Source organism: Sphingopyxis sp. EU05-FHT14B03 (genome assembly GCF_058790875.1).
In genome coordinates, this window is the sequence record NZ_JBYTDC010000003.1 from 552,328 (window position 1) to 608,165 (window position 55,838).

Sequence of the window (55,838 nt, forward strand, 5' to 3'; positions counted from 1 at the left end):
CAAAACCCACCATTTTCGCCCATGGACCGTATTGCTGTATTATAGCATTGACACACTGACATCGATCCACCACTCTCCCTGCCGAAACAGGGGAGTCGGCAGCATGGCGACCATCGACGCATCCTTCGCATCCACCAAACCGGCGCGCGGCGCCGACTGGCTCGGCCGCGCCGCGACCTTCTGCTACCTGACGATCGCGGCGGGACAGATGCTGTTCGTTGCCTTCATCCTGCTCTTCTATTATCCGGCGACGCTGTCCGGCGATTTCGCGGCCTGGAACAGCAAGCCGCTGATCATGGGGTTCGTCGCGGGCGACACCGCGGGCAACCTCTTCTTCGCGGTCCATGTGCTGATGGCGGCGCTGATCACCTTTGGCGGGCTGGTCCAGCTGGTGCCCGCGATCCGCAGCCGCTGGCCGGTCCTTCATCGCTGGAACGGGCGCCTCTATCTGGTGAGCGCGCTGACGCTCGCGCTCGGCGGGCTGTGGATGACATGGGGGCGCGGCACCTGGCTGACGCTGACCGGCGGCATCGGCATCACGCTCGACGCGCTGCTCATCCTCGGCTTTGCCGCGATGGCATGGCGCAGCGCCCGCGCCCGCCGCTTCGTCGACCATCGGCGCTGGGCGATCCGGCTGTTCGTCGTCGCGAGCGCGGTGTGGTTCATGCGTGTCGGCTATATGGTGTGGGGCATCGCGACCGGCGGCGCGGGGATCGGCAAGGCGATGGACGGCCCGTTCGACATCTTCCTCGCCTTCGCCAATTCGCTGCTGCCGCTCGCCGTCGCCGAACTCTATCTGCGTGCCGGGGCGCATGGGACAATGGCCGCGAAAAAGGGCGTTGCCGCGCTGCTGACCGTGAGCGGCGTCATCATCCTTGCCGGCAGCGCCGGCGCGTGGATGGTGATGTGGGGGCCATATATCTAGCCCCGCTTGCCTTCCCGCCCCACCCGATTAGGTTGCGCGGCATGACCCGCCTCTTTGCGCTGCTGCTCGCCCTTCTGTCCCTCACCCTGCCCGCGCGCGCCGACGACATCAGCGCCACGTCGCGGAGCGTCGTGCGCGTCGTCACCGTCGCGATGGTCGACGGCGAGGTCGTCGGCTTCGGCCATGGCAGCGGCATCGCCATCTCTCCCACCCGCATCGTCACCAACGCGCATGTCGTCGAATCGGCGGCGCGCTACCCCGACAATGTCGCCCTGGGCGTCGTCCCGTCGGAAGGACAAAAAAGCTATGCGGCGAAGCTGATCGCAATCGACACCAAGCGCGACCTCGCGCTGATCGAGATCACCGAGGGGCGCGTCCCCGCCGCCGCCATCTATTCGGGGCCGTTCGAATCGGGCGCCGATGTGGTTGCCTTGGGATATCCGGGCAATGTCGACGCGGCGACGGCGCAGGGCGCCGGCGATTATATCACCCCGCGCACCCCGGTGCGCAGCGAGGGCAATCTGTCGAACACCCAGGGCGTCGACGGGGTCGCGATGCTCGTCCACACCGCCAAGATCGCGCGCGGCAATTCGGGCGGGCCGCTGCTCGACCAGTGCGGCCGCATCGTCGGCATCAACAATGCAATGACGCGCGCCGACGACGGCGATTCGCCTTTTTCCTTCGCGATCGCCAACCGCGAACTGACGCGGTTCCTGACCGACGCGAGCCAGAGCTTCGGCAGCATCGGCACCCCGTGCCTGTCGCTCGCCGAGGCCGATGCGCGCGACCGCGCCGCGCTTGATGCCGACGCGCGCGCCAAGGCCGAGGCGAATGCGGCGAAGAATGAAGCGGCAGCGCTCGACCGCCAGCTGCGCGAAACGCGCGCCGACGAGGAGGCCCAGGCATCGCGCGAGAATCGCATGGCGCTCGCCGGCGTGCTGTTCGTGATCGGCGCGCTGTCGGCGGGGGCGGCGCTGATGTTCCACGGCCAGAAGAATGTCCGCAACGCCAAGATGGCCGGCGCTGCGGGCGGGGTGCTGGTGCTCGCCGCCGCGATCCTGTTCGCGACGCGCCCCGACGCGCATGGCGAGCTGCCGTCCGATCCGAAGGCGGCCGACGGCGCGGCCGCCCCCGCCGCGCTCGCCGAGGGCAATCTACTCTGCACGATCCGCCCCGACCGCAGCCGCATCACCATGTCCGAAACCCCCGACGTTCCCGTCGCGATCGGCACCTCGGGCTGCGTCAACGGCCGCACCCAATATGCGCAGGGCAGCGACGGCCGCTGGCAGCGCATCCTGGTCCCCAATGAGGAGCCGACGGTAACGATCGCGTCGATCGACGGCGCCGGGACCGACTATCGCGTCGACCGCTATTTTCTTGATGCCGAGACGATGGCGAAGGCACGCGAGGTGCGTGCGGGGGTCGAGATCAAGGGCTGCAGCGTCGCGCCAGACCAGCTCGCGGCGCTCGCCACGCAGCAGGATGCGATCCGTTCGGTGCTGCCCGCGAGCCCGAACGAGCGGCTGGTCTATTCGTGCCAGAAGCTGGCGAAGGGCGCGGTGGTCAACCCGGCGCCTTGAGCCGCCAGCCAGCGCCGGGGTCGATCCACAGATATTGGCTCATCAACTCGCCAGCGAACTCGCCATCGACGGTGCCGACCTCCTGCTGCATCGGGTCGTCGGCGCGAGCATATTCATAAGCGCAGGTCTTGCGCTTCCACAGGGTCGCGACGAGCGCATCGCGATACAGGAGGATGAGCCGTTTGTCGTTCACCGGCGCATGCGGCGCCCGGCTGCTAACGATGCGGAAGCCCGCCATATAAGCGTCGTCGACCACGCCGCAGAGCGCATCGCCCTCGCGGGTCAGCCGGAAGCGCGCCTCGGCCGCGAGCGTCGGCGCATTGGCGAGCGCGGTCAGTTGCCGCACCGCGACGCCACCGTCGGCGCGCGTGTCGAACCAAGTCATCAAGCGGCAGGTGCGCGCGGCCGGATCGGGATCGTGGCACTGAATCTTTCCGGCGCGCGCCGGGGCGAGCGGATCGGCAACCGGCTTCCACGCCGGATCGAGCCCGAAATCGGCACCCGCGAGCAGCATCAAGGCAAAAGCGAACGCCATCGTCACCTCCCGAAAGGGCGATCATCGCGCGAACTGGTAACGATCGGGTTAGCCGCGGGTCAGCGCAGCGTATCGACCCAGCCGGTCAGGATCGCCTGGGCCGGTGCGCCATAGGCAAGCTCGTGCCCCGCGCCGGCAACGAGCGCGACGGTCGCATCGGGCCGCGCCGCGCGCAGCCAGGCAAGGTTGTCGGGCTTGACCAAAGTGTCGGCGTCGCCGTGCATCAGGAAGACCGGCGCCTTCACGCGCGGCAGCTTCGCGGCATTGTCGAAGCGGTCGCGCACCAGCCAGCCGGGGATGAAGGCGAACTGGCTGCGCACCACGGCGGGCAGGTCCGAAAATCCCGATACGAGCATCAGCGCCGCGACATCGTGGCGCAGCGCCATCTCGGTCGCCGGCCCCGACCCGATCGAATTGCCGACGACGACGATGTCGCGCGGCGCCACGCCCGCGTCGACGAGCCAGCGCATCGCCGCCTCGCCGTCGCGATACAGCCCATCCTCGCCCGGCGACCCCGGATTGCCGCCATAGCCGCGATATTCAGCGAGCAGCAGTCCCGCCCCCTTCGTCGCCGGCCCGCGCATCGCCTGAATCGCGCCGGACAGATTGTCGCCATTGCCGTGGAAAAAGAGGATCGTGCGCTGCCCCGGCGCGGCGGGACGATAAAAAGCCGACAGGCGCAGGCCATCGTCGGTTCGCGTGTGGACGAGGCGAAAGCCCGCAGGCGCCGCCTGTGGATAGTGGGCGGGCGCGGGAAAGAGCAGCCGACGCTGCTGCGTATAAAGGATCGCCGTCGCCGCGAGCGCGAAGACGAGAAAAAAGAGCAGCAGGTTGATCGCGAGCTTCACCCCGACGCGCTGTCCAGCGCCAGCGCGGTGCGGATTCGCGCCGCAGCCTCGCCCGGTGCGACCACGCCGGTGTCGATCACGATCGCGGGCGCGGGCAGCGGCGGATAATCGAACGCACCCGCCGCATCCAGTTCGCGCAGCAGCGCCAGCGACGACAATTTGCCGCACGCCTGCCGCGCCGGCGCCTCGACGCGCGCCGCGATCACCTCGGGCGCGCAGTCGAGCGCGACGAAATCGACCTGCCCGCCCGCGGCCTCGACCAGCGCGACCGCCCGCTGCGGAAAGTCGGGCGCGACGCTCGCCTCGGGGTGGAAGGTGAAGATCAGCGAGCGATCCTCGGCCGCAGCGGCGGCGAAGACGTCGAGCCACATCCGCTCGCGCAGTTCGACGAATCCGGGACTGCCGAACGGAAACACCGCGAGCAGCGCATCGACGACGAGGTGGTTGTGGAACAGCGGCAGCCCGGTCAGCGCGGCAAGTTCACGCGCCACGGTCAGCTTGCCGCTCGCTGCGGGGCCGTGGAGGAAGACGAGCCTCACCCCCCGCATGCCTTGAACAGCATCAGCGTGCGTTCGCGCGCCTGCTCGCTGCTCGGTTCGTGATAATCCTTGCGGCGGTCGCTGTTGAAGCCGTGGTTGGCGTCATAGACGAAGATCTGCGCGGTCGGATGGTTCTTGGCGATCAGCGCCTCGACCCCTTCCATCGGAATGCCCGCGTCGAAGCGGCCGAAATGGGCGATGGTGGCGCAAGTGGGCGCCTGGTCGGCGAATTGGGTCGGGACGAGGCTGCCATAATAGGCAGATGCGGCGGCGAGGTCGGGGCTGGTCTGCGCCATCCGCCAGGCGACCGAGCCGCCGTAGCAAAAACCGGTGATGAAGACGGGACCCTTGCCCTTCAACGCGTCGATGCAGGTTTGCGCGTCCTTCAGGCTCTGCTCGAACGGGTGCAGCTCGCGCGCCAGCTGCACCGCGCGTTCGAACTGCGCGCCCGAATAGTCGCTCTCGAACCCCGGATGCTCGCGGTCGAAGATTGCGGGCGCCAGCACCTCATACCCGTCGGCGGCATATTCGTCGCACAGTTCGCGGATATGGTCGGTGACCCCGAAGATTTCCTGGATGAGGACCAGCCCGCCGCGCCGCTCGCCTTCGGGCGAGGCGTGATAGACTGCGATCTTGGCGCCATCGTCCATCGTCATCCGGATCATCTCGCCCATGGACTCACTCCTCTTCCGTTCGTGCCGCGCTTGTCACAAGCCTGCTCTGTTGGCGGTGCTTTTGAAGAAAGATCGGCTCTTCGACAAGCTTGCGACCGGAGGGGCGGCGAGAGGGTCGCAATGAGTCCAACCCCCGCCTTGCATTGCAGCAAAATCGTTGCTAGGCGCGCCGCGACTTCGCTGCGGGGGTATTCTTCGAATATCCGCCAAAAGCCGCGCGACCCATCCCCCCACGGGATAGCAACAAAGGACTTTCACGCGTGGAGAATTCCGGCGGCATTCAGAGCAACATCACGGCGGGCCTCGCGGGCCGTTATGCGGTCGCTTTGTTCGATCTGGCCCGCGAATCGAACGCGATCGACGCGGTCGCGGGCGGCCTCGCGACGCTGCGCGCGGGCCTTGCCGAATCGGCCGACCTGTCGGACCTGATCGCCAGCCCGGTCGTCGGCCGCACCGATGCCGCCAATGCGATATCGGCGGTCGCCAAGGCGATGAAGCTCGATTCGCTGACGACAAAATTCCTCGGCGTGCTCGCCGACAATCGCCGTCTCGCCGATCTGCCCAAGATGATCGACGCCTATGACGCGATCGTCGCCGACCATCGCGGCGAAGTGACCGCCAAGGTCACCAGCGCGCATCCGCTTTCCGCCGATCAGCTCAAAGAGCTGACCGCGAACCTCAAAACCCGTGTCGGCCGCGATGTCGCCGTCGTCACGACCGTCGATCCCGCCATCCTTGGCGGCCTCGTCGTCCAGCTGGGCAGCCAGCTGATCGACGGCAGCATCCGTACCCGTCTCAATAGCTTCGCACAGGCGATGAAAGGCTAAACAATGGAAATCCGCGCCGCTGAAATCAGCAAGGTCATCAAGGACCAGATCGCCAATTTCGGCACCGATGCCACGGTCAGCGAAATCGGTCAGGTTCTGTCGGTCGGCGACGGCATCGCCCGCGTCCACGGCCTCGACAACGTCCAGGCCGGTGAAATGGTCGAATTCGCCAACGGCGTGCAGGGCATGGCGCTCAACCTCGAAGCCGATAACGTCGGCATCGTGATCTTCGGCTCGGACGCCGAGATCAAGGAAGGCGACACCGTCAAGCGCACCGGCACGATCGTCGACGTTCCCGTCGGCAAGGGCCTGCTCGGCCGCGTCGTCGATGGCCTCGGCAACCCGATCGACGGCAAGGGCCCGATCAAGGCCGAGAAGCGCATGCGCGTCGAAGTCAAGGCGCCGGGCATCATCCCGCGCACCTCGGTTCACGAACCCGTGCAGACCGGCCTGAAGGCGCTCGACGCGCTCGTCCCCGTCGGCCGCGGCCAGCGCGAACTGATCATCGGCGACCGCCAGACCGGCAAGACCGCCGTCGCGATCGACACCTTCATCAACCAGAAGGAAGCCAACGCGGGCGATGACGAGAGCAAGAAGCTCTATTGCATCTATGTCGCGATCGGCCAGAAGCGCTCGACCGTCGCGCAGATCGTCCGCCAGCTCGAAGAAAATGGCGCGATGGAATATTCGATCGTCGTCGCCGCGACCGCGTCGGAACCCGCTCCGCTGCAGTTCCTCGCGCCGTACACCGGCTGCACGATGGGCGAATATTTCCGCGACAACGGCATGCACGCCGTGATCGTCTATGACGATCTGTCGAAGCAGGCCGTCGCCTATCGCCAGATGTCGCTGCTGCTGCGCCGTCCGCCGGGCCGCGAAGCCTATCCGGGCGACGTTTTCTATCTCCACAGCCGCCTGCTCGAGCGTTCGGCCAAGATGAACGCCGACAATGGTTCGGGCTCGCTCACCGCGCTGCCGATCATCGAAACGCAGGCAGGCGACGTTTCGGCGTATATCCCGACCAACGTGATTTCGATCACCGACGGCCAAATCTTCCTCGAAACCAACCTGTTCAACGCCGGTATCCGTCCCGCGATCAACGTCGGTCTGTCGGTTTCGCGCGTCGGCTCGGCCGCGCAGACCAAGGCGATGAAGAAGGTGTCGGGCTCGATCAAGCTCGAGCTCGCGCAGTATCGCGAAATGGAAGCCTTCGCGCAGTTCGGGTCTGACCTCGACGCGTCGACGCAGAAGCTGCTCAACCGCGGCGCGCGCCTGACGCAGCTTTTGAAGCAGCCGCAGTTCCAGCCGATGCCGTTCGAAGAGCAGACCGCGTCGATCTTCGCCGGCACCAACGGCTATCTCGACAACGTCGCGACCACCGACGTCTCGCGTTACGAAGCGGCGATGATCGCCTATCTGCGCAGCGACCATGCCGGCGTGCTCAAGACGATCCGCGACACCAAGGACCTTGGCGACGATGCCAAGAAGGGCCTGGTTGCCGCGCTCGAAGCGTTCGCCAAGATTTTCGCTTAAAAGGTTTCCGTCCTCCCGGCTTTGGCCGGGGTGACGAAATATAGGGGCCTTCATGGCAAACCTGAAAGAACTCAAAGGGCGGATCAACTCGGTCAAATCGACCCAGAAGATCACCAAGGCCAAGAAAATGGTCGCGGCGGCCAAGCTGCGCAAGGCGCAGGCGGCCGCCGAAGCCGCGCGTCCCTATGCGACGCGCCTCGAAGGCGTCGTCGCCAGCCTGGCGTCGAAGGTTGGCGTGTCGGACAGCGCGCCCAAACTTCTCGCCGGCACGGGCAAGAGCGACACCCACCTGCTCGTCGTGCTCAACAGCGACCGCGGCCTCGCCGGCGCGTTCAACTCGAACATCGTCAAGGCGGCGCGCGACAAGGCGCTAGACCTGCAGGCACAGGGCAAGAAGGTCCTCTTCTACCTGATCGGCCGCAAGGGCCGTCCGGTGCTTAACCGCCTGTTCCCCGGCCAGGTCATCGAGAATTACGAAACCACCGGTATCCGCGACATCGGCTTCGATCAGGCGCACGAGATTTCGGCGAAGGTGATGGAGCTTTATGAAGCGGGTGCGTTCGATGTCGCGCATGTCTTCTATTCGAAGTTCCGCTCGGCCCTGCTTCAGGAAGCGACCGGCCAGCAGTTGATCCCCGTTCCCGCCCCGGTCGACGTCCCGGCATCGAGCGGCGCGGCGGTCGAATATGAACCCGACGAGGAAGCGATCCTCGCCGACCTGCTGCCGTGCAACATCACGATCCAGATCTTCAAGGGTCTGCTTGAAAACGCTGCGTCCGAACAGGGCGCGTCGATGACCGCGATGGACAATGCGACGCGCAACGCGGGCGACCTGATCAACAAGCTGACGATCATCTACAACCGCACGCGTCAGGCGGCGATCACCACCGAACTTATCGAAATCATCGCGGGCGCCGAAGCGCTCTAATCGATCAACCCAAGGAAGAAGACCATGGCTACCGCACCCGCTGAAAAGAAGGCTCCCGCCAAAAAGGCCGCCGCGCCCAAGGCTGCTGCGCCGAAGAAGGCGGCCGCTCCCAAGGCCGCGAGCACCGGCACCGCGACGGGCCGCATCGCCCAGGTCATCGGCGCCGTCGTCGACGTCCAGTTCACCGGTACCCTGCCCGCGATTCTGAACGCGCTCGAAACCGAGAACAACGGCAACCGCCTCGTCCTCGAAGTCGCGCAGCACCTCGGCGAAAACACCGTCCGCACCATCGCGATGGACGCAACCGACGGCCTGACCCGCGGCCAGCCCGTGACCGACACCGGCGCGCAGATCACCGTTCCCGTCGGCCCGCAGACGCTCGGCCGCATCCTCAACGTCATCGGCGAGCCGATCGACGAACGCGGCCCGGTCAACGCAGCCACGCGCGCGCCGATCCACGCCAAGGCCCCGGAATTCGTCGATCAGTCGACCGAAAGCAGCATCCTCGTCACCGGCATCAAGGTCATCGACCTGATCGCGCCTTATGCAAAGGGCGGCAAGATCGGCCTGTTCGGCGGCGCGGGCGTCGGCAAGACCGTGCTCATCCAGGAACTGATCAACAACATCGCCAAGGGCCATGGTGGTACGTCGGTGTTCGCGGGCGTCGGTGAACGCACGCGCGAAGGCAACGATCTGTACCACGAATTCCTCGACGCCGGCGTTATCGCCAAGGACGCCGACGGCAACCCGACCCCCGAAGGATCGAAGGTTGCGCTGGTGTTCGGCCAGATGAACGAACCCCCGGGCGCCCGCGCGCGCGTCGCGCTCTCGGGCCTGACGATCGCCGAATATTTCCGCGACCAGGAAGGCCAAGACGTGCTGTTCTTCGTCGACAACATCTTCCGCTTTACGCAGGCGGGTTCGGAAGTGTCGGCGCTGCTCGGCCGTATTCCGTCGGCCGTGGGTTACCAGCCGACGCTGTCGACCGACATGGGCGCGCTGCAGGAACGCATCACCTCGACCAACAAGGGCTCGATCACCTCGGTGCAGGCCATCTACGTTCCCGCGGATGACTTGACCGACCCTGCCCCGGCAACCTCGTTCGCTCACTTGGACGCGACGACGACGCTCAATCGCGCGATTTCGGAACTCGGCATCTATCCGGCGGTCGATCCGCTCGATTCGACCAGCCGCGTGCTGACCGCCGCGATCGTCGGCCAGGAGCATTACGAAACCGCTCGCCGCGTTCAGGAAACGCTGCAGAAGTACAAGTCGCTTCAGGACATCATCGCGATTCTCGGCATGGACGAGCTTTCGGAAGAAGATAAGCTGGTCGTCGCACGCGCGCGCAAGATCCAGCGCTTCCTGTCGCAGCCGTTCCACGTCGCCGAAGTCTTCACCAACATCCCCGGCAAGTTCGTGGCGATCGAAGACACGGTGAAGTCGTTCAAGGCGGTGGTCGATGGCGAATATGACCATCTGCCCGAAGCAGCCTTCTACATGGTCGGCGGCATCGACGAAGCGGTCGCCAAGGCCGCGAAGCTCGCCGAAGACGCGTAAGGAACCTATACCCCTCCCCCAAGCGGGAGGGGTCTAAGGAAGTAAAATGGCTCTGAAGTTCGAACTCGTAACCCCCGCCCGCCTCGAGCGGACCGCCGATGTCTATATGGTCACCGTACCGGGCAGCGAAGGCGACTTTTCGGTGCTCGAAGGCCATGCGCCCTTCATGGCGACGCTGCGCAACGGCCCGCTGACCATCTACACGACACAGGGCGCTGCGCCCGAGACGATCGAAGTCGAAGGCGGTTTTGCCGAGGTCAATGAAGCCGGGCTGACCGTCCTCGCCGAGCACGTCACCGCCGGCTGACCCGCCGCGGACAGTGCCGGGATCAACGACGCCCGCATCCTCCCGGATGCGGGCGTCGTCGTGTCCGGGGCCGCCGATGCCACCCCGGCATTAGGAGAATGTCAAAGTTTCCGATCTATTCACCGTGTCGATTGGGGGTTCGCACGCTTCGGCCGCGACACACCGCATGGACATGATTCGGAAGCAGGACAAAGCAATGAGTGCATTCGGACGCCGACCCGGTACCGCAGGACGCCCCGCCTTTGGCGTGGCGAAGCCGATGCAGGGCGGACCCGGTTCCTCGGGCGGCGGCCAGTTTCCCGCGCTCGACGCCGTTCCCCTGCCCGAATCGGCCCCGTCTTCGCTCAGCCCCGAAATGGAGGCGATGGACCGGCTGAACCAACGTTCGAGCGCCGAGGCGATGGAGCCCGAAAAAGCGCAGGGTTTCGAAGCGAGCGTCCACAAGATCAAGGAACAGGTGCTGCCGCGCCTGCTCGAACGCGTCGATCCCGAGGCCGCGGCGACGCTGTCGAAGGACGAGCTGACCGAGGAATTCCGTCCGATCATCCTCGAGGTGCTCGCCGAACTGCGGATCACGCTCAACCGCCGCGAACAGTTCGCGCTTGAAAAGGTTCTCGTCGACGAATTGCTCGGTTTCGGGCCGCTCGAGGAATTGCTGTCCGACCCCGACATTTCGGACATCATGGTCAACGGCCCGTACCAGACCTACATCGAAAAAAAGGGGCAACTGATGATCGCCCCGATCCAGTTTCGCGACGAACAGCATCTGTTCCAGATCGCGCAGCGCATCTGCAACATGGTCGGCCGCCGCGTCGACCAGACCACGCCGCTCGCCGACGCCCGCCTGAAGGACGGCAGCCGCGTCAACGTGATCGTCCCCCCGCTCAGTCTGCGCGGCACCGCGATCTCGATTCGTAAATTCTCGGCCAAGCCAATCACGCTCGACATGCTGTGCCAATGGGGCGCGATGAGCCAGAAGATGTGCACCGCGCTGAAGATCGCGGGCGCGAGCCGCTTCAACATCGTCATCTCGGGCGGCACGGGTTCGGGCAAGACGACGATGCTCAACGCCTTGTCCAAGATGATCGACCCCGGCGAGCGCGTGCTGACCATCGAGGATGCCGCAGAACTTCGCCTGCAACAGCCGCATTGGCTGCCGCTCGAAACGCGTCCCGCCAACCTCGAGGGCAATGGCGCGATCCATATGGGCGACCTCGTCAAGAACGCGCTGCGTATGCGCCCCGACCGCATCATCATGGGTGAGGTCCGCGGCGCCGAATGTTTCGACCTTCTCGCCGCGATGAACACCGGTCACGACGGGTCGATGTGTACGCTCCACAGCAACAGCCCGCGCGAGTGCCTGGGCCGTATGGAGAATATGGTGCTGATGGGCGACGTGAAGATTCCGAAGGAAGCGATTTCCAAGCAGATCGCCGATTCGGTCGACATGGTGATCCAGATCAAGCGCCTGCGCGACGGGTCGCGCCGCGTCACCAACGTCACCGAGGTGATCGGCATGGAAGGCGACGTCATCGTCACCCAGGAATTGTTCAAGTTCGAATATCTCGACGAGGACAAGGACGGCAAGATCATCGGCGAATATCGCGCGATGGGCCTGCGCCCCTACACGCTGGAAAAGGCGCGCCAGTATGGCTTCGACCAGCCCTATCTGGAAGCCTGCCTCTAGGGCAGTTCGCGGAGCCGTTTCCCGGCGAGTGCGGGAAACACCTTGCCGACCTTGCCGATCAGATAGTCGCCATAGCTGCCGCCCGCCGCATGGACATCGGCGCCGTCCCAGCGCGGCAACAGCCGCGTTGTCGCGGGAACCGGCAGCGGGTCGACCGAAGCTGCGAAATCGGGGTCGTAGAAAAGCGGCCACGACAGCCGTTCCCGCCCCGATGCGTTTATCACCCGATGCGGCGCGGACCGAAAGCGCCCGCGCGTCAGCCGTTCGAACATATCGCCGATATTAACGACAAGGGCATGGCCGCGCGGCGGCACTGCGATCCACGACCCGTCCGCCGCGCGCACCTCCAGTCCACCATGCGCGTCCTGCCCGAGCAGGGTCAGCAAGCCGTAATCGCTATGCTCGCCGACGCCCAGAGCGTCAGCTTCGCCGCCCGGCGGATAGTGAAAGATACGGAAGAGCAAGGTCGGTCGGCGCGTCAGTTCGTTTGCGAAATGATCGGCGGAAAGCCCCAGCGCGAGCGCCATGCCGCGCATCAGCGCCTCGGCCGCGGCGACCGATGCCGCCAGATACTCTTCCACCGCAGGGCGCAATTCGGGTAGGCGTGTCGGCCACAGATTGGCGCCGTGCAGCGGCCAGCCAGCCGCAACGCGCGGATCGCCTTCGCCGAGTTCCTCGCCCAGATACAGTCCCTCCTTGCGGTCGGGCCGTCCCGAGGTCAGTTCGCCGCCGAGCGGGAACCAGCCGCGCCAGGCGGTGCCGCCATGGTTCATGGCGATGGTCGCCTTCTCCGCCTCGGGCAGCGCGAAAAAACGGTGGCTTACGGCCTCCAGCCGGTCGAACAGCGCATCGGCGATGCCATGGCCCTCGGCGTAGAAAAAACCATAGTCGGCGCTCGCCGCGCCGATCGCGGCGGCGGTGCGTTCGACCGCGGCGGCATCGTCCATCGCCCGCAGCGGGGCGATGTCGATCGCGGGCAGCGCGGTCATCGCTGGATCAGCCAGAAGGCAAAGGCGAACAGCGCGACGCACGCCGAGACGAGCGCGATGCCGCGCCAGGGCATGAAGCCGACCTTATCGACATCGCGGCGGTCGTTGCGCCGCCACCCGGCGAATTCGGCGACGCCGAACAGCAGCGCCGCGCCGATGCTCACCGACAGCATGGACACTTGCATCTGACGCCTTCCCTTCGCACTATGACCATCCCCCCAACAGGGTCGGCAGAACCGGCCCGTCCCCGAGAGAGGTGTCCGATATGCGTGATTTCCGTGCCGTTGCAAGTGCAGCGCTGATCGTCGTGGCCGCGTGCAGCGCGCCCGCGCACAACGCCGCCGCGAGCGAAGCCGCGGCCAGGCCCGGCGATGCGATCGCGACCGCTGTCGCCGCGCCGACGCGCACCCCGGCCAATGTCGCGCGCGACCCCTATCGCCACCCGACCGAAACGCTCGCCTTCTTTGGCGTGAAGCCCGGCGATACGGTCGTCGAACTTTGGCCCGGCGGCGGCTGGTACACCGAAATCCTCGCGCCGCTGGCCAAGGCGGGTGGCGGCACCCTCTATGTCGCCGCGCCGTGGGAAAAGGGTCTCAACCGGGTCAAGGCGAAGCAGGAAAGCGATGCGGGCACCTATGGCGCGGTCAAGCTCGCCGAATTCCCGAATGGCGGCACCAATCCCAAGGTCGCCGACGGCAGCGCCGATGTCGTGCTGACCTTTCGCAACGTCCACAACTGGCGCTTCGACGGCGCCGATAACACGGCGAACGCGTTCAAGCAGATTTTCGCGATGCTGAAGCCCGGCGGCGTGCTCGGCGTCGAAGAACATCGCCTGCCCGAAGCGATGGATTCGGCGCTCGAGGAAAAAAGCGGCTATATGAAGCGCTCGTCGGTCATCGCCTTTGCCGAGGCGGCGGGGTTCAAGCTTGTCGGCGAAAGCGACATCAACGCCAATCCCAAGGATACGCATGACTATCCCGGCGGGGTGTGGACGCTGCCCCCCAGCTTGCGCGAGGGCGACAAGGACCGGGAAAAATATCTGGCGATCGGCGAATCGGACCGCATGACGCTGAAATTCGTGAAGCCCGCAAGCTGAAGCCGATCGAGACCATAGACCCTGCGCTGCTGCTCAGCGCCTATGCGCAGGGACTCTTTCCGATGGCCGACGGGGCGGACGACCCGTCGGTCCATTGGGTCGAGCCGCGGCTGCGCGCGATCCTGCCGCTCGACGGCTTCCGCCTCTCGCGTAGCCTGAAGAAGACGATCACAGGCGAACGTTTCCACGTCACCACCGATCGCGCCTTCGCCGACATAGTCGCGCTATGCGCCCAGCCCGCCGACGACCGGCCGACGACGTGGATCAACCCGGTGATCAAGGCGAGTTACGACCGGCTGTTCCGCCTCGGCCATGCGCACAGCGTCGAATGCTGGCAAATGGGCGAACTGGTCGGCGGCCTGTACGGCGTCACGCTGGGCCGCGCCTTTTTCGGCGAATCGATGGTCAGCCGCGTCCGCGACGCGTCGAAGGTCGCGCTCGCGCATCTCGTCGCACGGCTTCGCGCCGGCGGCTGGCAATTGCTCGACTGCCAGTTCATCACCCCGCATCTCGAATCGCTCGGCGCGATCGAAATCCCGCAGCGCGACTATCTGGCGCGGCTCTATTCGGTGTTGGCGGGCGGGGCGGGCACCGACGGCGGCGCGGCCTTGGCGGCGGGCGCCGGGGCTGCCGCTTCCGGCGTACCCTCGCCGCCGTTCGTCGCGGGGGACTGGGGCGCGCTCGACGCCTTGGGGGCGGCCTTGGCCGAGGGACGCGCGACGGGTTCGCCGCCGGGATATGTCATCGCACAGCTTTTGACGAACACGTCGTAGATCGGGTGCTGGATGATGTTGCGGTCGGGCCGCTCGCGGAAAATCCAGCCCGAGAAGACGCGATACCATTTGTCGTCGCGCTGATCCTGCACCGTCAGCTGGACGAAAGCCCCGGTTTCGGGCGGATCTTCCCACGGTGCGGTCTGTTCGCACGCGCGCAGCCGCACGATCGCGCGGCCGACGCGCGCCGATTCGCCGGGCTTCATCTCGAGATCGCGGACGAGGCCGTTGCGCTTGTTGAGCAGGCCGACCACCGCGACGCGGCTCGCCATCGGGGTCGCGCCCTCGATCCCGCCGACTTCGGCCGGCACGCGTTCGGACTTGGCGATCGTCGGGACGGTGGCGCTGCCCCCGGCCTTGGACGGCTTCCCGTCGCAGGCGGTCAGCGCGGTCGCGGCCAGAAGCGCGATCAGCGCGGTCGGAAGCTGGCGCGCCATCGCGTCGGTCACTCGGCGCCGGGGCGCCAGGCCTCATAATCGCCGGTCGCGGCAGCGCGCTTGCCGCCGCGTTCGAGCGCACCCGCCGGGCGATAGGCGGTGCCGGTACCGGTCAGGTTCGGCGTCGCTTGCTGTTCCCAAGCGCGCGGCGCTGGCAGCATGTCGGCGGGCAGGTCGTCGAACGTGCCGTGCAGCCAGCCATGCCATTCGGGCGGCACCCGGCTCGCGTCATTCGAACCATTATAGAGGACCCAGCGGCGGTCGCCCTTGCGCGCGCGGAAATAGCGGTTGCCAAGGCCGTCCTCGCCGACCTGTTCGCCGGTTTTCCAGCTGTTCAGCAGCGTGCCGACGGTCGCGCCGTCCCACCAGGTGAAAATCTTGCCTAACATGCCCATGGCCGCGCGTTTACAGGCAAGCAGCGCCGTTTCGCAAGCGCCAATGGCGACAAGCGCGCCGGATCATTTGTCATTCCAGGTAACAACGGCGCTCTCGTCGATACCCAGCTTCGCCGCCGTGCCGCCCGCGAGTTCGAGCACCGCGCTCACCTCGCCGCCGCTGACCACCGGCTCGAGATTTTCGGGGATGGTGTTTTCGGCGATGCGGTCGATGCTGCCGTCGGCGCGGATGAAGACCATATCGAGCGGAATCAGCGTGTTCTTCATCCAGAAGCTCGCGAAGCGCGGCTTTTCGAACGGAAACAGCATGCCGCCGTTTTCGGGCAGGCTGGTACGGAACATCAGCCCCTTCGCCTGTTCCTCCGGAGTGCGCGCGACCTCGACGGTGAAGACATGCGTCTTGTCGGGGGCCTTGATCGTGAGCGGGATCGAGCCGGCCTGCGCGCTGTCCGATTCGCCGCCGCAGCCCGTTACCGGCAGGGCCATGACAAGAGCAACAGCGGTCATCCACGCACGCATCGGCCTATCCTTTCGCCGTCCCGGTAAGGGTCCGCTCCTAATCGAGCCCCGCTTCGTCGTCCAGCGCGGCCTCGTCGCCCGGCGCGGTAGCGAGGATGCGCCGCGCGAGCGCCAGCGAATGGCCGGCGCGGGCAAAGGCCGCGACGTGCCGCTCGCGTAACCCCGGGTCGGTGATCGCCTCCCGGGCATAGGGACCCAAGCGGCGGCGGCGCGCGAAACCGAGCGCCGAGGACAGCGCCGCGCCCTCGGCGGCCGCGACCGCGGCGACCGAATCCGTGGAATCGATGCCATCGACCCACAATTGCGCCTTCACCCGCCGCACTCCCAGCCCGCGCCGCGTCATCGCGCCCGCGCGCATGCCGGCATATTGCTTGTCGTCGACGAATCCGAGCCGGTCCATTTTCGCGACCGCCGCAGCGCAGGCGGCGGGTCCGTCGATGGCGTCGACCCAGTCTGATTCGCGTATCTTTCTCGATAGATAGCGCGCCAATTTGGCGCGGCTGGTGGCGAATCGCGCGACATAGGCGAGCGCCAGCTCGTCGAGCCGCGCCGCGTCGAGGGGTCTCTTCGCCCGGTCGGAGGAAGCGCGGCGGTTGGCCATATGCCATGTTTATGCCACAGTCGGGCCTGATTGAGAACGACCAGCGCCGCCATATTGGGCATCAAAGCCTGAAAATAGGCGATTTGTTCCAACGATAAAGGGATCGCGCAGCACGTATGACACAGAAAGATGACATGCTTGTTGCCGCGCGCCCCGCTTCGCGGGATGCCGGAGCTTCTATGACCGACACCATCACCGATTCGGCGGACGCGCTCGTGCCGACGCCGACCGAATGTTTCCAGCCGCGCCGTTTTTCGGACTTCGCCACGATCGGCGAAGCGCTCGACTATGCCGCGACCGGCACCCGCGGCCTCAATTTCCACGATCCGCGTGGGCGTCTGGTGCGCCCCTATCCGTACAGCGAACTCAAGCATGATTCGCTTCAGACCGCGTACCGCCTGATCGCCGCGGGCGTGAAGCCCGGCGATCGCGTCGCACTGATCGCCGAGACCGGTGCCGAATTCGCCGCGCTCTTCTTCGGCACCATCTATGCCGGCGCCTGGCCGGTGCCGCTGCCGCTGCCGACCAGCTTCGGCGGGCGCGACAGCTATGTCGGCCAGCTCGTCGTTCAGTTGACCAGCTGCGACCCGACGATGCTCTTCTTCCCGCCCGAGATCGCCGCGATGGCGGTCGAGGCCGCCGAGAAGCAGGGCGTCGCGCCGATGGACTGGAGCGAATTCGCCGCGCGCCCGGCGCCGCAAGTCGACCTGCCCGAACAGCAGTCCAACGAGACCTGCTACCTCCAATATAGCAGCGGCTCGACGCGCTTCCCGCATGGCGTCGCGGTCACCCACGCCGCTTTGCTCAACAATCTCGCCGCGCATTCGCACGGCATGGAAGTGCGCGACAGCGACCGCTGCGTCTCGTGGCTGCCCTGGTATCACGACATGGGCCTCGTCGGCTGCCTGCTTTCGCCGGTCGCCAACCAGGTGTCGGTCGATTATCTGAAGACCGAGGATTTCGCACGCCGGCCGCTCGCCTGGCTCGACCTGATCAGCCGCAATAGCGGCACGACATTGAGCTATTCGCCGACCTTCGGTTACGACATCTGCGCACGCCGCGTGTCGAGCCAGACGCATGTCGCCGACCGTTTCGACCTGTCGCGCTGGCGCGTTGCGGGCAATGGTGCCGACATGATCCGCCCCGACGTGATGCAGAGCTTCGTCGATGCCTTTGCCGACGCCGGATTCAAGGCGAGCGCTTTCCTGCCGAGCTATGGTCTCGCCGAAGCGACGCTCGCGGTCAGCATCATGCCGCCGGGCGAGGGCATCGTCGTCGAACTGGTCGAGGAGACCGAGCTGTCGGGCGCCGCCAACGACGCCGGCCGCCCGACCCGTTACCGTGCGATCGTCAATTGCGGCCGCGCCGCACGCGACATGGTGATCGAGGTCCGTGACGAGGCGGGCAACAGCCTGCCCGACCAGACCGTCGGCAAGGTGTGGTGCAGCGGCCCGTCGCTGATGACCGGTTATTATCGCGACCCCGAAGCGACCGCCGCCTGCCTTGTCGATGGCTGGCTCGACACCGGCGATATGGGATATTTATCCCATGGTTACATATACATCGTTGGCCGTGCCAAGGACATGATCATCATCAACGGCAAGAATCACTGGCCGCAGGATATCGAATGGGCGGTCGAGCAATTGCCCGGCTTCAAATCGGGTGACATCGCCGCTTTCGCGATCACCGCGCCGGGCGGCGAGGAAACCCCCGCCGTGCTCGTCCAGTGCCGCACCAGCGACGACGCCGAGCGCGCGCTGCTGCGCGAGACGATCCGCGACCGCGTCCGCGCGATCACCGGGATGAACTGCCTGATCGAGCTGATCCCGCCGCGCACGCTGCCGCGTACCAGTTCGGGCAAACTCAGCCGGTCGAAGGCGCGGGCGCAATATCTGGCCGGGGAAATCCAGCCCTTCGCGATCGCCGCCTGATTTTCGTCCCTGACGGGGACCAAAAAAGCGATCAGCCGTTCGCGCATGGTTACGTTCGGGTAACCCGCTTTCGCTAGAACGGTCCCGTGACCAGGGTGGCGAATGATCCGATTCCGACCGACGATATTCCTGCGCGTGCGCTGCTCGGGCTGAACCGGCGCGACGAGGATATCGGCGATTTGCGGCACCTGCAGCTCGCGCCGTTGCGCGGCCAGGGAAAATTGCGCCTCGTCATGGGGCTCGGCATGACGATCGTCGCCGTATTGACGATGGTGAGCGCGGTCCCAATGGCGGTCGTCGGCGGCTGGGCGATCGCGACGATCCTGTTCAGCCTCTGGTCCTGGCAGGTCGTCTCCCGCCTGCCGCTAGGCGAAATCCACCACACGGGCGCCGCCGAATTCAACCTTTGCAACCGGCACGCCATCTATTCGGCCGTCGTCTGGGCAGCGCCCTTCTGGCTCCAGGGCCTCCACCCCTCGCTCGATCACCTGCTGTCGATGTGGACCGTAGCGCTGCTGATGATGCTGACGCTGGCGATCGTCGCGCACACGCTGCCGATGGCATGCCTGCTCTTCATCATGCCGGTCAGCCTGTCGGCGGCCGGGGCGCTGGTCTTCGCCGGCGCGCCGGCGCACGCAGGGGTCGCGATCGCCGCCGGCGCGATGCTCACGGGCTTCTGCATTCGATTCGGGCAAAGCCACATCCGCTTTCGCCGCGCCGAAGCGGTACTGCACGAAAAGACCGAGACGGTCAGCCTGCTGCTGCGCGAATTCGAGGAAACCTCGGCCGACTGGCTGTGGCAGACCGACAACAGTCGCCGCCTCGTCCATGTCTCGCCGCGCCTCGCCTTCGCGATCGGAGCGCCCGCCGACCAGCTCGAAGGCCTGCCGCTGCTTCAGGCGCTGTCGGGCGATGCGTGGGAGACCGGGAACTTCCCCAAGAGTCTGCACGACATGGCCGAGCGGATGAAGCGGCGCGAGAGTTTTTCGAACCTGATCGTCCCCGTCACCATCGACGGCGCGCCGCGCTGGTGGGAATTGTCGGCGTCACCGCGCCTCGACGAAGCGGGCAAGTTCCTGGGCTTTCGCGGGGTCGGATCGGACGTCACCGAACAGCGCGCCTCGGCCGAACAGATCGCCAAGATGGCGCGCTTCGACAACCTCACGGGCTTGCCGAACCGGCTCAGCCTCAATGAGGATCTCGAGCGCGCGCTGAACCATGCGATCGATGCCAAGACGCGCTGCGCGATGCTGATGCTCGACCTCGACCGCTTCAAGGCGGTCAACGATACGCTCGGCCACCCCGTCGGCGACAAATTGCTGGCGCAGGTCGCGGCGCGGCTGAAGGGCATGATGGACCGCGGCATGACCTGCGGCCGGCTGGGCGGCGACGAATTCGCCATCATCCTCCACCATGTGCCGACCGCGAGCGATGCCGAAGCACTGGGCCAGCGCATCATCGCGGCGCTCAGCCGCCCCTATGTGGTCGACAATCACCAGTTGTTCGTCGGTGCCAGCATCGGCTTCGCGGTCGGGCCGCAGGACGGCGCTACGGTCGAGACGCTGACCCGCAACGCCGACCTGGCGCTCTACAAGTCCAAGGACAAGGGCGGCAACGTCGTCGCCGCCTATGTCGCCTCGCTCCACGCCCAGGCCGAAGAACGGCGCGTGATGGAACAGGAATTGCGCGGCGCGCTCGAACGGCGCGAGTTCGAACTTTATTACCAGCCGGTCGTCACCGCCGAGGACGGAATGCTGAACGGCTTCGAAGCGCTGATTCGCTGGAACAACCAGAAGCTCGGCAATGTTTCGCCCGGCCGCTTCATTCCGCTCGCCGAGGACAGCCGCCTGATCTCACCGATCGGCGAATGGGTGCTGCGTACCGCGTGTCACGAAGCGATGCGCTGGCCGTCGAACCTCAAGGTTGCGGTCAACGTGTCGGCCGAACAGCTGACCGACCCCGCCTTCGCTTCGGTCGTCGTCTCGGCACTCGCGCAAAGCGGCCTGCCACCGCAACGGCTCGAGATCGAGGTCACCGAAAGCGTGTTCCTGCGCGACGGCGGCGGCGCCGCGCAATTGCTCGACCAGCTGATCGGACTCGGCATCCGCCTCAGCCTCGACGATTTCGGTACCGGCTATTCGTCGCTCGGCTATCTGCGCAAGACCCAATTTTCAACGATCAAAGTCGATCGCAGCTTCGTCGTTGGCGCCGCCAAGGGCATCACCGAATCGATCGCGATCATCCGCGCCGTCGTCGCGCTCGCCGACAGCCTCGGCATGTCGACGACGGCGGAGGGTGCGGAGACTGAACTAGAGGTTGAAACGATTCGCGCGCTCGGCTGCCGCAACATCCAGGGCTATTATTACGGCCGCCCGATGCCGGCGACCGATGTGCTGACGCTGTTCCGTCCGACCGCCAGCCAGGCCAGCGCCGCCGCCTGACGCGGCGAGCCGAGCGAGTCCGGCGACGAATCGAACCGCCTTTCAAAAGGTTCCCCGGTTCACCCCGCGTCCGATGCAGTTCGTCGCGCGGCGGGTGGTTTGCGGCGCCAGCCGTGGCAGAGACACTCCAACGCTTGAACACAAGCCAAACGGGGGTCGCTTTCCATGTCAGCCAGCCGCTTTTCAGCAGCCATTGTCGCATGCCTGATGATGCTTGCCGCCGCCCTGACCAGCACCCCCGCCGCCGCCGCCAACTACCTCCAGTGCGTTCCGTTCGCCCGCGCCGAATCGGGCGTCGATATCCGCGGCAACGCCGGAACCTGGTGGGCGCAGGCTGCGGGCCAGTATGACCGCGGCGACGAACCGCGCGAAGGCGCCGTCATGGCGTTCGCCGGCACCCGCGGCATGCCGATCGGCCATGTCGCCGTCGTGAAGAAGATCGTCGGCGACCGCGAAATCCTGATCGACCATGCCAATTGGTCGCCGATCAACGGCCGCCGTGGCCAGATCGAACGCAATGTGCGCGTCGTCGACGTCAGCAGCGCCGGCGACTGGAGCATGGTCCGTGTGTGGTACGCCCCGATCGGCGACCTCGGCCTGCGCGCCAACCCGGTGCAGGGCTTCATCTATCCCGGCCGGGGCGCCGCGCCGCGCAAGGCGCCGAGCTTCGACGCTCCGGTGTGGGCCAGCAACGACTGGACCCCGGGCAACGGCCTCGCAATGGTCGCCGCGTCGCTCGGCCAGTAAAGCCCCGCCACCGCTACAACCAAAAAAGCCCCGGCGCGAGCCGGGGCTTTTTTGGTTGTAGCAGGCGGGCCCAGGTGGCCGGCGCGTCTCAGTCCTCGGACGGGGCGTCGTCCGCCTTGTCGGCGACGACATCCTCGAACCAGGCTTCGACCTCGCCCGACAGCTTGATCGTCATCGGCTGGCCGAAACGGTCCTTCGACTTGCCCGCGGCGACGCGGATCCAGCCTTCGGAGATCGAATATTCCTCGACGTCGGTGCGCTCCTTGCCCTTGAAGCGGATGCCGATGCCGCGTTGCAGCACCTCCATGTCGAAATGGGGCGAGCGCGGGTTGGTCGACATATGGTCGGGCGGCGTATCGGTCATAAAGCAATTCCCATAAAAAGATGGCGCGGCCCTAGCGGGGCCGCGCCATCATCGTCAATCGGGAAGGCGTTTCGGCGCCGCGTCAGAAGTCGCCCTTCAGCGTCACGAAGAACTGCTGCGGCGCTCCCGCGAGCAGGGTCTGGCTGTCGCCGCGGTTGGCGAAGCCGTTGGTGCCGATCGTCGAGACATAAGCCTTGTCGAACAGGTTGGTGGCATTGGCCTGGATCGTCAGGCCGCCGAGCATCCCGTCGGTGAAGCGATAGCCGATGCTGGCGTCGACGATCACGAACCCGCCCACAGCGGCGTCATTCTCGAACGAATAATAGCGCTTCGACGTATAGTTGGCGCCGACCCGGGCGAAGATATTGCCATTGTCCCACGTGATCTCGCCCTTGGCGAGATGGCGGGGCGAATTGACCACCGTCTTGCCCGCGGTCGCCGCGATCACGACGTTCGCGGCGTTGACGACATCGTCCCGATATTCCGAGTCATTATAGGCGTAGGAGCCGAAGAGCGAGAGGTCGGGGGTGACCCGGAAGGTCCCCGCCGCCTCGATGCCCCATGACCGCACGTCGCCGACATTCTGCAGGATCGCAGGATTGCCCTGGATCCCCGAACCATTGGCGAAGGCGATGATGCGATCCTTGAAGTCGACATAATAGCCGGCGACGACGCCCTGGAAGACGGGCGACTTGGTGCGGAAGCCGAGTTCATAGGTGGTCGAGGTTTCGGGTTTCAGGTCGAGCGCGTCGAAACCCGCCTGCGTCGTCGCGAAAGGCCCGCCGGTCGCCGAGCTTTCGAAGGCGCGCATATTCTGCGTGTAGCTCGCGAACAGCTCGTTATCGTCGTTCAGGCGGAACAGCACACCCGCCTGCGGCAGGAACCAGTCCTTCGCCACCGTGCGCCCCGACGCGAGCCCGCCGCTCACCACCGGGCTTGCCTCGTTGGTGACCTTGAGTCCCTTCCAGCCCGCATTGATCTGGACCTGCCCGAGGTCGAGGGTGTCCTGGACGTGATATTGCAGCGTTTCGGTCTTGAAATCGAATTCCCACTGGGTCGCGAGCGGATTCTTGGGGAATTTCAGGCTGCCGCGGCTCGGCGCCCCGGTGGTGTTGGCGAGGCCATAGAAGCGCCGCGCCTGGTTGAAATCATTGTCCTCGTACCACAGGCCGAGATCGAGCGTATTGGCACCGATCTTGAACTCGCTCGACGCGACGACGCCATAGCGCTCGATCGCATATTCGGTGGTACGGATCGTCATCGGCGCGCCGCCCGGCGTGGTCACATAGGGGGTGAACCACAGGCCGCGGCCGCGATTGCTGTGATAATAGCCGGTCGCCTTCAGCGTCCAGTTGTCGGTCACCGGCACGTCGCCGCCGATCCCCGCGAGCCAGTCCTTGCGCAGCCCCGATGCGTCATAATAGGCATCGTCGACGGTCAGGATCGGCGCCGGGAAGGCCTCGCCGGCGCCCGGATAGGGCGCGGTATAGGTCGCACCCAGCGGCAGGCTGCCGTTGGCGACGCCGGCGTTGAACGCCGCGCGCGTGACCTGGTTCTGATAGATTTGCGCGACGCGGACCGCGAGGTCCCAGTCCTTGGCATAATTGTCCCAGTCATAGCCGAGACGGCCGATCATTTCGGCGCTGAGGTCCTGATAGTCGTTTTCGGCGCGGTCCGAATAATTGACGAAGCCGAACAGCTTGCCGTCGCCGACCGGCTGGACGAGGCGCGCATTGACCTGATGCTGGCGCTGGACGCCGTCGCCCTTCCACTTGTCGGCATCCTGCCAGGCATAGCTGACCGCGAGCATCGGGCCGCCGGACATGATTTCGCCGCTGTCGAGGCGGACGAAGCCGCGCTTGGTATTTTCGCTGCCATAGGTGCCCGAAAATTCGACCCCCATGTCGGCCTTGGGATCGCGCGAGAAAAATTCGATCGTGCCCCCGAGGTTGCTCGAAGAAGCGGCGGCGAGCGCGCCCGCGCCCTGCGCGACCTCGACCCGGCCGACATTCTCGCTGATCAGCGCGCGGCTGATATGCAGACCGTTATGGTTGCCATAGCTCATGTCGCCGAGCGGAATGCCGTCGAGCGTGAAGCCGAGCTGGTTCTGGCTGAAACCACGGATCGAGATGCGCGACGACCATTCATAGGCGCCGAAGGCATCGGCCGACTGGAAATTCACACCCGGCAGCTTGTCGATCGCCTTCAGCGGACTGATCCCCGCGACGTCGAGCGCGATGTCCGCGGCACCCAGTTCCTGCACCTGGCGCGCCTGGCCGGTGCCGAGTACGACGATCTCTTCGGCCGGACCGGCATCGACGGCAGCGCCGTCCGCCGCGTCGGCGGCATAGGCCGGCGTCGCCGCGAGCATGGCGATCAGCGCGGCGCCCGCGCGCAAGCGGCGGCTCATAATCTGGTTCATCGATAGTCCCCTCTGCCCGCGCCGAAATGGCGCCGGGATGCGCCGCGGCTTTAGGGAGGCGATATTGCGGCGCAGCGGCACAGGCATGACCCGGCGATGACAGGATGACGACGAGGACTGTCATCTTCGCACCTCCGCTTGCGAGCGGCGGCAAAGCTTGGCATGAGCACGTCCGGGTCGCGTATCGGGGAATGAACCATGACGATACGCCGGGCGGGTTTCGCCCTTAGCGCCGCGATGCTCGCGGCATCGACCCTGCCGGCCTTCGCGGTCGAACCGCCCCCCTGCCCCGCCGACAACGGCGGCCCGTGCGACGAGGCGGCGAACACGCTGGTCGCCGACGTGATAGCCCGGTTCGAAAAGGCGAATGGCGAGGAGCAGGTTCAGGCCGCGCTCGCGCTCGTCGACCTCGTCGCCCAATATCGCAACCGCTTATCGGAGCGGAACGCGTTCAGCGCCGACACGGGGCTGTGGATCTATTTTCGCGACGACCGCGACCCCGGTGATGCCGATTACCAGCGGGTGACGAACAAGATGCGCGGCTATGCCACCCGGGCAGCCGCCGCCAAGGACGTCGAGAGCGAGCTATTCTTCCTCGACTGGATGAGCCTCGGCCTGTCTTATGAGGAGCGGCTGGCGCACGCGCGGTTGATCCATCGCCGTGCCGCCGAACATGGCCTGCTGACCACCTCCCCGGCCCGCAGCGCCCGCGTCAGCCTCGAAATCTATGGCCGCGAACTGCTCGAACAGGGCCGCTATGCCGAGGTCGCGCGCGCGCTCGACGACACCTATGCCGAGCTCGAGGCGGCGGGGATGACGGTCGACAATTGGGAACTGCAACTGCGCTATGCCGAGGCCCTGAATTTGGTGCGCCGCGACGAGGAGTCCGATCGCGCTTTCGACGCGCTGCTCGTCATGCTGGCCGGTCCCGAATATAACGACTATCAGCGCCAGTTCGCGAACAACCAGATCAGCTATTACCGCAATATAGCGGGCCGCTTCGCCGCCGCCGAGGGGCCGGGGCGCATCGCCGCGACCGAGGGCGAACGGCTGCAGGGCCGCGAAGACATTGGCACCCAGAAATCGCGCTATAATTTCGCGCTCGCACTGCTCGGGCAGGGCAAGGCCGAAGAATCCCTGCCCTATTTCGAGGAGGCGTTGCCGCTCCAACTCGCGGCCGAACGCGGCGGCGGCTGGTACGACGCCAAGACCGATACGATCATCCTGCTCACCACCCTCGCCCGCGCGCGCGCGCAGGTGAAGGGGCGCGAGGCCGACGGGCTGACGGCGGCGATCGACGCCGCCGACCGGCTTCGTCAGCGGCGCGAGGCCGGGCTGGCCACCGACGACGCCAATCCTGCCGTGGCGGCGCTGGCGAAAGCGGTCGCGCGCGGCACCCGCCGCAACCCGCAATCGGGCGCCTTCGACATGGTGATGTTCGCCGGCTGGGCCGCGCGCAATCAGGATAGCGCCATGGATCAGGCCTTTCTCGCGGCGCAGGACCTGACGCTCACCGATGCCGGCGACGCGATCAACCAGGCCGCCGCGCGCAATCTGGCCGGCACCGGCTCCCTCGGCGAACTGGTTCGCCAGCGACAGGACACCGCGCAGGCGGTGGTGTCGCTGAACCAGCGCTATCGCGACATGGCGCTCGGCAAGGACGAGGTCAAGGCAGGAGCGCTCCGCTCCGAACTCGATGCGGCGGCAGCGCGGCTCGCGCCGCTCGACGCGCGCATCGCCGCCGAGTTTCCCGACTATGCGACACTGGTCACCCCCAAGGCAATCGACGTTGCAGCGGTGCAGGCATTGCTCGAACCCGACGAGGCGGTGCTGATGCTGCTGCCGTCGGAGGGGCATCATTATGCTTTCGCAATTTCGAAGCAGGGCGCGCGGTGGCACCGCTTCGACGACGGCGCGGCACCCGTTGCCGCCGACGTCGCGCGGCTCAAATGCCGGATCGACGAGAATACCTGCTCGCTGCCCGACTATGACGCGCTGGTCGCCGCCGAGGACAAGGGCGGCCCCAGCCCGATCGACAAACGCTATCCGCGCTACGACCGTGCGGCGGCCTGGCGCCTCTACCAGCGCCTGATCGCGCCGGTCGCGGCCGCGCTGCCCGAAGGCGGACGCATCTACACCGTCGCGAGCGGGCCGGTGGCGGGGCTGCCGCTCGCCGCGCTGGTCGCGAGCGAGCCGGAGGGCGAGGCCGAAAGCGGCGCCGAGGCCGACCTTGCCGCGACCGACTGGCTCGCCAAACATTATCGCTTCGTCACCCTGCCCTCGGTCAGCGCGCTCGCGCTCGCCTCGCGCGAAAGCGGCGCGCTGCCCGCTTCGCGTCGTCCCGACCTGGTCGCCTATGGCGCGCCGACCCTCGTCGGCAACGGCAAGGCCGGCGCGCGCGGCACCGACGGGACGCTGCGCAAGCGTGGCGGCATCGGGGTGCGCGGCGGCGGGCTGACGCTGGCGAGCGGCGACAAGACGATGGCGTCGGTCGACAAGCTCCGCAAACTCGACCCGCTGCCCGGCACCGTCACCGAACTGACCAGGCTGTCGGCGGCGATCGCACGCGGTGGCGGCGTCCGCCTCGGCCGCGACGCGACCGAGGCGGCGGTCAAGGCCGACCGCGAACTGCCCCGCGCGATCGCGGTCGTGTTCGCGACGCACGGGCTGCTCCCCGGCGAAATGGGCACCGGGTCCGAGCCCGGTCTCGTTCTCACCCCGCCGGGCAAGGCGAGCGCGACCGACGACGGCCTGCTCACGGCGAGCGAGGCGGCGGCGCTGTCGCTGTCGGCGCGCTGGGTCGTGCTGTCGGCGTGCAACACCGCGACCCCCGGGGTCGAGGCGGGCGCCAGCGGCGAATCGCTATCGAGCCTTGCGCGCAGCTTCCTCTATGCGGGGGCGGGCAATCTGCTCGCGAGCCACTGGCGCGTCGCGGACGACGCCACCGCGGCGCTCACCGTCGAAGCGCTCGCGAACAAGGACGCGACCCCGGCGACCGCGCTGGCGCTGGCGATGGAGGCGGTGCGCACCGGCAAGCGCGCCGACGGGTCTGTCGTCGAGGGATGGCAACCGCACTGGGCGCATCCGGCGAGCTGGGCGCCCTTTACGCTGGTGACCAACCGCGATCGTTAGGCCGGGGAATGGCCGTCAGACGCGCGCGGTGCGACGCTGCACTGTGTCGAGCCGCTCGGCGGCGGGATAAAGATCGGCCTCCTCGCGTTCGATCCGCATTCCGATCGCGTCGAGTATCGCCTCGGTTTCGCGGCAGAAACCCGGCCAGTCGCCGGCGACATTTTCCGCCGTCCAGCGCGCGTCATAGGCCATGAATTCTTCGGCCAGATGCCCCGTCTCGTGGACGAATTCGCCCGCCAGCCGCTTCAGGGCGGCATCGCCGCTCGCCAGAAGCCGCGGATAGAGGACCCAGTCCTCGCATTTCAGGTGACGCACCAGCGTGTCGCGAAACATGCCGCGCACCGCGGCGAGTTCGGTCGGGCGCGGCGGCTGCGGCGCGGCGGCGATATCCATCAGGAAGCGCGAAAGGGTGGCGAGGGCCGCATGTTCGGCGCGCAGTCGCCGCATTTCATGGACCATATGCATAGGGCCGCCCAGTTTCGAGTGGTCCCTCGCAGCCCGTCCTAGGTCTTGCCCGTGAAAAGAGGGTTAAGCCGCATTTGCCATTAGGGCCGGCATGGGTGTTTGCCGACCAGTTTTGCGTCGAAAATCATTGCCAAACTGGCAGCGCCTGCCCGATCGACGGCGAGATTGCCGGACGATCAGTTGTTGTTGCACTCGCCGCCGGTGCAGTTATCGGGGTCGCCGCTGGCCGAAAGCGCGAGCGCCCCGCCCACCACGACAAGCACGCCGACCACGACCAGCGCCGTCGTCGTGCCGCCCGACAGATTGTTGCGGTTTTTGTCCGCCGGCCGCCCGCCGGGGGTATAGCGCGCCGGAGTCAGCCGCAGCCCCGCGAGCGAAAGCTGCGGTACGGAATCATCGCCGCGAAAGCCGAACTCCAGCCCCTCGCCGATCCGCCAATTGGGACTGCGCAGATCGCTGCCGCCGCTATGCTGCATCGGCGCGATGGTCAGGCCGGCGCGGATCATCGGCTTCTCGCGTCCACTTCCGCCCAGCGAGATGCGGATGCGCGCGCCCGCAAAGCCACCCATTTCAACCGGGCCGATTCCATTCATGTGCGGCGCGGGGCCAACCGTCTGGGCGTGCAGCGGAGCGGCGCAGCTTGCCGCGAGCGCGATGATCCATATCGATTTTTTCATGGCGGCTCCTCCCGCGCGCAGTCTGCTGACCGTTTGTGGCGGAAAGATGGACCGTCAGCCGCCGCGGCTCTTCATCAGCGGCTGGATGCGGGTGCCGAAATTTTCGACCCCTTGCAGAAAATCGTCGAAGGTCAAAAGCACCCCTCCGGTGTTCGGCACTTCGGCCATTTCATCGAGCATGCGCGCGACGCTGGCATAGCTGCCGACGAGCGTCCCCATATTGATGTTCACCGCCCCTTCGGGCGCCGCGAGCTGGCGGACGTTAGTCGTGCTGTTGTGCTTGTCGGCGGCGCCCTGATCGATCAGCCACGAGATCGCCGCGACATCAACGCCGTCGTTGTATGACTTCCACTTCGCCATCGCCTCTTCGTCGGTCGCGGCAGCGATGATCATCACCAGCACGAACACCGACACGTCGCGCCCGGTCTTCGCGGTCGCGACCGCGAGCCGTTCGTTGTTCGATGCGAAGGCGGTCGGGGTGTTCACCCCCTTGCCGAGGCAAAAGGCGTAATCGGCCCATTGCGCCGAGAAGGCGAGGCCCTCGTCCGACGAGCCGGCGCAGATGATCTTCATGTCGCCTTCGGGCGTGGGGCGCACCAGGCAATCGTCCATCTGGTAATAGTCGCCCTTGAAATCGCTCCGCCCCGTTTCCCACAATTCGCGCAGGATGCGGGCATATTCGTCGAGCATCTGGTAGCGGTTGCGGAAATGCTCGTCGCCCGGCCACAGCCCCATCTGGCTATATTCGGGGCGCTGCCAGCCGGTGATGAGATTGAGCCCGAAGCGGCCATGGCTGATGCTGTCGATCGTGTTGCACATCCGCGCCGCGAAGGCCGGCGGGATCACCAAAGTCGGGCAGGTCGCATAGATCTTGATCTTCTCGGTCACCGCGGCGAGCCCCGCCATCAGCGTGAAGCTTTCCAGCCCATATTCCCAGAACTCGGTCTTGCCGCCGAAGCCGCGCAGCTTGATCATCGACAGCAGGAAATCGAGCCCGTGCCGCTCGGCCGCCTGGGCGATTTGTTTGTTGAGGTCGAAGCTCGGCATATATTGCGGCGCGTTTTCGCTGATCAGCCAGCCATTGTTGTTGATGGGAACAAAGACGCCGACTTGCATGGCTTATCTCCTGAGGAAATCGAGGACGACGCGGTTGAAAGTCTCGGGATCGGTGACGTTGCAGGCGTGGCCGCCCCAGTCGAAGATGTGCGTTTCGGCCCAGCCGACCGGCGCCGCGACATCGAGCGCGCTGGCGAGCGGCACGAGCATATCGTCGCGCGTCGCGATAACGAGCCATGCCGGCGTCGCGGTCATGTCGATCAGGGCGGGCGAATAGGCGCGCACCGACGCGATGCGTTTTTCGACCGTCGCGGCGCCAGGAAAATGCGCGAGCTGCTGTTCGGCCTCGGCGACCAGTTCGGCATCATGCGCCGAAATCCAGTCGGGCGGATAGAGGAACAGCGGCTGGGCATGGAGGAAGGCGGCGGGGCCGCTACCCCGCAGCAGGTTGAGCCGGACGTCGAAGCAACGCGCGGTATGCGGGTCGAGCGTGCGCCAGCCGTTGACGACAACGAGCCGGTCGATCCGCGTCGTCATGATCGCCAGTTCGATCCCGACCATGCCACCAAGCGCGTGGCCGATGAAGCTCGCCTCCCCGATATCCAGCGCGTCCATCAACGCGATCACATCGGCCGCCATGTCTTCGACCGACGTCGTGGGCGGCAAATCGCGACTGCTGCGCCCCGTCCCGCGATGATCGTAGAGCAGGACGCGGTAATCCGCCGCGAGTGCGGCGAGGTTGGGTGTCCAATAGCTGGCCGATCCGCCCAGCCCCGGCGACAGGATCAGCGGCGGCGCATCCTCCGCCCCGTGAAGTTCATAATAGAGGCCCGCCGCCTCAGCCAATGTGCGCGACGCTCGCGATCTCGACGAGGCAGTCGGGCTTCACCAGCTCGGCCTTGATGCAGTAGCGCGCGGGCTTGGCGCCCGGGAAATAGTCGGCGTAGACCGCATTGAACGCCGCATAATCGGCGAAGTCCTTGAGGAAGATATGGTTCATCGCGACATCCTCGAGCGTCGCGCCCGCGGCCTCGAGCGTGATCTTGATGACATCGAGCACATGCCGCGTCTGCGCCGCCGCGTCGCCGATATGCAGCACCACCCCGCCCTCGCCGAGCGCGAGGACGCCCGACACATAGACGGTGTTCCCGGCCTTCGCGCCGGCCGAATAGGGCGCGATCGGGGTCGGGAATTGCGGCGGGTTGATCGGTTCGAACGGCACTATTCTTCTCCCCGGGGTTGTTGGCCGATGCTGCCGCAGAAATCGGCGACATTGCTCACCCAGCCAAAGAATTTTTCGACATTATAGACGGTCGCGTCGCGCACATAATCGGGACCCAGATGATGCGTCGCGTCCTCCAGCATCACCGAAAAATATTCGAGGTGGAACGCATCGCGCAGCGTCGATTCGACGCAGACATTGCTGGCAATCCCGACGAAGACGATCGTGCGGATGCCGCGCGACCGCAGGGTGCTGTCGAGCTGTGAGTTGAAGAAGGCCGAATAGCGCGTCTTGTGTAGCCGGATGTCGCCCGGCTGCGGCGCAAGCGCCTCCACCAGCTCATAATCCCACCCGCCGCGCGCCAGAAGCTGCCCCCGCAATTCGGGCCGCGCGCGCATCGTCTTCAGCGCATTCGACTTGTGCCAGTTCGGCGACCCCGGCCCGCCCGCCTCGACATAGTCGGCGTCCCAGCCATTTTGCAGATAGATCACCGGCATGCCCGCGCCGCGCGCGACGGTGAGCACCTGCACGATCCGCCCGATCACTCCCGCAGCGCCCGAAATGTCGAAACCGGCAAGATCGACATAACCGCCCTTCGACGCATAGGCATTCTGCATGTCGATCACGACGACGGCGGTGGTCGCCGGATCGACGATCAGCGGCTCGGGCCGCGCGGGCAGGATCAGCTTCGCTCCGTCGCCGGGTGCCGTATCGACCGCAATCGCCATGGGGTCCCCTTCAAGCCAGGGCGGCAGCTTCCCCGAAAGCGGCAGGCGATGCAAGCCGCCGCCGCCCAAAAGAAAACCGGCGGCCTTTTGAGGGGCCGCCGGTTCGAATTTTACACCATTTCCTTCTTGCGCGAGGCCTTTTTGCGCTCGTGCGGGTCGAGCAGCGCCTTGCGGATTCGGATGTTCTTCGGGGTCACTTCGACCATTTCGTCGTCGTCGATATAGGCGATCGCCTGTTCGAGCGTCATGCGTTTCGGCGGGGTCAGGCGGATCGCGTCGTCCTTGCCCGTCGAGCGGAAGTTCGTGAGCTGCTTCGACTTCATCGGGTTGACCTCGAGATCGTCGGGCTTGGCATTTTCGCCGATGATCATGCCCTCATAGAGCGCCTCGCCGGGCGAAACGAAGAGGATGCCGCGCTCTTCGAGCGGGCCAAGCGCATAAGCGACAGCGTCGCCGTTGCCGTTCGAGATCAGCACGCCGTTCTGGCGGCCGGCGATATTGCCCTTGTACGGGCCATATTTCTCGAACAGGCGGTTCATGATGCCGGTGCCGCGGGTATCGGACAGGAATTCGCCATGATAGCCGATCAGGCCGCGCGACGGGCCCGAGAAGGTGATGCGCGTCTTGCCGCCGCCCGAGGGGCGCATGTCGGTGAGGTCGGCCTTCCGGACCTGCATCTTCTCGACGACCGTGCCCGAATGCTCGTCGTCGACGTCGATGACGACGGTTTCATAGGGTTCGGTGCGTTTGCCGGCCTCGTCCTCGCCGTACAGCACGCGCGGGCGGCTGATGCCGAGTTCGAAGCCTTCACGGCGCATCGTTTCGATGAGCACGCCGAGCTGGAGCTCGCCGCGGCCCGCGACTTCGAAGCTGTCCTTGTCGGCGCTTTCGGTGATGCGAATCGCAACATTGGTTTCGGCTTCGCGGAACAGGCGGTCGCGGATCATGCGGCTCGTGACCTTGCTGCCCTCGCGGCCCGCCATCGGAGAATCATTGACGGCAAAGCGCATCGACAGCGTCGGCGGATCGATCGGCTGCGCGGCGATCGGTTCGCTGACGCTGGTGTCGGCGATAGTGTTGGCGACGGTCGCCTGCGAAAGCCCGGCGATCGCGACAATGTCGCCCGCGCGCGCTTCCTCGACGGGAACGCGCTCCAGACCGCGGAAGGCGAGCAGCTTCGACGCGCGGCCGGTTTCGATCACCTTGCCGTCCATGTCGATCGCGTGGATCGGCTGGTTGACCTTGACCGTGCCCGACTGGACGCGGCCGGTCAGGATGCGGCCGATGAAGTTATCGCGGTCGAGCAGCGTGGCGAGGAAGGTGAAGGGACCGTCTTCGGGCAGGCCCGGGGTCGGGACATGGCTGACGATCGTCTTGAACAAAGGCTCGAGCGTGCCTTCGCGCGCGTCGGGGCTGTCCGACGCGAAACCGCCGCGGCCCGAGGCGTAGAGGATCGGGAAGTCGAGCTGTTCGTCATTGGCTTCGAGCGTCAGGAACAGTTCGAACACCTCGTCGAGCACTTCGGCGGCGCGTGCGTCGCTGCGGTCGATCTTGTTGACGACGACGATCGGCTTGAGGCCGAGCGCGAGCGCCTTGCCGGTGACGAACTTGGTCTGCGGCATCGGGCCTTCGGCGGCGTCGACGAGCAGGATCACGCCGTCGACCATCGAGAGGATACGCTCGACCTCGCCGCCGAAGTCGGCGTGGCCGGGGGTGTCGACGATGTTGATGCGCGTCAGGTCGGCGCCTTCGCCCCATTCGACGCTGGTGCACTTCGCGAGAATGGTGATCCCGCGTTCCTTTTCGAGATCGTTCGAGTCCATCGCGCGCTCTTCGACGCGCTGGTTGTCGCGGAAGGTGCCCGACTGACGGAAGAGCTGGTCGACGAGGGTGGTTTTGCCGTGATCGACGTGCGCGATGATGGCGATGTTGCGCAAAGACATGCGGAAAGGCCTTGATTGTGAGGGAGCGGCAGTGGCTGCCGCGATCGGCGCGCGCCTAGCAGAAGCCTTGTTGCAGCGCAACGAAATTGCCGAAGTTGGCGAAGGTGTTGCGGAGCGTGGCGCGCGCCGAAGAAGTTTCAATAATTATTGAAACTTCAGAAATTCACGCTATAACGAGTCGCGTGGATCCCTCCTCCGCCCCCGACTCTCCATCGCCGCCGTTTCGGCTCTCCCCGCTAGCGCAGGCTTTTGTCCTGCATTTCGGCGAGATGGGGAGCCGCTGGGGGATCAACCGCACCGTCGGACAGATTTATGCGATGCTGTTCCTCGCCGACGGTCCGCGCCATGCCGAGGAGATCAGCGAGGCGCTGGGGCTGTCGCGCGGCAGCGTCTCGATGGGGCTGAAAGAACTCGCAAGCTGGCGGCTGGTGCAATTGAAGCATTTGCCCGGCGACCGGCGCGATTATTATGCGACCCCGCGCGACGTGTGGGCGATCTTCCGCACCCTCGTCGAGGAGCGCAAGAAGCGCGAGATCGACCCGACGCTGACGACGCTGCGCGCGCTGCTGATGGAGCCCGCGACCGACCCCGCCGACCGCTTCGCGCAGGAACGCATCGCGGCGATGCACGAACAGATCGAACTTCTCACCGACTGGTATGCCGAGATGGAGCGGCTCGACACCGAACGGCTGCTCCAGCTTTTGCGGCTCGGCGAGCGTGTGGTAAAAGCGCTCGAGTTCAAGGACCGCATGCTTGGCCGCGGGAAGGGTGTCTCGACCGCCTCGACAGGCTCGGGACGGGCTTCGCTCGACACAAACGGGGGGTAGCAGACGATGATGGACGCTCTTGACCCGCTGATCCTCGCGCGCATCCAGTTCGCGGCGAACATCAGTTTCCATATCTTGTTCCCGACAATCACCATCGCATTGGGCTGGGCGCTGCTCGGCTTCAAACTCGCGTACAACCGCACCGGCAACGCGGCGTGGATGGACGCGTACCGCCTGTGGGTGAAGGTCTTCGCGCTGAGTTTCGCGATGGGGGTCGTCTCGGGCATCACGATGAGCTTCCAGTTCGGCACCAACTGGCCGGGCTATATGGAAAAGGTCGGCAATGTCGCGGGGCCGTTGCTCGCTTATGAGGTGCTGACCGCCTTTTTCCTCGAGGCGGTATTCCTGGGGATCATGCTGTTCGGGTTCAGCCGCGTGCCGAACTGGGTGCACACGCTCGCCACATGCCTGGTCGCGGGCGGCACGACGCTGTCGGCCTTCTGGATCATCGCGCTCAACAGCTGGATGCAGACCCCGGTCGGCTATGAGATCCGCGATGGCGTCGTCCATGCGACCGACTGGTGGGCGATCGTCTTCAACCCGTCGATGCCGTACCGCCTGATGCACATGCTGCTCGCCTCGGCACTCACCGTATCCTTCCTGATCGCGGGTATGTCGGCGTGGCGCTGGCTGCGCGACGGCGGCGGCGAAGGGGTGCGGCGCACGCTGAAAGCCTCCCTCTATGCCGCCGCACTGCTGATCCCGGTGCAGATTTTCGTCGGCGACATGCACGGGCTCAACACGCTCGAACATCAGCCGCAAAAGATCGCGGCGATGGAGGCCAATTGGGAGACGCGCAGCCATGTCCCGCTCGTGCTGTTCGCGATCCCCGACGAGAAAGCGCGCACCAACCATCTGGAAGTCGCCGTGCCGTCGGGCGCCAGCCTGATCCTGAAGCATGAGGCCGCAGGCGTCGTTCCCGGGCTCAACGATTATGAAGGCAACCATCCGCCGGTCGCGCCCTTGTTCTGGGGGTTCCGGATCATGGTCGGGCTGGGGGTGCTGATGCTGGCGATCTCGTGGTTCGGCGCGTGGAATATCTGGCGGCGCGGGGTCGACAGATTGCCGCGCTGGTACGCGCGCGCGCTCGTCGCGATGACCTTTGCCGGCTGGGTCGCGACGCTCGCGGGCTGGTATGTGACCGAGATCGGACGCCAGCCCTGGCTGGTCACCGGCATCCTGCGCACCAAGGACGCGGTCGGGCCGGTCGGCAGCGCGATGGTCGCGGGGTCGCTGACACTCTATCTTGCGGTCTATGTCGTGCTGCTGACCGCCTATATCGCGGTGCTCTACCGCCTCGCGCGGCTCGGCAAGGCGGCGCCCGACGCGAAGCCGATGTTCCCGATCCCCGGTGCAGCCCCCGGCCCCGCCGAACCGCTAGAAGAGGGAGTGACGCCATGACGCCGTTCATCGACCCCTGGTGGCTGCCGGTGATCTTTGCGGGCCTCATGGGCCTGTCGATCCTGCTTTATGTCATCCTCGACGGTTATGACCTCGGCGTCGGCATGCTGACGCGGCTGGAGAAGGACGCGAACCGCGACCTGATGGTGGCGTCGATCGGGCCGTTCTGGGATGCGAACGAGACCTGGCTGGTGCTCGGTATCGGGTTGCTGCTCGTCGCCTTTCCGGTCGCGCACGGGTTGATCCTGACCCAGCTTTATCTGCCGGTCGTGCTGATGCTGGTTGCGCTGATCCTGCGCGGGGTGAGCTTCGAATTCCGCGCCAAGGCGCCGCCCGAGCAGAAGCATCGCTGGGACGCCGCCTTTTTCTATGGCTCTTTGCTCACCGCGCTGTGCCAGGGCTATATGCTCGGCGCCTATGTGCTGGGGTTCGACCAGAGCGTGGCGTCGGTGCTGTTCTGCCTGCTCGCCGCGCTCGGGCTGGTCGCGGGATACCTGTTCGTCGGCGCCTGCTGGCTGGTCTACAAGGTCGAGGGCGATTTGCAGAAGCGCGCGGTGCGCTGGGCCGAGGTGACTTTGTGGCTGACCGCGCTAGCAATGGCGATCATCTCGATCGCAACGCCGCTCTTGTCGGAGCGCATCTTCGAACGCTGGTTCCGCCTGCCCGAGATCATCGCGCTGCTGCCGATCCCGATCGCCGCCGCGACGCTGTTCGCCGGGCTCGCGATCTTCCTGCGCCGGCCACTGCGCGAAAAGGACGAATTGTCATGGGTGCCGCTGGCAACCGCGGGCATTTTGTTCGCGCTGGGGTTCGTCGGGATCGCGTACAGCTTCTACCCCTATCTGATCGCCGACCGGCTCGACATCTGGCAGGCGGCGGCGTCCCCCGAATCGCTGAGCATCATCCTGATCGGGGCGCTGTTCGTGCTGCCAGTGATTTTGGGATATTCGATCCTGTCGCACTGGATCTTTCGCGGGAAAGCGACGCATTTGAGTTATGAGTGAGGGGTGGGCGGGCTGTCCGCTTTCATCCGGCACAGGCTGCGTTCGGGGTTCCGGCGCCGTGCTCAGACGTCCAGATTGCTGACGCGCTTCAATTCCGACCGCAGGCGTTGCTCGTCGAAGGCATGCTGCTCGAACGGGCCACCGCGCTCCACCCAGAACAGGAACAGATGCGCCGACCATTGGTTGGGATTGGGCGTCATGCGACCGTGGCGCAGGTCGATGCCGCGGTAGAGGACGGCGTCGCCGGGCTGCATCGCGACCGCGGTAAAGGGTTCGTCGCCGAAATCGTCGACGCACGGCCCCTCACCCGTCACCGGCACCGACCCGACCTCCAGCGGCCATGGCACGCCGTCGCTGTAAACGAGCGTGAGCGACACGCTATGCTCGCACGAGGGACGATCCGAGTGGACCCGGCAGATGTCGTCCTTTCCATAGATGCGGAAATAGTCGTAGCTGGGCAGCAGGTCCGCCCCGGTCAGTTCGCTGACGATCGGCGTGAGGCCCCACAAAAAGGTCGTCAGCGGCCGGTAGAAATGGCCCGAGATGTCGATCGTCTGCTTCTTGGAGAGCGGGTGCGGCTTGGCAAAGGTGTCGAAACTCTTGCCCGCGGCCGACAGGTCGAGCTCAATCTGCCGGAACAGGTTCGCGGCGACCTCCGGCGGGATCAGGCCCCGGATCGTCGCATAGCCATCGTCTTTATAATTGCCTTCGATTCGCATGCGCCGACTTACCGCGCCTTGGCCGCCTGCCGAAGCCCGATTTTTGCGACGCGCTATTTGGCCGTTTGCCGCCGTTCGTCATCCCGGATCAAGTCCGGGGTGACGGGCGGGGTGGAACGGTCAGAGTCTGGCACGGCGACGACGCCGCGTGATAGTCGGCGCCCCAGCGGCGATAGCCGGCGGTGTCGATGTGGAAGCGGGTGACCGCGTAGATGCCGAGCCCGACATCGAACCGCGCGCCGGTGCGGGTGTGGAGCGGGCAGAGGCGCGCGATCAGATCGTCGCGTGACAGCGGCGCGACCGGTTCGAGGTCGAGCGCCGCGAAGCGGAGGTGGCGGCTCGCTTTCGCGCCCTTGAAACAGCTGTTGGCGACGGGGTCGCGATAACCCGACACGATACGCACCGGCCCGGTGACCGGGACCAGCACATCGCGGATATAACGCAAGGTTGGCACCATCGCGGGCCAAAGCACGCGCGGCGGGACGGCGAAGGGCTGGCCCGCCTTGCAGCGCCGCCAGCGCGCGTCGCTGCGCAATATGTCGGCGAGCGGCAGGACGTCGCCGACGCCCCGGCTTTTCAGATAGGTCTCGATTCCCACGACATCGTTCTTCGCGGCGGCGAGGCGCCAGGCGGCGAAGAGATCGGCGTCCTTTTGCGGCGCGACGCCGATGATCGGGGCGACCGAGCGGGTGAGCAGCGCCCAGCCGGCGGCCGCGGCGACGATCAGCAGCAGCGCGGCGACCAGCGCGCGCCTCACAGCATCGCGACCAGTCGCTCGACCTCCTGCCCCGCAGCCCGCGCGGCGCGGACGAGGTTCGCCTGGAAATCGCCGCCGCTTGTGTCATTGGCATCGTCGGTGACCGCCTTGATCGCGGCCCAGGGCTTGCCGAGGCGCGCCGCGACCTGTGCGACCGCGCCGACCTCCATATCGACGAGCGTCGCGCCGAGATTGGCCTTCAAATCGGCGGCGGCATCGGGGCAGGCGACGAAGCTGTCGCCGCTGGCGATGCGCGCATGCGGCAGGCCGAGGCCGGGGTCGGCCATCGCGGCGAAATGCGCTTCGCCCGCTTCGCCCATCGGCCAGTCGCCGGCGCGATAGCGGCGGAAAAGACCGGGCTCGTTCGCGCCATAATCATGCTGCACCGCCTCGGCGAGCCAATAGGCGCGGCCGGGTTCGGCGCCGAGCGCGCCGCAGGTGCCCGACATGAGGAGGATGTCGGCGTCGGCCGCGAACAGCCCGGCGGCGAGCGCGGCGTTGACCTTGCCGAGGCCGCAGGTGGCGACGGTGATGCGGTGGCCGTGGGTTGTGAGGCGGCGGACGGGGAAGGCCTCGTGGATCGGGGTGCGGGTGCCGAGGAAGAGGGCGTCGGCCTCTTCGGCGAGCGCGGCGAGGATGAGGAGGTTGGCCATGGGGCGTGTCTAACCCCGTTTCGGTTCGTGTCGAGCGAAGTCGGGACAGCTTTGCGCCGCGCCAATGTCCCTCGACGACGCTCGGGACGAACGGCGGGATCCGAGTGTTCGGTTGGCATAGCGCTGTAACCTCTTGCGGCGCGGCCGCGAACAAGGGGACTCAAACCCCCGCACCATCCAAGGACCCCGCCATGACCCGCAACATCATCCTCGCCGCCCTGATCGCCGCCGCGCCGCTGGGCGCGGGCATCGCGCATGTCGCGCCGGCCTTTGCCGCCGACAAGAGCGAGGTGGCGTTCGTGAAATTCACCCAGCCGGCATTCGACGCGGCGCGCGCCAGGGGGCAGCGCATCCTGATCGACGTCCATGCGCCCTGGTGCCCGGTGTGCGCACGCCAGCAGCCGGGGATCGCCGCCGCGCAAAAGCTGCCCGCGAACCGGAATGTCGTGGTGTTCCGGATCGATTTCGACAGCCAGAAGGATGTCCAGCGCCCGCTCGGCGTCACCCGCCAGTCGACGCTGATCGCGTATAAGGGCAAGACCGAGACCGGCCGCCTGCTCGGTGAAACCGACCCCTCGAAGATCGCGCGGCTCGTCGCCTCAACGCGCTGAGCGGCGCGCCGGACCGCGATCATGGACCTGCCGACATGCTGCTGACGCTGGGCGCCGCCTTTCTCGCCGGGGTGCTAACGATCTTGTCGCCGTGCATCCTGCCGATCCTGCCGATCGTGCTGGGCGCGGTGAGCAGCGAACATCGCTGGGGACCGGCGGCGCTGGCGATCGGACTCGCCACCGGTTTTGCCGCGCTGGGCCTGCTCATCGCGACCGTCGGCGTGTCGATCGGCATCGACCCGACGGCATTCCGCCGTGTGTCGGCGTGGTTGCTCATCGGTTTCGGCCTGATCCTGATTGTCCCGTCGGCGCAGCGCGCGATGACGCGGCTGCTGACGCCGATCGGCGATTGGGCGAACCGCCGCAGCCAGGGCGGCCCGCGCCGCGGCGTCGGCGGCCAATTCGGGCTCGGGCTGTTGCTCGGCGCGGTGTGGAGTCCGTGCGTCGGGCCGACGCTCGGCGCCGCGCTGTTGCTCGCGAGCCAGGGGCAGGAGCTGGCGCAGGCGGGCGCGGTGATGCTGGTGTTCGGCATCGGCATCGCGATTCCCTTGCTCGCGATCGGCCTGCTCGGACGGCAAGCGCTGCTGCGCGGGCGCGACCGGCTGGGCAAGGCATCGAACCGGGGCAAGCAATGGCTCGGTTTCGGCCTGCTGCTCGCGGGGGTGCTGGTGCTCTCCGGCTGGGACAAGGCGATCGAAACCTGGTTCCTGATCCACGGACCGGCGTGGGCGAGCGACTGGTCGACGCGCTTCTGATCGGACCTTGCCAAGCCGCTGCGGCGTCGTCATCACGCGCCGAATGCTCGCGCGCATCTTCCCCGACCGCTTCGTGCCCTTGCTCCTCGCGACGATCCTGCTCGCCAGCCTGCTGCCGGTGCGCGGCGCGGCGGTGCCCGTGGCGCAGGGCGTTTCGACCGCGGCGATCGTCTTTCTCTTCTTTTTGAACGGCGTCCGCCTGCCGCGCGACGAGGTCTTGCACGGCATCCGCAACTGGAAATTGCAGGGCGGCGCGCTCGTTTTCTGTTTCGGGATCATGGCGCTGTTCGGGCTCACCGCGCAGGCGGCGACCGCATCCTTCCTGCCCGCGACGCTGGCGCTCGGCTTTCTGTTCCTCGGCATCCTGCCCTCGACCGTCCAGTCGGCGACCGCCGCGAGCAGCCTGGCGGGCGGCAATGTCGCGGCGAGCGTCGTCGCGGCGGCGCTGCTCAACCTGATCGGGGTCGCGGCCTCGCCCCTGCTGTTCGCGGGCCTCGCCGGGAGCGCGGGGGAGATTCATGGCGAGGCGGTGCTGCGCATCGTCGCGATATTGCTGCTGCCGTTCGTGGCGGGGCAATGCGTGCAGCGCTGGCTGCGGCCGTGGGTGCTGGCGCACAAAGAGCTGGCGACCTTCATGGACCGCACCGCGATCGCGATCGCGGTCTATGTCGCCTTTTCGGCCGCAGTGGTCGCGGGCATCTGGCAATTGCTCGACGGGCGCGAGATCGCGATCGTCTTCGCCGTCGTCGGCGTGCTGCTGGCGCTGGCGTTCGGCGGGGCGTGGGGGTTCGGCGCGCTGCTAAAGCTGGCGCGGGCCGACCGGATCACCCTGCTGTTTTCGGGGGCGCAGAAGAGCATCGCGGTCGGCGCGCCGCTCGCCGCGACGCTGTTTCCGCCCGCCATCGCGGGCATGGTGCTGGTGCCGATCCTTGTCTATCATATGGCGCAGCTGATCCTGTCGGCCTGGCTGGCGCCGGTGCTCAACAGGGTCGATCAAGTGTGATGCTTGAATAACACAGTGCCGCGTGCCATATAGGAAAGCGGTACGGGGGCCCGAAAGGAAGACGAATGAGCGAGCAGACCGCAACCGCGACGGCAACCGACGAACTGAAGCTGACCCCGCCCGATCCGGTGCCCGTGGTGTCGCCCGAAAAGGCCGCGGGGCTGGTGTCGCTGTCGACCGAGCAGAAATCGAAGCTGGAAGAGCGCGTCGACGGCTTTATCGACGACCTGGTCGCGCAGGACGAGAACAGCCCCGAATTCGGCCAGCGGATCGACCAGATCACCAATATGGGCCGCAAGGAAATGCTGGAGGCGGCGAATCAGTCGAACCGTTTCCTCGACCGGCCGGTGAAGGCGATGGACCGCGACAGCGACATCGGCATGAACCTCATTGAACTGCGCAACACCGTCGAGCGGCTCGACCCGTCGGCGAACGGCAAATTGCTGTCGAAGCGCGGCTTCCTCGACAAGATTTTCGGCAGCAGCGTCACCAATTATTTCGCGCAATATCGCAGCGCCCAGTCGCATATCTCGGGCGTGCTGACCGCCTTGTCGAACGGCAAGGACGAGCTGTTGATGGACAATGCGGCGATCGACGTCGAGCGCCGCAAGCTGTGGGAGGCGATGGGCAAGCTCGAGCAGATGATCCACATCGCCGGCACCCTCGACGCGCGGCTGGAGGCCAAGGCCGAGGAACTCGACGGCACCAACCCCGCGAAAGCCAAGGTGCTGCGCGAAAATGCGCTCTTCTATGCGCGGCAGCGGACGCAGGATTTGCTGACCCAGATGGCGGTGACGGTGCAGGGTTACCTCGCGCTCGATCTGGTCAAGAAGAACAATATCGAGCTGGTGAAGGGGGTCGACCGCGCAAGCACGACCACCGTCGGCGCGCTCAAGACCGCGATCACCGTCGCGCAGGCGATGACCAACCAAAAGCTGGTGCTCGAACAGATCACCGCGCTGAACACGACGACCGCGAACATCATCGACGGCACATCGAAGATGCTGAAGGACAACACCGCGCGCATCCACGAACAGGCCGCGTCGAGCACGATCCCGATGGAGACGCTGAGCCGCGCGTTCCAGAACATCTATGACACGATGGATGCGATCGACACCTTCAAGCTCAAGGCGCTCGACAGCATGAAGACCACGGTCCAGTCGCTCGAGGGCGAGGTCGCCAAGTCGAAGGGCTATATCGCGCGCGCCGAGGGCGCGAGCCAGGCGCAGGCGAGCGTCGGCGGCGCCGACAGCCCGCTCGCCTCGCTCGAAGCGTGAGCGGAGCCGCGATGACTATGAGCGAGGTCGACAAGATCAGCGCGCTCGGCAATGCCGCGATCGAACGGTCGCGCGAGCGGCGGCGGCCGATCGGGACCAAGAGCGTCGCGCTGCGCCGCCAGCATCTGTACAAGAAGCTGGGACGGATACTGGTCGCTGCGGGGGTCGTGTTGCTCGGCGCGGCGGTGTTCGGGTTGCTGATCCAGCCGCTCGGCTTCGTCGGCCTGCTCGCGCTCACCGTGTTGCTGATCGGGGTGGCGGTGCTGTTCGGCCGCTCGCCCTTCCCCGAACCACGCCAGGCCGACCTGCCCAAGACCGATTTGAAGCAGCTCGCGGGCCGCACCGAAATCTGGCTCGAGGCCCAGCGTCCGGCGCTGCCCGCCCCGGCGCGCACGCTGGTCGACGGGATCGGGGTGCAGCTCGACCTGCTCGCGCCGCAGCTCCAGACGCTCGATGCATCGAGCCCCGCCGCGTCAAACATCCGCAAGCTCGTCGGCGAGGACCTGCCCGAGCTGGTCGCGGGGTACCAGCGTATCCCCGCGGGACTGCGCGGCGAGGCGCATGCGGGGCGGACGCCCGACGAGACTTTGGTCGGCGGATTGAAGACGTTGGAAAGCGAGATCGGCCATGCCGCGCGCAGCCTGGCGGCGGGCGAACTCGACAAGCTGGCGACGCGCGAACGCTATCTGCAGCTCAAATATCAGGGTGTCGGCGACGAGGACGGGCCCGCGACCCTCTGAAAATCCAGGCGGCTTACTGGCGGTTAACGCCATGACCCTATAGCATCGGCTTTCCGGAACCGGGTTTCGGGAGGCTTAGTTGGACGACATCACAGACGGACCGCGAACGCGCGATGATGCGGGAACAAGGGGCAGCCGGGGCCGTGCCGCGCTGATCCTGTTCGCGCTGGTCTTCGCCGCAAGCCTGTTCGGCATCTACACGCGCCCGATCGGCTTCCTTGCCAATTTGTGGCCGGCCAATGCAATCATGCTCGCCTTCCTGCTTCGCGTCCCGGCGGGCCGGACATGGCAGGGCTGGCTTGCGGGCGCCGCCGCCTATCTGGCGGCAGACCTGCTGACCGGGGCCAGCCTGCCAAAGGCGCTGCTGCTCAACAGCGCGAACCTGGCGGGCATCGCGACCGCCGCCGCCATTTACGCACGCCGGCCCGCCGACATGATCCGGCTGCGGCAGCCCGCGTCGATGCTGTTCCTCGTCCTGACGGTCGCCGCGGGGGCGGCCGTGGCCGGCGTGATCGGAGCGGTCGCCAACCCCTGGCTTTTCGGGCGGCAGCTGTTGTCGGGATGGTCCTTCTGGTTCGCGACCGAGTTCGTCAACTATGTGACGATCCTGCCGCTGCTGCTGGCCGCGCCGCCTTTCGGCGCGCTGCGCGGCGCCATGCGCGAGGGACTGCGCGCGCTGCCGACGGCGCGCATCCTTCCGATCGTCGCGCTGGCGCTGTCCTGCCTGCTCGCGGCGATCGTCGGCGGCCCGGGCGCGATCGCCTTTCCGGTTCCGGCGCTGCTGTGGTGCGGTTTGACCTATCGCGTCTTCACCGTCGCCATCCTGACCCTCTTGTACGGCAATTGGGCGCTGATCGTGCTCGCCTCGCGGACCGGCGTCGATGCGGAAATGATGATGATCTCGATCCGGCTCGGCGCCGCGCTGGTCGCAATCGCGCCGGTTACCGTCGCCTGCATCGCCGAAAACCGCAACGAGCTGCTCGGCCGGCTGCGCCATATCGCCGCGCATGACCATCTGACCGGGACCCGCGCCCGCGGCGCCTTTCTGGACGATGTGCAGGCTTCGCTGGCCAATGCGCGCGAGCCCGCCGCGATCCTGATGATCGACATCGATCATTTCAAGGCGATCAACGACAATCACGGCCATGCCGCCGGCGACCGGTTGCTGCAGTCCTTTGCCGGGCGCGTCCGGTCGTGCCTGCGCGCCGGCGACCATTTCGGCCGGATGGGCGGCGAGGAGTTCGCCGTCTTCCTGCCCGCGACGAACCGGGCCATGGCGAGCCGGATCGCCGCCGGCATCCTCGGCGCGCTGCGTGACGATCCGTTCGAGGTGGACGACGATCGCGCGATCACCCTGACCGCCAGCATCGGGATCGCCCTGATCGACGGATCGTCGCCGCCGGCGACAGAGTCGTTGTTCGCCGCCGCCGATGCGGCCCTTTACCGGGCGAAAGGTGCCGGGCGGGACCGGATCGAAGTCGCGCGGCACGACCCCGTCGCGCTGGCTGGCTGACCCGCGCCCGCACGCGCGCATCGCTTGCCAAGCGCGAGTGCCGGCGCCACAAGGTCCCAGATGTTCGACCAGTTTTTCGCTTCCGAAAATGTGATCTTCAGCGCCGCGCTGTTGTTGATGTTGCTGATCGGCGCGGTGCAGGCGCTGGGCATCGTCGGCGATGTCGACGGCGCGCATGTCGGCGACCATGACGGCGACGCCGGCGCGGCCGAGGCGCTACTCGCCTGGGCGGGGATCGGGCGCGTGCCCTTTCTGATGTGGCTGGTCGTCTTCCTCGCGCTGTTCGGGACGCTGGGGCTGGGGTTCCAGCAACTGCTGACGGCGCTGACCGGCGGCCCCGCGACCAGCCTGTTGGCGGCGCCAGTGGCCGCGGTCGCCGCGCTCCCGCCGACGGGCGCCGCGGCGCGGGTGATCGCGCGCGTCTTCCCGGGTATCGAGACCACCGCGATCGACCGCGACGAATTGATCGGGACGCGCGCGACGATTACCGTCGGCACCGCGTCGCCGGGCAACCCCGCGCCCGCCAAATGCACCGACCGCCACGGCCAGGCGCACCAGATCATGGTCGAACCCGACAGCGCCGACCAGCGATTCCAGACCGGCGAGACGATCTTGCTGGTCAAGCGCGACGGCGAAATATTCAAAGGCTTTTCAAACGGCGATTTCTATTTACCCCGCCTCGACTGACCTTAAGATTGCCCCATGGCGCCCCCGATTCTGGGGGCCGAAAACAAGCTTTGGGGGCAGTAAAATTCCATGATGATTGAAATTGCGATCTACGCCGGCGTCGGGCTTGCGGTCCTGCTGATCCTGGGACTGATCATCACCCGGCTTTATCGCCGCGCGACGAAAGAAATAGCTTTTGTCCGCACCGGATTTCGCGGCGAACGCGTGATCATGAACGGCGGCGCGCTGGTGCTGCCGGTGCTCCACGAAACGATGCCGGTGAACATGAACACGGTGCGGCTCGCGGTCGAGCGCAAGAATGTCGATGCGCTGATCACGCTCGACCGGCTGCGCATCGACGTGAAGGCCGAATTTTACGTCCGCGTCCGCCCCGATGCCGGCGCGATCGGGATGGCGGCGCAGACCTTGGGCCTGCGCACGATGAACCCCGAGGCGCTCAAAGACCTGGTCGAGGGCAAGTTCGTCGACGCGCTGCGCTCGGTCGCGGCGGGCATGACGATGAACCAGCTCCACGAACAGCGCGCCGATTTTGTGCAGAAGGTGCAGCAGGTCAGCTCGAACGATTTGTCGATGAACGGGCTCGAGCTGGAATCGGTGTCGCTGACCGGACTCGACCAGACGTCGATCGAGCATTTCAACGCCAATAATGCCTTCGATGCCGAGGGCCTGACCAAGCTGACCGAGCAGATCGAGCTGCGCAAGAAGGCGCGCAACGACATCGAACAGGATACGCGCGTCCAGATCGAGACCAAGAACCTCGAGGCCGACAAGCGCAGCTTCGAGATCAGCCGCGACAATGAATTCGCGCGGCTGGAGCAGGAGCGCGAGGTCGAGATGCGCCGCGCCGTCCAGGCCGCCGAGATCGCCCGCGAACAGGCGCAGCGCAACCAGGAGGCCGAGGGCGCCCGCATCCAGGCCAAACAGCTGGTCGATGCCAAGCAGATCGAGGCCGATCGCGCGATCGAGGAAGCGCGCATCGCGCAGGAGCAAGCGGTCGAGCTGGCGCGGCAGGAGCAGCAGATCCTGATCCAGAACAAGAGCCGCGAGGAAAGCCAGGCGCGCGGCGAGGCGGACGAGGCGCGCGCCGTCGCGGTTGCCGCCGAGGAACAGGTGGCAACCGCGCGCGAGACCGAGATCGCCGAGCGGTCCAAACGGATCGAGCTGATCGAGGCGGCGAAGGAAGCCGAGCGCCAGGCGATTTCGGTGAAGGTGCAGGCCGAGGCGGAGAAAGAGGCGGCGTCGAACCGCGCGGCGGCGCTGCGTTTCGAAGCCGAGGGCGAAGCCGACGCCGAGAGATTGCGCGCCGAGGCCGCGCGCGTCCGGTTCGAGGTCGAAGCCGCGGGCCAGCGCGCGATCAACGAGGCGGCGAACATCTTGTCGTCGAACCAGATTTCGCTGCAGACCAAGATGGCGCTGCTGAAAGTGCTGCCCGAGGTGGTGCGCGAAGCCGCCAAGCCGATGGAGGCGATCGATTCGATCAAGATCGTCCAGGTCGACGGGATCACGCAGAATGGCGGCGGGAGCGGCGGATCGGGCGGCGGCACCGGCGACCATGGCGGCGGCGGCGGCGGCAACCTCGCCAGCAATGCGGTGTCGGCGGCGCTCGCCTATCGCGCGCAGGCGCCGGTGATCGACGGGCTGATGAAGGAACTCGGTTTCGACGGCGGCTCGCTCGACGCGCTGATCGGCGGCGCGACCGCCGAGGCCGGGTTGCCGGTCGCGACCCCCGCTTCGCGCGCAGGCCGCAAGCCGCGCCCCGCCGCGCCCGAACCGGTCGAGGACGACGACGAAGCCTGATTTTTCTGGTCTTTCCAACCCCCGCCGGCTGAAGGCTTGCAGGGGTTGGGGTGGTTGGCGGACCGAAAGATCCTCCCTGTCGCGAAGCGATGGGGAGGTAGCAGCGGCGAAGCCGTTGACGGAGGGGCCGACGCCGTCAGGCGTCGCGCGACCTTTCGGCCCCTCTACCACTCGCTTCGCGAGCCGTCCCCCTCCCCATGGCCTTCGGCCACAGGGAGGAGTTTCAGCTCGAAGCTTTCGCCTAAGCCCCGCGCAGCCTTTGCGTCCCGCCGAACCACAATAGCAGGATCAGCAGCAGCGGCGGTGCGAGGCCCCATTGCGCGGGGCCGGCGAGCGGGGCGAGCAAGGCGGTGCCCGAGAGGAGCCAAAAGGCCGCGAGCAGCGCCACCACGGCCAGTGCCTCGTACGCAAAGCTGGTCCAGAAGCGCGCGCGGGCGCGGGCATAGGCGGCCTGCGCGTCGATCGCGCGGTCGACCTGCACCGCGAAGGCGCGGTCGCCGGGGCGCGTCGGCGGCGCGAGCATCGCGGCCAGAAACGCATCGGGCATCGCATCCATGTCGTCCGACCCGGTCATGCCGCGCCTCCTTCGCCGATCAGTTTCTGCGCCTTGGCGCGGCCGCGCAAGACCAAAGATTTGAGCGTACCGAGCGGCAAGCCCATGATCTCTGCGGCCTCGCCGTGCGACCAGCCATGGCCGAAGCAGAGGGTGAGCGCGGCGCGTTCCTGCGCCGACAAGCCGGCGAGCAGCCGGTCGGCGTCGATCGCGGCGTCGGTCGCGGGGTGCGGGTTGCTGCTGGTCGCGGCGTCCTCATCCAGCTTCGCGAGCGTTTCGCGGCGCTTGGCGGTGCGCCGCTGGTCGAGGAACAGGCGCCAGCCGATCCCCATGACCCACGCCGCATAGCTTCCCTGCCCGCGATAATCGGCCGCGCGGGTCCAGGCGCGGACAAACGCCTCTTGCGCGAGGTCGTCGCCGTCGGCGTCGCTGCCCGCAGCGCGCGACAGGAAGGCGCGCAATCGCCCCTCGTGCCGCAGCACGAGGAGCTGGAAAGCGGCACGGTCTCCCCCGGCAACGCGCTGGTTGAGGGCCCAATCTTCATCGCGAGCGTCCTCATCCTTGTGCAGCGGCCCGTTCCTCGGCAGCCGCGGCGCGCGCGAGGCGGCGGCGGACGAGCAGGGCGATACCGACGAAGGCGGGGAAGAGCGCGGCACCAGCCGAGATACGGATCAATTCCTCATGCCCCTGGATCAGCCCGAAGCCCGCCATCGCGAGGCCGATCGCGAGCAGGACAAGCGCGTTGCGGTCGTCGCCGCCATTCGGCGTGGCGGCGGCGCCGTTCGGTGCGCCGAGATGTTCATAGGGCTTGTTGAGCTTGTCGATCAGCGGCGCGACCGCGTCGGATTTCGCCTCGAGCGCGCGGCGGATCGAGCGGTGGAGCATCCACGCGTGGATGAGCCGTGCGAGCAGGAAAAAGCCGATGACGAACAGCGCGACCATCGTGATATTTTCCATCAGGCGGAAAAAGCTGTCGCTGACCGCGACGAACTCGGTGGTCGGCGGCGGCGGCGGCATGAACGACGCGATGTCGCGCGGGTCGATATAGGCCGCGACGTCGGCGGGGCTGATCGATTGCGCGGGCATCGCGACGGGTGCGGCGACGGCGGCGGGCGGAACGGCCGGCGGGGCTGCGACAGCAACGGCCTGGGTCGCGGCCAAAAGATGGAACATCGTCTTTCTCCCTGCATGCCCGAAGGCATGGTGAAACCACAGGCGGCGACCGCGAGCAAGGCCGCTTCGGCAGGACGCCCCGGGGAGAGCGGATGGCCGATCAGAAACCGCGTCGCGGTCGCCGCAAGGACCGGCTGTTGGGGCCGGTCAACTGGTAGACGGCACGAGGGTGGGCCGTGGATGCAGGGTTTGGAGAAAAATTGCTCGTCATTGCGAGGAGCCGGAGGCGACGAAGCAATCCAGAGTAGGCGTAAACCGCTCTGGATTGCTTCCCCCGGCTTTCGCCGGGGTCGCAATGACGGCGTTTTTGGGCGTTAGGTCAGCCTTTCGTCCACCGCCCGCCGAGCGCGCGGAACAGATCGACCTGGGCGTCGGCGATCCTTGCATCCGCCAGCGCCAGCGCGCCTTCCGCCTCGGCGAAGGTGCGTTCGGCGTCGAGCGCTTCGAGCCCGTCGATCGCGCCTTCACGTTGCTGGGCGCGGGTGATCTTGACCGCGATCCCGGCCTCGTCGCGCGCCGATTGCAGCGCGGTGCGGCGGTCGAGCATATGCGCGTAACCCGACAGCGCGGTCTCGGTTTCCTCGAGCGCGCGCAGGACGGTGCCGTCGAAGGTGGCGAGCGAGGCCTGAGTATCAGCCTCGGCTCCCGCGATGCGGCCGCGGATCGCTTCCTGGTTGCCGAAGCTCCAGTTGATCAACGGCCCGAGCAGCCAACGCAGCGGGCCGCCGCCGAACAGATCGCCGAGGCCGCCGCTGGTCTGGCCGATCGAACCGCCGAGGATGACCTTCGGATACAGATCGGCGGTCGCGACCCCGATCCGCGCGGTGGCGGCGGCGAGGCGGCGTTCGGCGGCGGCCACATCGGGGCGGCGCGCGAGCAGCGCGGCGCCGTCGCCGACCGGGATCGGCTGGTCGAGGCGGAGCGTCGTGGTGCGCGCGGCGGCGATCGGCGGCAGGTCGGCGGGGGTGCGGCCGGTGAGGGTAGCGAGGCGGAACAAGGCGGCGTCGCGCTCGGCGGCGATCGCGGGGATGTCGGCTCGGCGCTGGTCGCGCAAGGCGGCGACGCGCGCGGTGTCGAGGCGGGTCGTGAGGCCGACCTCGGCGCGGCGCGCGGTGAGCTTTACCGACTGGTCGAGCAAGGCGACGATCCGTTCGGCGACGCCAAGCCGTTCGGCCGACGAGGCGGCGTCGGCATATGCGCGCGCGGTTTCGGCGACGACGGTGACGCGCACCGCATCGGCATCGGCCTCGGCGGCGGCGAGGTCGCCGCGCGCAGCCTCGACCCCGCGGCCGACGCGGCCGAACAGGTCGACCTCATAGCCGACGGTCAGCCCGGCATCGACCTGCCACCCCTCGCGGTCGGCGCCCGCGGGCACCTGGCTCGCGGCGGCGCGGCCGTAATTGGCCCCGGCGCTGAGGTTGGTGCTTGGCAGGCGGTCGCCGCGGACTTCGCGCAAAGCGGCGCGCGCCTTGGCGATGCGCGCCACCGCGACGCGGACGTCGGTGTTGGCGGCGAGCGCGTCGGTCACCAGCGCGTCGAGCACCGGGTCGTCGTAGAGCCGCCACCAATCGGCGTCGGCGGGCGCGGCGGTGGTGACCCCGGCTTTCGTCGAGAGGAAGGGGCCGGACGCCGTCACGGGGGAGGGGGGTGTGGCGAAGTCCGGCCCGACCGCGCACGCCGCAAGGGTCAGCGCGGATACGGTGGCGATGAGAAAATTGCGCATGGGCTTTCTCCTTATTCGGCAGGCTGGAGCACGGGATCGGCGGGTCCGCTGCGACCCCGGCGGGCGGCGAGGCGGTCGCCGAGCGTGCGGCAGACGACATAGAAGGCGGGCGTGTAGATCAGCCCGAAGAAGGTGACCCCGATCATCCCATAGAAGACCGCGGTGCCGAGCGCCTGGCGCAGCTCGTAGCCGGGGCCCGAGGCCCAGACGAGCGGCGCCACGCCGAGGATGAAGGCGAAGCTGGTCATCAGGATCGGGCGGAGCCGCGCGCGCGCCGCCGCGACCGCCGCCTCGACGATGCTCGCGCCGCGTTCCTCGGCCTGCTTGGCGAATTCGACGATCAGGATCGCGTTCTTCGCAGCGAGCGCGATCAGCACGATGAGTCCGATCTGGGTCAGGATATTGTTGTCGAGACCGCGCAGGTTCACCCCCGCCATCGCGGCGAGCAGGGTCATCGGCACGATCAGGATGATCGCGAGCGGCAGCGTCAGGCTTTCGAACTGCGCGGCGAGCACGAGGAAGACGAAGATCACCGACAGCGCGAAGATCAGCGCCGCGACATTGCCCGCCGCCTTTTGCTGGAACGCCAGATCAGTCCATTCGGCCGAAAAGCCCGCGGGCAATTTCTCGGCGACCTTTTCCATCACCGAAATCGCCTGGCCGGTGGAGTAACCGGGCGCGGTCTCGCCATCGACCTCGACCGCGGGGAAGAGGTTGTAGCGGGTGACGCGATAGGGACCGGTCCGGTCGCTGAAGGTCGCGACCGCGCCGAGCGGCACCATCTGACCGGTGTTCGAGCGCGTCTTGAGCTGCGCGATGTCCGACGGATCGTCGCGCGCCGCCGCCTCGGCCTGCGCGGTGACGCGGAAGGTGCGCCCGAGCAGGTTGAAGTCGTTGACGTACGCCGAGCCGAGATAGACCTGCAGCGCCTCGAACACCCGCGCCGGCGGCACGCCGAGCATGTCGGACTTGGCGCGGTCGATGTCGGCGTACACGCGCGGTGTCGCGGTGTTGTAGAGGGTGAAGACGTTGGCGAGTTCGCCTTGCTTATGCGCTTCGCCGATCAGCTGGCCGCCCGCCTGTTCGAGCGCCTGATAGCCGGCGTCGCTGCGGTCCTGCACGATCATACGGTAGCCGCCGCCGTTGCCGATGCCCTGGATCACCGGCGGCGGGATGACGAAGACGAAGGCGTCGTTCACGTCGGCGAGCGCCGCGCGCATGTCGTCCTCGATATTGCGTTCGGTGCGGTCGGTGCCCGCGCGCTCGGCAAAGGGCTTGAAGGTGACATAGGCGGCGCCGGCGTTCGACGCCTGGGTGCCCGAGGCGCCGTCGAAGCCGGCGAACATCACCGCCGCCTCGGTGCCGGGGACCTCGAGCAGCTTCTTCACCACCTTCTTGAGCACGGCGTCGGTCTGCTGGATCGAGCTGCCCGGGGGGAGCTGGATCGCGGCGAGCGCATAGCCCTGGTCCTGCGCGGGCACGAAGCCCGCCGGCGTCGCCCAGAATATCCCGGCGGTCGCGGCGATCAGCGCGCCATAGGTGAGGAACGCCTTGCGCGGGGCGGCGACCACGCGGCGCACGGTCGCGGCATACCAGTCGCTCAGCCGGTCGAAGCTGCGGTTGAAGCGGTCGCCCGCGAGCCAGGCGTAACGCCGCCATCCCGACGCGGGCGCTTCGGTCGGGCGCGGGCGCAGCAGCATCGCGGCGAGCGCGGGCGACAGGGTGAGCGAAAGGATGAGCGAGATCACGGTCGCGGTGGCGATCGTCACCGCGAACTGGCGATAGAATTCGCCGGTGATGCCGGTGAGGAAGGTCGTCGGCACGAACACCGCGCAGAGCACGAGCACGATCGCGACGAGCGCGCCCGACACCTCGTCCATCGAGGTGTGCGCGGCTTCGCGCGGGCTGAGGCCATGCTCCATATTGCGCTCGACATTTTCGACGACGACGATCGCATCGTCGACGACGATGCCGATCGCGAGCACCAGCCCGAACATCGACAAAGTGTTGAGTGAGTATCCGAGCCCGGCGAGCACCGCGAAGGTACCGATCAGCGACACGGGGATGGCGATGACCGGGATGATCGCGGCGCGCCAGCTTTGCAGGAAGATAAGGATGACGAGGACGACGAGGATCATCGCCTCGAGCAAGGTCTTTTGCACCGCGGTCATCGATTCGCTGATGAACTCGGTCGGGTTCCAGATGATCTTATACTCGAGCCCCTTCGGGAAGCTCTTCGACGCTTCGGCGAGTTCGGCCTTGATCCCCTCGGCGGCGGCGAGCGCGTTGGTGCCCGGCCGCTGGGTGACACCCATGATGATCGAATCCTGGCCCGAGAGATAGGCGTTCACGCCATAGTCCTCGGCCCCCAGCTCGACGCGCGCGACGTCGCTGAGGCGCGTGATCGCGCCGTCGGGCGCGGTGCGCACGATGATGTTCGCGAATTCGCCTGCGGTCTTGAAACGGCCTTGCGTCTCGACGCTGAGCTGGTGCGCGGCGCCGGTGTCGAAGGGCGGCTGGCCGACGGTGCCGGCGGCGACCTGGACATTCTGTTCGCGCAGCGCGGTGACGATGTCGCCCGCCGTCAGGTTCAGCGCAGCGGCGCGGCCGGGGTCGATCCACACGCGCATCGCATAGTCGCGCGCGCCGAAGACCTGGACGTCGCCGATGCCGTCGACGCGGGTCAGCCGGTCCTTGAGCTGGGTCAGCGCGTAATTGGAGACATAGCTGCGATCGAGCGAACCGTCGGGCGAGAGGACGTTGACCGCCATCAACCACGAGGGCGAGGTCTTGCGTACGACGACGCCCTGCCGCCGCACTTCCTCGGGCAGGCTGGGTTCGGCGAGCGCGACGCGGTTCTGGACGAGCACCTGCGCGGTGTCGAGATCGGTGCCGAGCTTGAAGGTGACGGTGATCGTCAGCCGGCCGTCGCCGGTCGATTGCGACGACTGGTAGAGCATATTGTCGACGCCGTTGATCTGTTGCTCGATCGGCGCCGCGACGGTGTCGGCGACGGTCTCGGCCGAGGCGCCGGGGTAATTGGCGCTGACCGTCACCGTCGGCGGGACGACCGCGGGGAATTGCGACACGGGCAGCCCGAAATAGGCGAAGGCGCCGACGATCGTGATGATGATCGCGATCACGCCCGCGAAGATCGGGCGGCGGATGAAGAAATGGCTGAGACGCATGGCGAGCCTCCTCGGCCCGCTAGGGGGCCGGCAAGATGGTTTGATCGGGTTGGGCGAGGCCGCGCCGGACGGAGCCGGCGCGGGTCGCGGGACTTAGGGCGCGAGCGTCGCCTGCGACGCGGCGGCCGGCTGGCTCGCCCCCGCCGGCGCGGCGGGCGCGGCCTTGGGCTGGATCGTGGTCGGCTTGGCGGTGACCTTGGCGCCCGGCTGGGCGAACTGGATACCCTGCACGACCACCCGGTCGCCGGCCTTGAGCCCCGAACGGATGACGCGCAGCCCGGCGACGAGCGGGCCGGTCTCGACCGGGCGCGCGGCGACGGTGCCGTCCTTGCCGACGACGAACAATTGCTTGCGCGCCTGGTCGGTGCGCACCGCGGCGTCGGGGACGAGCAGTGCCGACACCGTCCCGCCCTGCGCGAGGCGCATATTGCCGAACATGCCGGGGGTCAGGAAATAGTCGGGATTGTCGATCACCGCGCGGACGCGCAGCGTGCCCGAATTGGCGTTGATCGCATTGTCGGCGAAATCGACGCGGCCCTTCCAGCGATAGCCGCTTTCGTCCTGCAGCCGGATCTCGACCTGCTGCGCCGCGGCGCCGCCGGCCTGGCGCTCGCGCTGGGCTTTCAGGAACAACGCCTCCGAGCTGTCGAAGTTGAAGTAGATCGGGTCGAGCGCGTTGATCGTCGTCAGCAGGCTGCCGCCCGCCCCTTCCCCGGCGGCGACGAGGTTGCCCGAGTCGACGCGGCGGTCGGAGATGCGGCCGCCGATCGGCGCGCGCACCTGGGTGAATTCGACGTCGAGCGCGCGCGAGCGGACGCGGGCGTCGGCCGCGGCGAGCGCCGCAGATGCGGCGCGCACCTTGGCGTTGAGCTGGTCGAGGTCGCTTTGCGACACCGCTTCGTCGGCGATCAGCCGGTTAGCGCGCGCGAGGTTGACGCGCGCGAGTTCGAGGTCGCTGCGTGCGCTCGCGGCATCGGCGCGCGCCTCGGCGAGCGCGGCGTTGAACGGGCGGGCGTCGAGGGTGAAGAGCAGCTGGCCCTTGCGGACGATCTGGCCGTCGGTGAAGTGGACGCCGACGAGCTGGCCCGAAACACGCGGACGCACCTCGACCGCGCGGCTCGCCTCGAAGCGGCCGACATAATCGTCCCATTGGGTGATCTCGCGCACCAGCGGCGCGGCGACGGTGACGATCGGCACCGGCGGCGCGGCGATCGCCTGGCCGCCCCGCTGGCTGAGGCCGTAGCCGCCGGCGACGACGAGCGCGATCGGCAGACCGATCAGCGCTCCGCGACGCCAGCGGCTCGGTTTCTTGACCGTGCCGGGGACGAGTTCGACCTCCCGCGCTTTCGCGCGGTCGAAGGGGGAGAGCATGTTCATGTTTCTTACTTTCGGAAGAGGCGGGTACTGAGCACATCGGCGACGCGCCGGCCGAGCAGGTCATAATGGTCGGTGGTGAAGCCCGCGCCGAGGAAGGCGTCGATCTGCACGGTCGTCACCGCATAACCGTGGTGCCAGGTGAGCACCGCCATGCGGCGCAGCGCCTCGAGCCTCGGGTCGGCGAGGCGGCGGTTGTAGC

53 protein-coding genes and 1 pseudogene (1 of these 54 running past the window's edge) are annotated in these 55,838 nt (G+C 67.0%); 25 read left to right on the forward strand and 29 right to left on the reverse strand.

Going from position 1 to position 55,838, the window contains the following annotated elements; translation table 11 throughout:
* Positions 1 to 103 precede the first annotated feature (103 nt).
* Entirely contained in the window at positions 104 to 925 is an 822-nt protein-coding gene (locus AC3WS4_RS19235) for a DUF2306 domain-containing protein (protein ID WP_492737453.1), read from the forward strand.
* 41 nt (positions 926 to 966) lie between these two features.
* On the forward strand, positions 967 to 2,505 hold the full coding sequence (locus AC3WS4_RS19240) for a S1C family serine protease (RefSeq protein ID WP_056345290.1): 1,539 nt from the start codon (positions 967 to 969) through the stop codon (positions 2,503 to 2,505).
* On the opposite strand, the gene AC3WS4_RS19245 is transcribed toward AC3WS4_RS19240, so the two are convergent.
* From AC3WS4_RS19245 to AC3WS4_RS19260, 4 genes are read right to left on the reverse strand one after another with little or no spacing between them, the layout of a single operon-like run.
* Entirely contained in the window at positions 2,489 to 3,040 is a 552-nt protein-coding gene (locus AC3WS4_RS19245; RefSeq protein WP_156377601.1) for a hypothetical protein, read from the reverse strand. The genes AC3WS4_RS19240 and AC3WS4_RS19245 overlap by 17 nt on opposite strands.
* A 59-nt stretch (positions 3,041 to 3,099) precedes the next feature.
* Positions 3,100 to 3,888 (reverse strand): alpha/beta hydrolase, encoded by a 789-nt coding sequence (locus AC3WS4_RS19250; protein ID WP_492737455.1) that lies wholly within the window; start codon positions 3,886 to 3,888, stop codon positions 3,100 to 3,102.
* A complete protein-coding gene (locus AC3WS4_RS19255; protein ID WP_492737457.1) occupies positions 3,885 to 4,427 on the reverse strand; it encodes a P-loop nucleotide/nucleoside kinase family protein in 543 nt (180 codons plus the stop codon). Before AC3WS4_RS19255 ends, AC3WS4_RS19250 begins: the two co-directional genes overlap by 4 nt.
* Positions 4,424 to 5,101, reverse strand: a complete 678-nt coding sequence (locus tag AC3WS4_RS19260) for a dienelactone hydrolase family protein (protein WP_492737459.1) — start codon at positions 5,099 to 5,101, stop codon at positions 4,424 to 4,426. Before AC3WS4_RS19260 ends, AC3WS4_RS19255 begins: the two co-directional genes overlap by 4 nt.
* A gap of 260 nt (positions 5,102 to 5,361) precedes the next feature.
* On the opposite strand from AC3WS4_RS19260, the gene AC3WS4_RS19265 reads away from it, so the two are divergent.
* The 6 genes from AC3WS4_RS19265 (at position 5,362) to AC3WS4_RS19290 (ending at position 11,943) form a co-directional block, all read left to right on the forward strand.
* On the forward strand, positions 5,362 to 5,928 hold the full coding sequence (locus AC3WS4_RS19265; RefSeq protein ID WP_492737461.1) for a F0F1 ATP synthase subunit delta: 567 nt from the start codon (positions 5,362 to 5,364) through the stop codon (positions 5,926 to 5,928).
* A gap of 3 nt (positions 5,929 to 5,931) precedes the next feature.
* Positions 5,932 to 7,461 carry a F0F1 ATP synthase subunit alpha gene (gene atpA, locus AC3WS4_RS19270; RefSeq protein ID WP_056345276.1) on the forward strand — a complete coding sequence of 510 codons (1,530 nt, stop codon included), beginning with the start codon at positions 5,932 to 5,934 and terminating at the stop codon, positions 7,459 to 7,461.
* Positions 7,462 to 7,513: 52 nt separating this feature from the next.
* The gene (locus AC3WS4_RS19275; RefSeq protein WP_492737463.1) at positions 7,514 to 8,389 is read left to right on the forward strand and encodes a F0F1 ATP synthase subunit gamma; all 876 of its coding nucleotides are present in this window, start codon (positions 7,514 to 7,516) and stop codon (positions 8,387 to 8,389) included.
* 24 nt (positions 8,390 to 8,413) lie between these two features.
* On the forward strand, positions 8,414 to 9,949 hold the full coding sequence (atpD, locus tag AC3WS4_RS19280; protein WP_235535600.1) for a F0F1 ATP synthase subunit beta: 1,536 nt from the start codon (positions 8,414 to 8,416) through the stop codon (positions 9,947 to 9,949).
* 46 nt (positions 9,950 to 9,995) lie between these two features.
* Positions 9,996 to 10,256, forward strand: coding sequence for an ATP synthase F1 subunit epsilon (locus tag AC3WS4_RS19285; RefSeq protein WP_056345270.1), 261 nt, complete (start codon positions 9,996 to 9,998; stop codon positions 10,254 to 10,256).
* Between the two features lie 196 nt (positions 10,257 to 10,452).
* Complete coding sequence (locus tag AC3WS4_RS19290) at positions 10,453 to 11,943, forward strand: TadA family conjugal transfer-associated ATPase (protein ID WP_056345267.1); 1,491 nt, start codon at positions 10,453 to 10,455, stop codon at positions 11,941 to 11,943.
* Here the strand turns inward: AC3WS4_RS19290 and AC3WS4_RS19295 are convergent.
* Entirely contained in the window at positions 11,940 to 12,932 is a 993-nt protein-coding gene (locus tag AC3WS4_RS19295) for an isopenicillin N synthase family dioxygenase (RefSeq protein ID WP_492737466.1), read from the reverse strand. The genes AC3WS4_RS19290 and AC3WS4_RS19295 overlap by 4 nt on opposite strands.
* Positions 12,929 to 13,117, reverse strand: a complete 189-nt coding sequence (locus AC3WS4_RS19300; RefSeq protein WP_492737468.1) for a hypothetical protein — start codon at positions 13,115 to 13,117, stop codon at positions 12,929 to 12,931. Before AC3WS4_RS19300 ends, AC3WS4_RS19295 begins: the two co-directional genes overlap by 4 nt.
* A gap of 80 nt (positions 13,118 to 13,197) precedes the next feature.
* Here AC3WS4_RS19300 and AC3WS4_RS19305 point away from each other — a divergent pair, with 80 nt between their 5' ends.
* Together AC3WS4_RS19305 and aat are read left to right on the forward strand one after the other, a co-directional pair.
* A complete protein-coding gene (locus AC3WS4_RS19305; protein ID WP_056345256.1) occupies positions 13,198 to 14,028 on the forward strand; it encodes a class I SAM-dependent methyltransferase in 831 nt (276 codons plus the stop codon).
* Positions 14,029 to 14,033: 5 nt separating this feature from the next.
* A complete protein-coding gene (aat, locus tag AC3WS4_RS19310) occupies positions 14,034 to 14,801 on the forward strand; it encodes a leucyl/phenylalanyl-tRNA--protein transferase (protein ID WP_187141311.1) in 768 nt (255 codons plus the stop codon).
* A 35-nt stretch (positions 14,802 to 14,836) separates the two neighbouring features.
* Here aat and AC3WS4_RS19315 read toward each other — a convergent pair.
* The 4 genes and pseudogenes from AC3WS4_RS19315 to AC3WS4_RS19330 form a co-directional block, all read right to left on the reverse strand.
* Positions 14,837 to 15,238: pseudogene (locus AC3WS4_RS19315) on the reverse strand (DUF2155 domain-containing protein); the annotation flags it as partial.
* Between the two features lie 8 nt (positions 15,239 to 15,246).
* Positions 15,247 to 15,633, reverse strand: a complete 387-nt coding sequence (locus AC3WS4_RS19320) for an NADH:ubiquinone oxidoreductase subunit NDUFA12 (protein WP_056345252.1) — start codon at positions 15,631 to 15,633, stop codon at positions 15,247 to 15,249.
* A 63-nt stretch (positions 15,634 to 15,696) separates the two neighbouring features.
* Positions 15,697 to 16,152, reverse strand: coding sequence for a DUF192 domain-containing protein (locus AC3WS4_RS19325; protein ID WP_492737475.1), 456 nt, complete (start codon positions 16,150 to 16,152; stop codon positions 15,697 to 15,699).
* 37 nt (positions 16,153 to 16,189) lie between these two features.
* Positions 16,190 to 16,753 (reverse strand): hypothetical protein, encoded by a 564-nt coding sequence (locus AC3WS4_RS19330; RefSeq protein WP_492737477.1) that lies wholly within the window; start codon positions 16,751 to 16,753, stop codon positions 16,190 to 16,192.
* Between the two features lie 179 nt (positions 16,754 to 16,932).
* Between AC3WS4_RS19330 and AC3WS4_RS19335 the strand changes: the two genes are divergently transcribed.
* The 3 genes from AC3WS4_RS19335 to AC3WS4_RS19345 all read left to right on the forward strand — a co-directional run bounded on the left by AC3WS4_RS19335 (position 16,933) and on the right by AC3WS4_RS19345 (position 21,872).
* Positions 16,933 to 18,684 (forward strand): fatty acyl-AMP ligase, encoded by a 1,752-nt coding sequence (locus AC3WS4_RS19335; RefSeq protein ID WP_492737479.1) that lies wholly within the window; start codon positions 16,933 to 16,935, stop codon positions 18,682 to 18,684.
* Positions 18,685 to 18,770: 86 nt separating this feature from the next.
* Positions 18,771 to 21,125: a putative bifunctional diguanylate cyclase/phosphodiesterase gene (locus AC3WS4_RS19340; protein WP_492737481.1), complete on the forward strand. Its 2,355-nt coding sequence runs from the start codon at positions 18,771 to 18,773 to the stop codon at positions 21,123 to 21,125.
* A gap of 210 nt (positions 21,126 to 21,335) precedes the next feature.
* Positions 21,336 to 21,872: a CHAP domain-containing protein gene (locus AC3WS4_RS19345; protein WP_492742930.1), complete on the forward strand. Its 537-nt coding sequence runs from the start codon at positions 21,336 to 21,338 to the stop codon at positions 21,870 to 21,872.
* A gap of 88 nt (positions 21,873 to 21,960) precedes the next feature.
* Here the strand turns inward: AC3WS4_RS19345 and AC3WS4_RS19350 are convergent, their stop codons facing one another.
* Together AC3WS4_RS19350 and AC3WS4_RS19355 are read right to left on the reverse strand one after the other, a co-directional pair.
* Complete coding sequence (locus tag AC3WS4_RS19350; protein WP_187141274.1) at positions 21,961 to 22,236, reverse strand: DUF3297 family protein; 276 nt, start codon at positions 22,234 to 22,236, stop codon at positions 21,961 to 21,963.
* 82 nt (positions 22,237 to 22,318) lie between these two features.
* On the reverse strand, positions 22,319 to 24,658 hold the full coding sequence (locus tag AC3WS4_RS19355) for a TonB-dependent receptor (RefSeq protein WP_492737485.1): 2,340 nt from the start codon (positions 24,656 to 24,658) through the stop codon (positions 22,319 to 22,321).
* Between the two features lie 198 nt (positions 24,659 to 24,856).
* Between AC3WS4_RS19355 and AC3WS4_RS19360 the strand changes: the two genes are divergently transcribed.
* Positions 24,857 to 27,790, forward strand: coding sequence for a CHAT domain-containing protein (locus tag AC3WS4_RS19360; protein WP_492737487.1), 2,934 nt, complete (start codon positions 24,857 to 24,859; stop codon positions 27,788 to 27,790).
* A gap of 15 nt (positions 27,791 to 27,805) precedes the next feature.
* On the opposite strand, the gene AC3WS4_RS19365 is transcribed toward AC3WS4_RS19360, so the two are convergent.
* From AC3WS4_RS19365 to typA, 7 genes are all read right to left on the reverse strand, one after another.
* Positions 27,806 to 28,237, reverse strand: coding sequence for a hemerythrin domain-containing protein (locus AC3WS4_RS19365; RefSeq protein ID WP_492742932.1), 432 nt, complete (start codon positions 28,235 to 28,237; stop codon positions 27,806 to 27,808).
* Between the two features lie 194 nt (positions 28,238 to 28,431).
* A complete protein-coding gene (locus tag AC3WS4_RS19370) occupies positions 28,432 to 28,932 on the reverse strand; it encodes a hypothetical protein (protein WP_492737491.1) in 501 nt (166 codons plus the stop codon).
* Between the two features lie 54 nt (positions 28,933 to 28,986).
* Entirely contained in the window at positions 28,987 to 30,048 is a 1,062-nt protein-coding gene (gene rutA / locus AC3WS4_RS19375; protein ID WP_492737493.1) for a pyrimidine utilization protein A, read from the reverse strand.
* Between the two features lie 3 nt (positions 30,049 to 30,051).
* The gene (gene rutD, locus AC3WS4_RS19380) at positions 30,052 to 30,834 is read right to left on the reverse strand and encodes a pyrimidine utilization protein D (protein WP_492737495.1); all 783 of its coding nucleotides are present in this window, start codon (positions 30,832 to 30,834) and stop codon (positions 30,052 to 30,054) included.
* A complete protein-coding gene (rutC, locus tag AC3WS4_RS19385) occupies positions 30,827 to 31,210 on the reverse strand; it encodes a pyrimidine utilization protein C (RefSeq protein WP_492737496.1) in 384 nt (127 codons plus the stop codon). The genes rutD and rutC overlap by 8 nt, the downstream gene beginning before the upstream one ends.
* On the reverse strand, positions 31,210 to 31,938 hold the full coding sequence (rutB, locus tag AC3WS4_RS19390; protein WP_492737498.1) for a pyrimidine utilization protein B: 729 nt from the start codon (positions 31,936 to 31,938) through the stop codon (positions 31,210 to 31,212). The genes rutC and rutB overlap by 1 nt, the downstream gene beginning before the upstream one ends.
* A 110-nt stretch (positions 31,939 to 32,048) precedes the next feature.
* Complete coding sequence (typA, locus tag AC3WS4_RS19395; RefSeq protein WP_492737500.1) at positions 32,049 to 33,881, reverse strand: translational GTPase TypA; 1,833 nt, start codon at positions 33,879 to 33,881, stop codon at positions 32,049 to 32,051.
* A gap of 182 nt (positions 33,882 to 34,063) precedes the next feature.
* Here typA and AC3WS4_RS19400 point away from each other — a divergent pair, with 182 nt between their 5' ends.
* From AC3WS4_RS19400 to AC3WS4_RS19410, 3 genes are read left to right on the forward strand one after another with little or no spacing between them, the layout of a single operon-like run.
* Complete coding sequence (locus tag AC3WS4_RS19400) at positions 34,064 to 34,708, forward strand: GbsR/MarR family transcriptional regulator (RefSeq protein ID WP_492742934.1); 645 nt, start codon at positions 34,064 to 34,066, stop codon at positions 34,706 to 34,708.
* A 9-nt stretch (positions 34,709 to 34,717) separates the two neighbouring features.
* Positions 34,718 to 36,109: a cytochrome ubiquinol oxidase subunit I gene (locus AC3WS4_RS19405; RefSeq protein WP_056345204.1), complete on the forward strand. Its 1,392-nt coding sequence runs from the start codon at positions 34,718 to 34,720 to the stop codon at positions 36,107 to 36,109.
* Complete coding sequence (locus tag AC3WS4_RS19410; RefSeq protein ID WP_492737506.1) at positions 36,106 to 37,113, forward strand: cytochrome d ubiquinol oxidase subunit II; 1,008 nt, start codon at positions 36,106 to 36,108, stop codon at positions 37,111 to 37,113. The genes AC3WS4_RS19405 and AC3WS4_RS19410 overlap by 4 nt, the downstream gene beginning before the upstream one ends.
* A gap of 62 nt (positions 37,114 to 37,175) precedes the next feature.
* Here AC3WS4_RS19410 and AC3WS4_RS19415 read toward each other — a convergent pair whose 3' ends face one another.
* From AC3WS4_RS19415 to AC3WS4_RS19425, 3 genes are all read right to left on the reverse strand, one after another.
* Complete coding sequence (locus tag AC3WS4_RS19415) at positions 37,176 to 37,832, reverse strand: hypothetical protein (RefSeq protein WP_492737507.1); 657 nt, start codon at positions 37,830 to 37,832, stop codon at positions 37,176 to 37,178.
* Positions 37,833 to 37,920: 88 nt separating this feature from the next.
* A complete protein-coding gene (locus tag AC3WS4_RS19420) occupies positions 37,921 to 38,589 on the reverse strand; it encodes a D-Ala-D-Ala carboxypeptidase family metallohydrolase (protein WP_492737509.1) in 669 nt (222 codons plus the stop codon).
* Positions 38,586 to 39,242 carry a 5'-methylthioadenosine/S-adenosylhomocysteine nucleosidase family protein gene (locus AC3WS4_RS19425; protein ID WP_492737511.1) on the reverse strand — a complete coding sequence of 219 codons (657 nt, stop codon included), beginning with the start codon at positions 39,240 to 39,242 and terminating at the stop codon, positions 38,586 to 38,588. Before AC3WS4_RS19425 ends, AC3WS4_RS19420 begins: the two co-directional genes overlap by 4 nt.
* A 191-nt stretch (positions 39,243 to 39,433) precedes the next feature.
* Here AC3WS4_RS19425 and AC3WS4_RS19430 point away from each other — a divergent pair, with 191 nt between their 5' ends.
* The 8 genes from AC3WS4_RS19430 to AC3WS4_RS19465 all read left to right on the forward strand — a co-directional run bounded on the left by AC3WS4_RS19430 (position 39,434) and on the right by AC3WS4_RS19465 (position 47,625).
* The gene (locus AC3WS4_RS19430) at positions 39,434 to 39,853 is read left to right on the forward strand and encodes a thioredoxin family protein (RefSeq protein WP_492737513.1); all 420 of its coding nucleotides are present in this window, start codon (positions 39,434 to 39,436) and stop codon (positions 39,851 to 39,853) included.
* 35 nt (positions 39,854 to 39,888) lie between these two features.
* Entirely contained in the window at positions 39,889 to 40,608 is a 720-nt protein-coding gene (locus tag AC3WS4_RS19435) for a cytochrome c biogenesis CcdA family protein (protein WP_492737515.1), read from the forward strand.
* 43 nt (positions 40,609 to 40,651) lie between these two features.
* The gene (locus AC3WS4_RS19440; protein WP_492737517.1) at positions 40,652 to 41,611 is read left to right on the forward strand and encodes a bile acid:sodium symporter family protein; all 960 of its coding nucleotides are present in this window, start codon (positions 40,652 to 40,654) and stop codon (positions 41,609 to 41,611) included.
* 65 nt (positions 41,612 to 41,676) lie between these two features.
* Complete coding sequence (locus AC3WS4_RS19445; protein WP_492737519.1) at positions 41,677 to 42,888, forward strand: toxic anion resistance protein; 1,212 nt, start codon at positions 41,677 to 41,679, stop codon at positions 42,886 to 42,888.
* Between the two features lie 17 nt (positions 42,889 to 42,905).
* Entirely contained in the window at positions 42,906 to 43,628 is a 723-nt protein-coding gene (locus AC3WS4_RS19450; protein WP_492742937.1) for a hypothetical protein, read from the forward strand.
* A gap of 79 nt (positions 43,629 to 43,707) precedes the next feature.
* Complete coding sequence (locus AC3WS4_RS19455; protein ID WP_492737523.1) at positions 43,708 to 45,141, forward strand: GGDEF domain-containing protein; 1,434 nt, start codon at positions 43,708 to 43,710, stop codon at positions 45,139 to 45,141.
* Positions 45,142 to 45,201: 60 nt separating this feature from the next.
* Positions 45,202 to 45,828 carry an OB-fold-containig protein gene (locus AC3WS4_RS19460; protein ID WP_492737525.1) on the forward strand — a complete coding sequence of 209 codons (627 nt, stop codon included), beginning with the start codon at positions 45,202 to 45,204 and terminating at the stop codon, positions 45,826 to 45,828.
* A gap of 69 nt (positions 45,829 to 45,897) precedes the next feature.
* Positions 45,898 to 47,625, forward strand: a complete 1,728-nt coding sequence (locus AC3WS4_RS19465) for a flotillin family protein (protein ID WP_492737527.1) — start codon at positions 45,898 to 45,900, stop codon at positions 47,623 to 47,625.
* Positions 47,626 to 47,866: 241 nt separating this feature from the next.
* Here AC3WS4_RS19465 and AC3WS4_RS19470 read toward each other — a convergent pair whose 3' ends face one another.
* From AC3WS4_RS19470 to AC3WS4_RS19500, 7 genes are all read right to left on the reverse strand, one after another.
* Positions 47,867 to 48,199, reverse strand: a complete 333-nt coding sequence (locus tag AC3WS4_RS19470) for a hypothetical protein (protein ID WP_492737528.1) — start codon at positions 48,197 to 48,199, stop codon at positions 47,867 to 47,869.
* A complete protein-coding gene (locus AC3WS4_RS19475; RefSeq protein WP_492737529.1) occupies positions 48,196 to 48,834 on the reverse strand; it encodes an RNA polymerase sigma factor in 639 nt (212 codons plus the stop codon). Before AC3WS4_RS19475 ends, AC3WS4_RS19470 begins: the two co-directional genes overlap by 4 nt.
* Positions 48,734 to 49,351 (reverse strand): hypothetical protein, encoded by a 618-nt coding sequence (locus AC3WS4_RS19480; protein ID WP_492737530.1) that lies wholly within the window; start codon positions 49,349 to 49,351, stop codon positions 48,734 to 48,736. Before AC3WS4_RS19480 ends, AC3WS4_RS19475 begins: the two co-directional genes overlap by 101 nt.
* A 319-nt stretch (positions 49,352 to 49,670) precedes the next feature.
* Positions 49,671 to 51,074, reverse strand: coding sequence for an efflux transporter outer membrane subunit (locus AC3WS4_RS19485; RefSeq protein ID WP_492737532.1), 1,404 nt, complete (start codon positions 51,072 to 51,074; stop codon positions 49,671 to 49,673).
* 11 nt (positions 51,075 to 51,085) lie between these two features.
* A complete protein-coding gene (locus tag AC3WS4_RS19490) occupies positions 51,086 to 54,262 on the reverse strand; it encodes an efflux RND transporter permease subunit (RefSeq protein WP_492737534.1) in 3,177 nt (1,058 codons plus the stop codon).
* A gap of 93 nt (positions 54,263 to 54,355) precedes the next feature.
* Positions 54,356 to 55,639 carry an efflux RND transporter periplasmic adaptor subunit gene (locus AC3WS4_RS19495; protein ID WP_492737536.1) on the reverse strand — a complete coding sequence of 428 codons (1,284 nt, stop codon included), beginning with the start codon at positions 55,637 to 55,639 and terminating at the stop codon, positions 54,356 to 54,358.
* A gap of 5 nt (positions 55,640 to 55,644) precedes the next feature.
* Positions 55,645 to 55,838 carry the final stretch of a hypothetical protein gene (locus AC3WS4_RS19500; RefSeq protein WP_492737538.1) on the reverse strand. It continues 220 nt past the right edge of the window, so only the last 194 of its 414 coding nucleotides appear in the window; the start codon falls outside the window, past its right edge; it ends in the stop codon at positions 55,645 to 55,647.

What these genes read in the sequence shown, in the direction of transcription:
- AC3WS4_RS19235 (WP_492737453.1), top strand. Translation starts at nt 104, where the DNA reads ATGGCGACCATCGACGCATCCTTCGCATCCACCAAACCGGCGCGCGGC.
- AC3WS4_RS19240 (WP_056345290.1), top strand. Translation starts at nt 967, where the DNA reads ATGACCCGCCTCTTTGCGCTGCTGCTCGCCCTTCTGTCCCTCACCCTG.
- AC3WS4_RS19245 (WP_156377601.1), bottom strand. Translation starts at nt 3,040, where the DNA reads ATGGCGTTCGCTTTTGCCTTGATGCTGCTCGCGGGTGCCGATTTCGGG.
- AC3WS4_RS19260 (WP_492737459.1), bottom strand. Translation starts at nt 5,101, where the DNA reads ATGGGCGAGATGATCCGGATGACGATGGACGATGGCGCCAAGATCGCA.
- atpA (WP_056345276.1), top strand. Translation starts at nt 5,932, where the DNA reads ATGGAAATCCGCGCCGCTGAAATCAGCAAGGTCATCAAGGACCAGATC.
- AC3WS4_RS19275 (WP_492737463.1), top strand. Translation starts at nt 7,514, where the DNA reads ATGGCAAACCTGAAAGAACTCAAAGGGCGGATCAACTCGGTCAAATCG.
- atpD (WP_235535600.1), top strand. Translation starts at nt 8,414, where the DNA reads ATGGCTACCGCACCCGCTGAAAAGAAGGCTCCCGCCAAAAAGGCCGCC.
- AC3WS4_RS19285 (WP_056345270.1), top strand. Translation starts at nt 9,996, where the DNA reads ATGGCTCTGAAGTTCGAACTCGTAACCCCCGCCCGCCTCGAGCGGACC.
- AC3WS4_RS19290 (WP_056345267.1), top strand. Translation starts at nt 10,453, where the DNA reads ATGAGTGCATTCGGACGCCGACCCGGTACCGCAGGACGCCCCGCCTTT.
- AC3WS4_RS19295 (WP_492737466.1), bottom strand. Translation starts at nt 12,932, where the DNA reads ATGACCGCGCTGCCCGCGATCGACATCGCCCCGCTGCGGGCGATGGAC.
- AC3WS4_RS19300 (WP_492737468.1), bottom strand. Translation starts at nt 13,117, where the DNA reads ATGCAAGTGTCCATGCTGTCGGTGAGCATCGGCGCGGCGCTGCTGTTC.
- AC3WS4_RS19305 (WP_056345256.1), top strand. Translation starts at nt 13,198, where the DNA reads ATGCGTGATTTCCGTGCCGTTGCAAGTGCAGCGCTGATCGTCGTGGCC.
- AC3WS4_RS19320 (WP_056345252.1), bottom strand. Translation starts at nt 15,633, where the DNA reads ATGGGCATGTTAGGCAAGATTTTCACCTGGTGGGACGGCGCGACCGTC.
- AC3WS4_RS19325 (WP_492737475.1), bottom strand. Translation starts at nt 16,152, where the DNA reads ATGCGTGCGTGGATGACCGCTGTTGCTCTTGTCATGGCCCTGCCGGTA.
- AC3WS4_RS19330 (WP_492737477.1), bottom strand. Translation starts at nt 16,753, where the DNA reads ATGGCCAACCGCCGCGCTTCCTCCGACCGGGCGAAGAGACCCCTCGAC.
- AC3WS4_RS19335 (WP_492737479.1), top strand. Translation starts at nt 16,933, where the DNA reads ATGACCGACACCATCACCGATTCGGCGGACGCGCTCGTGCCGACGCCG.
- AC3WS4_RS19345 (WP_492742930.1), top strand. Translation starts at nt 21,336, where the DNA reads ATGCTTGCCGCCGCCCTGACCAGCACCCCCGCCGCCGCCGCCAACTAC.
- AC3WS4_RS19350 (WP_187141274.1), bottom strand. Translation starts at nt 22,236, where the DNA reads ATGACCGATACGCCGCCCGACCATATGTCGACCAACCCGCGCTCGCCC.
- AC3WS4_RS19355 (WP_492737485.1), bottom strand. Translation starts at nt 24,658, where the DNA reads ATGAACCAGATTATGAGCCGCCGCTTGCGCGCGGGCGCCGCGCTGATC.
- AC3WS4_RS19360 (WP_492737487.1), top strand. Translation starts at nt 24,857, where the DNA reads ATGACGATACGCCGGGCGGGTTTCGCCCTTAGCGCCGCGATGCTCGCG.
- AC3WS4_RS19365 (WP_492742932.1), bottom strand. Translation starts at nt 28,237, where the DNA reads ATGCGGCGACTGCGCGCCGAACATGCGGCCCTCGCCACCCTTTCGCGC.
- AC3WS4_RS19370 (WP_492737491.1), bottom strand. Translation starts at nt 28,932, where the DNA reads ATGAAAAAATCGATATGGATCATCGCGCTCGCGGCAAGCTGCGCCGCT.
- rutA (WP_492737493.1), bottom strand. Translation starts at nt 30,048, where the DNA reads ATGCAAGTCGGCGTCTTTGTTCCCATCAACAACAATGGCTGGCTGATC.
- rutB (WP_492737498.1), bottom strand. Translation starts at nt 31,938, where the DNA reads ATGGCGATTGCGGTCGATACGGCACCCGGCGACGGAGCGAAGCTGATC.
- typA (WP_492737500.1), bottom strand. Translation starts at nt 33,881, where the DNA reads ATGTCTTTGCGCAACATCGCCATCATCGCGCACGTCGATCACGGCAAA.
- AC3WS4_RS19405 (WP_056345204.1), top strand. Translation starts at nt 34,718, where the DNA reads ATGGACGCTCTTGACCCGCTGATCCTCGCGCGCATCCAGTTCGCGGCG.
- AC3WS4_RS19410 (WP_492737506.1), top strand. Translation starts at nt 36,106, where the DNA reads ATGACGCCGTTCATCGACCCCTGGTGGCTGCCGGTGATCTTTGCGGGC.
- AC3WS4_RS19415 (WP_492737507.1), bottom strand. Translation starts at nt 37,832, where the DNA reads ATGCGAATCGAAGGCAATTATAAAGACGATGGCTATGCGACGATCCGG.
- AC3WS4_RS19425 (WP_492737511.1), bottom strand. Translation starts at nt 39,242, where the DNA reads ATGGCCAACCTCCTCATCCTCGCCGCGCTCGCCGAAGAGGCCGACGCC.
- AC3WS4_RS19430 (WP_492737513.1), top strand. Translation starts at nt 39,434, where the DNA reads ATGACCCGCAACATCATCCTCGCCGCCCTGATCGCCGCCGCGCCGCTG.
- AC3WS4_RS19435 (WP_492737515.1), top strand. Translation starts at nt 39,889, where the DNA reads ATGCTGCTGACGCTGGGCGCCGCCTTTCTCGCCGGGGTGCTAACGATC.
- AC3WS4_RS19440 (WP_492737517.1), top strand. Translation starts at nt 40,652, where the DNA reads ATGCTCGCGCGCATCTTCCCCGACCGCTTCGTGCCCTTGCTCCTCGCG.
- AC3WS4_RS19445 (WP_492737519.1), top strand. Translation starts at nt 41,677, where the DNA reads ATGAGCGAGCAGACCGCAACCGCGACGGCAACCGACGAACTGAAGCTG.
- AC3WS4_RS19450 (WP_492742937.1), top strand. Translation starts at nt 42,906, where the DNA reads ATGAGCGAGGTCGACAAGATCAGCGCGCTCGGCAATGCCGCGATCGAA.
- AC3WS4_RS19460 (WP_492737525.1), top strand. Translation starts at nt 45,202, where the DNA reads ATGTTCGACCAGTTTTTCGCTTCCGAAAATGTGATCTTCAGCGCCGCG.
- AC3WS4_RS19465 (WP_492737527.1), top strand. Translation starts at nt 45,898, where the DNA reads ATGATGATTGAAATTGCGATCTACGCCGGCGTCGGGCTTGCGGTCCTG.
- AC3WS4_RS19470 (WP_492737528.1), bottom strand. Translation starts at nt 48,199, where the DNA reads ATGACCGGGTCGGACGACATGGATGCGATGCCCGATGCGTTTCTGGCC.
- AC3WS4_RS19480 (WP_492737530.1), bottom strand. Translation starts at nt 49,351, where the DNA reads ATGTTCCATCTTTTGGCCGCGACCCAGGCCGTTGCTGTCGCAGCCCCG.
- AC3WS4_RS19485 (WP_492737532.1), bottom strand. Translation starts at nt 51,074, where the DNA reads ATGCGCAATTTTCTCATCGCCACCGTATCCGCGCTGACCCTTGCGGCG.
- AC3WS4_RS19490 (WP_492737534.1), bottom strand. Translation starts at nt 54,262, where the DNA reads ATGCGTCTCAGCCATTTCTTCATCCGCCGCCCGATCTTCGCGGGCGTG.
- AC3WS4_RS19495 (WP_492737536.1), bottom strand. Translation starts at nt 55,639, where the DNA reads ATGAACATGCTCTCCCCCTTCGACCGCGCGAAAGCGCGGGAGGTCGAA.